This is a genomic window from Roseateles aquatilis (assembly GCF_002205645.1).
Lineage (GTDB): Bacteria > Pseudomonadota > Gammaproteobacteria > Burkholderiales > Burkholderiaceae_C > Roseateles > Roseateles aquatilis.
Genome location: NZ_NIOF01000002.1, coordinates 55,758 through 113,428 on the forward strand (window position 1 = coordinate 55,758; position 57,671 = coordinate 113,428).

47 protein-coding genes (2 of these 47 cut by a window edge) are annotated in these 57,671 nt (G+C 68.7%); 18 read left to right on the forward strand and 29 right to left on the reverse strand.

Going from position 1 to position 57,671, the window contains the following annotated elements; translation table 11 throughout:
• Positions 1-407: the 5' portion of a TonB-dependent receptor gene (locus tag CDN99_RS05735; protein ID WP_141100657.1), read on the reverse strand. Its footprint begins 2,275 nt before the window's first position; only the first 407 of its 2,682 coding nucleotides appear in the window; it begins with the start codon at positions 405-407; its stop codon lies beyond the left edge, outside the window.
• A 392-nt stretch (positions 408-799) separates the two neighbouring features.
• Here CDN99_RS05735 and CDN99_RS05740 point away from each other — a divergent pair, with 392 nt between their 5' ends.
• Entirely contained in the window at positions 800-2,008 is a 1,209-nt protein-coding gene (locus CDN99_RS05740; protein WP_088384384.1) for an LLM class flavin-dependent oxidoreductase, read from the forward strand.
• A gap of 41 nt (positions 2,009-2,049) precedes the next feature.
• Here CDN99_RS05740 and CDN99_RS05745 read toward each other — a convergent pair whose 3' ends face one another.
• The 14 genes from CDN99_RS05745 to CDN99_RS05810 form a co-directional block, all read right to left on the reverse strand.
• Positions 2,050-3,153 carry an LLM class flavin-dependent oxidoreductase gene (locus CDN99_RS05745; protein ID WP_088383561.1) on the reverse strand — a complete coding sequence of 368 codons (1,104 nt, stop codon included), beginning with the start codon at positions 3,151-3,153 and terminating at the stop codon, positions 2,050-2,052.
• A 54-nt stretch (positions 3,154-3,207) separates the two neighbouring features.
• On the reverse strand, positions 3,208-4,599 hold the full coding sequence (locus CDN99_RS05750) for a lipase family protein (protein ID WP_202820233.1): 1,392 nt from the start codon (positions 4,597-4,599) through the stop codon (positions 3,208-3,210).
• A 67-nt stretch (positions 4,600-4,666) separates the two neighbouring features.
• Positions 4,667-7,261: a TonB-dependent receptor plug domain-containing protein gene (locus tag CDN99_RS05755; protein WP_088383563.1), complete on the reverse strand. Its 2,595-nt coding sequence runs from the start codon at positions 7,259-7,261 to the stop codon at positions 4,667-4,669.
• A gap of 217 nt (positions 7,262-7,478) precedes the next feature.
• Positions 7,479-8,753 (reverse strand): acyl-CoA dehydrogenase family protein, encoded by a 1,275-nt coding sequence (locus CDN99_RS05760; RefSeq protein WP_088383565.1) that lies wholly within the window; start codon positions 8,751-8,753, stop codon positions 7,479-7,481.
• A gap of 205 nt (positions 8,754-8,958) precedes the next feature.
• Positions 8,959-10,995, reverse strand: a complete 2,037-nt coding sequence (locus CDN99_RS05765) for a dipeptide ABC transporter ATP-binding protein (protein WP_193531690.1) — start codon at positions 10,993-10,995, stop codon at positions 8,959-8,961.
• Between the two features lie 2 nt (positions 10,996-10,997).
• Positions 10,998-12,026, reverse strand: coding sequence for an ABC transporter permease (locus CDN99_RS05770; protein WP_088383567.1), 1,029 nt, complete (start codon positions 12,024-12,026; stop codon positions 10,998-11,000).
• On the reverse strand, positions 12,023-13,246 hold the full coding sequence (locus tag CDN99_RS05775; RefSeq protein ID WP_088383569.1) for an ABC transporter permease: 1,224 nt from the start codon (positions 13,244-13,246) through the stop codon (positions 12,023-12,025). The genes CDN99_RS05770 and CDN99_RS05775 overlap by 4 nt, the downstream gene beginning before the upstream one ends.
• Positions 13,246-14,898 (reverse strand): ABC transporter substrate-binding protein, encoded by a 1,653-nt coding sequence (locus CDN99_RS05780; RefSeq protein ID WP_202820235.1) that lies wholly within the window; start codon positions 14,896-14,898, stop codon positions 13,246-13,248. Before CDN99_RS05780 ends, CDN99_RS05775 begins: the two co-directional genes overlap by 1 nt.
• Positions 14,899-16,002, reverse strand: coding sequence for an ABC transporter substrate-binding protein (locus tag CDN99_RS05785; protein WP_088383573.1), 1,104 nt, complete (start codon positions 16,000-16,002; stop codon positions 14,899-14,901). It lies immediately after the preceding gene.
• Positions 16,003-16,156: 154 nt separating this feature from the next.
• The gene (locus CDN99_RS05790; protein WP_202820236.1) at positions 16,157-18,151 is read right to left on the reverse strand and encodes an ABC transporter ATP-binding protein; all 1,995 of its coding nucleotides are present in this window, start codon (positions 18,149-18,151) and stop codon (positions 16,157-16,159) included.
• A gap of 14 nt (positions 18,152-18,165) precedes the next feature.
• Positions 18,166-19,929, reverse strand: coding sequence for an ABC transporter ATP-binding protein (locus tag CDN99_RS05795; protein ID WP_088383577.1), 1,764 nt, complete (start codon positions 19,927-19,929; stop codon positions 18,166-18,168).
• Positions 19,930-20,239: 310 nt separating this feature from the next.
• Positions 20,240-21,169: a serine O-acetyltransferase EpsC gene (epsC, locus tag CDN99_RS05800; protein WP_088383579.1), complete on the reverse strand. Its 930-nt coding sequence runs from the start codon at positions 21,167-21,169 to the stop codon at positions 20,240-20,242.
• An 891-nt stretch (positions 21,170-22,060) separates the two neighbouring features.
• Positions 22,061-23,173 (reverse strand): patatin-like phospholipase family protein, encoded by a 1,113-nt coding sequence (locus CDN99_RS05805; protein WP_088383581.1) that lies wholly within the window; start codon positions 23,171-23,173, stop codon positions 22,061-22,063.
• A 211-nt stretch (positions 23,174-23,384) separates the two neighbouring features.
• Positions 23,385-24,281 carry an AraC family transcriptional regulator gene (locus tag CDN99_RS05810; RefSeq protein WP_088383583.1) on the reverse strand — a complete coding sequence of 299 codons (897 nt, stop codon included), beginning with the start codon at positions 24,279-24,281 and terminating at the stop codon, positions 23,385-23,387.
• Between the two features lie 109 nt (positions 24,282-24,390).
• Here CDN99_RS05810 and CDN99_RS05815 point away from each other — a divergent pair, with 109 nt between their 5' ends.
• On the forward strand, positions 24,391-25,167 hold the full coding sequence (locus CDN99_RS05815; RefSeq protein ID WP_088383585.1) for an SDR family oxidoreductase: 777 nt from the start codon (positions 24,391-24,393) through the stop codon (positions 25,165-25,167).
• Between the two features lie 39 nt (positions 25,168-25,206).
• Here CDN99_RS05815 and CDN99_RS05820 read toward each other — a convergent pair whose 3' ends face one another.
• The 4 genes from CDN99_RS05820 to katG all read right to left on the reverse strand — a co-directional run bounded on the left by CDN99_RS05820 (position 25,207) and on the right by katG (position 28,895).
• The gene (locus tag CDN99_RS05820; protein WP_088383587.1) at positions 25,207-25,884 is read right to left on the reverse strand and encodes a class I SAM-dependent methyltransferase; all 678 of its coding nucleotides are present in this window, start codon (positions 25,882-25,884) and stop codon (positions 25,207-25,209) included.
• A gap of 135 nt (positions 25,885-26,019) precedes the next feature.
• Positions 26,020-26,478 (reverse strand): hypothetical protein, encoded by a 459-nt coding sequence (locus CDN99_RS05825; protein WP_088383589.1) that lies wholly within the window; start codon positions 26,476-26,478, stop codon positions 26,020-26,022.
• On the reverse strand, positions 26,475-26,597 hold the full coding sequence (locus CDN99_RS29505) for a hypothetical protein (protein WP_259374711.1): 123 nt from the start codon (positions 26,595-26,597) through the stop codon (positions 26,475-26,477). Before CDN99_RS29505 ends, CDN99_RS05825 begins: the two co-directional genes overlap by 4 nt.
• A gap of 111 nt (positions 26,598-26,708) precedes the next feature.
• Entirely contained in the window at positions 26,709-28,895 is a 2,187-nt protein-coding gene (katG, locus tag CDN99_RS05830) for a catalase/peroxidase HPI (RefSeq protein ID WP_088383591.1), read from the reverse strand.
• A 474-nt stretch (positions 28,896-29,369) separates the two neighbouring features.
• Here katG and CDN99_RS05835 point away from each other — a divergent pair, with 474 nt between their 5' ends.
• Together CDN99_RS05835 and CDN99_RS05840 are read left to right on the forward strand one after the other, a co-directional pair.
• Positions 29,370-30,242, forward strand: a complete 873-nt coding sequence (locus CDN99_RS05835; protein ID WP_375134419.1) for an ABC transporter ATP-binding protein — start codon at positions 29,370-29,372, stop codon at positions 30,240-30,242.
• A complete protein-coding gene (locus CDN99_RS05840) occupies positions 30,239-31,861 on the forward strand; it encodes a hypothetical protein (RefSeq protein WP_141100658.1) in 1,623 nt (540 codons plus the stop codon). Before CDN99_RS05835 ends, CDN99_RS05840 begins: the two co-directional genes overlap by 4 nt.
• On the opposite strand, the gene CDN99_RS05845 is transcribed toward CDN99_RS05840, so the two are convergent.
• From CDN99_RS05845 to CDN99_RS05880, 8 genes are all read right to left on the reverse strand, one after another.
• Positions 31,832-32,767: an alpha/beta hydrolase gene (locus CDN99_RS05845; protein WP_238139395.1), complete on the reverse strand. Its 936-nt coding sequence runs from the start codon at positions 32,765-32,767 to the stop codon at positions 31,832-31,834. The genes CDN99_RS05840 and CDN99_RS05845 overlap by 30 nt on opposite strands.
• Positions 32,768-32,848: 81 nt before the next feature.
• On the reverse strand, positions 32,849-33,643 hold the full coding sequence (locus tag CDN99_RS05850; RefSeq protein WP_088383594.1) for a nucleotidyltransferase domain-containing protein: 795 nt from the start codon (positions 33,641-33,643) through the stop codon (positions 32,849-32,851).
• Positions 33,644-33,732: 89 nt separating this feature from the next.
• Positions 33,733-36,912, reverse strand: coding sequence for an efflux RND transporter permease subunit (locus CDN99_RS05855; protein WP_088383596.1), 3,180 nt, complete (start codon positions 36,910-36,912; stop codon positions 33,733-33,735).
• Entirely contained in the window at positions 36,909-38,570 is a 1,662-nt protein-coding gene (locus CDN99_RS05860) for an efflux RND transporter periplasmic adaptor subunit (protein WP_088383598.1), read from the reverse strand. The genes CDN99_RS05855 and CDN99_RS05860 overlap by 4 nt, the downstream gene beginning before the upstream one ends.
• Positions 38,567-39,811 carry a TolC family protein gene (locus tag CDN99_RS05865; protein ID WP_088383600.1) on the reverse strand — a complete coding sequence of 415 codons (1,245 nt, stop codon included), beginning with the start codon at positions 39,809-39,811 and terminating at the stop codon, positions 38,567-38,569. Before CDN99_RS05865 ends, CDN99_RS05860 begins: the two co-directional genes overlap by 4 nt.
• Before the next feature lie 77 nt (positions 39,812-39,888).
• Positions 39,889-40,269, reverse strand: a complete 381-nt coding sequence (locus CDN99_RS05870) for a hypothetical protein (RefSeq protein WP_088383601.1) — start codon at positions 40,267-40,269, stop codon at positions 39,889-39,891.
• Between the two features lie 76 nt (positions 40,270-40,345).
• A complete protein-coding gene (locus tag CDN99_RS05875) occupies positions 40,346-41,686 on the reverse strand; it encodes an alpha/beta hydrolase family protein (RefSeq protein WP_158218766.1) in 1,341 nt (446 codons plus the stop codon).
• A gap of 294 nt (positions 41,687-41,980) precedes the next feature.
• Complete coding sequence (locus CDN99_RS05880) at positions 41,981-42,577, reverse strand: ATP-dependent Clp protease proteolytic subunit (RefSeq protein ID WP_088383605.1); 597 nt, start codon at positions 42,575-42,577, stop codon at positions 41,981-41,983.
• Positions 42,578-42,670: 93 nt separating this feature from the next.
• Between CDN99_RS05880 and CDN99_RS05885 the strand changes: the two genes are divergently transcribed.
• From CDN99_RS05885 to CDN99_RS05910, 7 genes are all read left to right on the forward strand, one after another.
• Positions 42,671-43,465 carry a sigma-70 family RNA polymerase sigma factor gene (locus CDN99_RS05885; protein ID WP_088383607.1) on the forward strand — a complete coding sequence of 265 codons (795 nt, stop codon included), beginning with the start codon at positions 42,671-42,673 and terminating at the stop codon, positions 43,463-43,465.
• 341 nt (positions 43,466-43,806) lie between these two features.
• Positions 43,807-45,108: an HlyD family secretion protein gene (locus tag CDN99_RS28100; RefSeq protein WP_141100659.1), complete on the forward strand. Its 1,302-nt coding sequence runs from the start codon at positions 43,807-43,809 to the stop codon at positions 45,106-45,108.
• 514 nt (positions 45,109-45,622) lie between these two features.
• A complete protein-coding gene (locus CDN99_RS28105) occupies positions 45,623-45,901 on the forward strand; it encodes a hypothetical protein (RefSeq protein ID WP_141100660.1) in 279 nt (92 codons plus the stop codon).
• A gap of 44 nt (positions 45,902-45,945) precedes the next feature.
• Positions 45,946-48,078, forward strand: a complete 2,133-nt coding sequence (locus CDN99_RS05895) for a peptidase domain-containing ABC transporter (protein WP_238139396.1) — start codon at positions 45,946-45,948, stop codon at positions 48,076-48,078.
• A gap of 477 nt (positions 48,079-48,555) precedes the next feature.
• Positions 48,556-48,882 (forward strand): hypothetical protein, encoded by a 327-nt coding sequence (locus CDN99_RS05900; RefSeq protein WP_141100661.1) that lies wholly within the window; start codon positions 48,556-48,558, stop codon positions 48,880-48,882.
• Between the two features lie 239 nt (positions 48,883-49,121).
• Positions 49,122-50,018, forward strand: coding sequence for a fructosamine kinase family protein (locus CDN99_RS05905; protein ID WP_088383613.1), 897 nt, complete (start codon positions 49,122-49,124; stop codon positions 50,016-50,018).
• A gap of 198 nt (positions 50,019-50,216) precedes the next feature.
• A complete protein-coding gene (locus tag CDN99_RS05910; protein WP_088383615.1) occupies positions 50,217-50,570 on the forward strand; it encodes a cupin domain-containing protein in 354 nt (117 codons plus the stop codon).
• Positions 50,571-50,678: 108 nt separating this feature from the next.
• Here CDN99_RS05910 and CDN99_RS05915 read toward each other — a convergent pair whose 3' ends face one another.
• Both CDN99_RS05915 and CDN99_RS05920 read right to left on the reverse strand, forming a co-directional pair.
• Positions 50,679-52,307: a rhodanese-like domain-containing protein gene (locus CDN99_RS05915; RefSeq protein WP_375134423.1), complete on the reverse strand. Its 1,629-nt coding sequence runs from the start codon at positions 52,305-52,307 to the stop codon at positions 50,679-50,681.
• A gap of 95 nt (positions 52,308-52,402) precedes the next feature.
• A complete protein-coding gene (locus CDN99_RS05920; protein ID WP_088383617.1) occupies positions 52,403-53,392 on the reverse strand; it encodes an aliphatic sulfonate ABC transporter substrate-binding protein in 990 nt (329 codons plus the stop codon).
• 286 nt (positions 53,393-53,678) lie between these two features.
• On the opposite strand from CDN99_RS05920, the gene CDN99_RS28110 reads away from it, so the two are divergent.
• The 7 genes from CDN99_RS28110 to hscB form a co-directional block, all read left to right on the forward strand.
• Positions 53,679-53,873, forward strand: coding sequence for a hypothetical protein (locus CDN99_RS28110; protein ID WP_141100662.1), 195 nt, complete (start codon positions 53,679-53,681; stop codon positions 53,871-53,873).
• 13 nt (positions 53,874-53,886) lie between these two features.
• Complete coding sequence (locus CDN99_RS05925; protein ID WP_141100663.1) at positions 53,887-54,354, forward strand: hypothetical protein; 468 nt, start codon at positions 53,887-53,889, stop codon at positions 54,352-54,354.
• Positions 54,355-54,719: 365 nt separating this feature from the next.
• Positions 54,720-55,253, forward strand: coding sequence for a Fe-S cluster assembly transcription factor (locus CDN99_RS05930; RefSeq protein WP_088383621.1), 534 nt, complete (start codon positions 54,720-54,722; stop codon positions 55,251-55,253).
• 60 nt (positions 55,254-55,313) lie between these two features.
• Positions 55,314-56,534, forward strand: coding sequence for an IscS subfamily cysteine desulfurase (locus CDN99_RS05935; protein WP_088383623.1), 1,221 nt, complete (start codon positions 55,314-55,316; stop codon positions 56,532-56,534).
• A 70-nt stretch (positions 56,535-56,604) separates the two neighbouring features.
• A complete protein-coding gene (iscU, locus tag CDN99_RS05940; RefSeq protein WP_088383625.1) occupies positions 56,605-57,033 on the forward strand; it encodes a Fe-S cluster assembly scaffold IscU in 429 nt (142 codons plus the stop codon).
• A 10-nt stretch (positions 57,034-57,043) separates the two neighbouring features.
• Positions 57,044-57,367, forward strand: coding sequence for an iron-sulfur cluster assembly protein IscA (gene iscA / locus CDN99_RS05945; protein ID WP_088383627.1), 324 nt, complete (start codon positions 57,044-57,046; stop codon positions 57,365-57,367).
• Positions 57,368-57,437: 70 nt separating this feature from the next.
• Positions 57,438-57,671, forward strand: the 5' portion of a protein-coding gene (gene hscB / locus CDN99_RS05950) for a Fe-S protein assembly co-chaperone HscB (RefSeq protein WP_088383629.1). 282 nt of this gene lie beyond the right edge of the window; the window shows 234 of its 516 coding nt (coding positions 1-234); it begins with the start codon at positions 57,438-57,440; its stop codon lies off the right edge, out of view.

Here is a 57,671-nt window from a genome sequence, read left to right on the forward strand (position 1 = left end):
TGGCCGCCGTTGCGGGTGATGCCCGGCGCGTAGCGCACCAGGTCGTCGGCGTTGCGCAGGGGCTCGCGCTGCAGTTGCTGCTCGCCGATCTGGAACACCGAGCGCGGCGTGTCCACCACGGCCGCGTTCAGGCCGTCGACCGAGCCGGTCGGGCGGTCCGGCAGCACGGACCCGGTCCGCTTGCCATTGATGCTGACGGCATCGATGCGCTGGACCTTGGGCGAGCCCGCGGCGGGCGGATCGGCGGGCAGGTCCGCATCGGTGGCGCCGGCCGTGACGGTCGTGGCGGCCGGCACGGCGGCCTGCGCCATCGCGCCACCGGCGCACAACAGTCCGCACGCCATGCCGATCGCGTGGAACGGCCAGGAAGGGGAAAACGACGAGTGGCTGCGGAAGGCGGTCTTCATGTCCTCGGGCGATGAGCAGGTGACGGTGAGACCCGGCTCTTTGCAGCATTCGTGCCAACTCGTCGATCGGACCGGAATGCCGATGAACACGGGGAAATCGAGTCCCGAGGCCGGTGTGATCACGGCGGTCCCCGATCAACGTGCTCGCATCGCAGCAGCGGCCTGCTGGCCTCGGGGCAGTGCTGCGCAGCGTTGCGCAGGACCGTCCGGCGCGAGGCCGGCCACCGCGCGGCCTCGCGTCGTGGCGCCGCGATCGCTGGCCCGCCCGCCGAGCCGGGCGTCATCGCGCGCGACGCGTCGTCCCGGGCCGCGCCTGGCGCGCGACCGCGGCTCCGGCATGTGTCTTGCAAACGGAAGCTCGTTTGATCATCGACAACACGAAGGAGCGCCCCATGGGCATCAAGATTCTTTGGTACATCAGCAGCCCCGACGGCCCGATCCCCTGGGAGCGCGCGCAGTCCTGGCAGAACGATCCGGCGCAGCTCGTCGCGCAGGCGCAGAACATCGACCGGCTGGGCTTCTACGGCGCGCTGCTGGCCACCGATCAGCACGAGTCGTTGAGCCTGACCGGCCTGCTGGTGGCCTACACCCAGCGCATGAAGTTCCTGACCGCGCAGCATCCGGGGCTGATCACGCCGGCCAAGCTGGCGCAGATGGCGTTGACGGTGGATCGGTTCAGCAACGGCCGGCTGCTGTTCAACGTCGTCAACGGCAACGACGTGGGCCTCAAGAGCATGGGCATGCCCATCCCGCACGACGAGCGCTACGCCTACAGCCACGAGTTCTGGGACGCGTTCCAGCAGCTCTACGCGGGCTCCAACGACGGCTACGCCGGCAAGTACATCCAGATCGCGCCGCGCGCGCTGGTGCCGCTGCGCTCGCCCCTGCCGCCGACGCAGACCCCGACGATGCCGCTGTGGGGCGCGGGGACCTCCGAGCCCGGCGTCGAGCACTCGGCCAAGCTGCTGGACTGGTATCTGAGCTTCGCCGACACGCCGCCCAGGCTGGGCGAGAAGTTCCGCAAGGTCGGCGCGCGCGCCGCGGCGCATGGCCGCCAGTTGCGCTTCGGCACGCGGCTGCAGATCATCGTCCGCGACACCGAGGAGCAAGCCTGGGCTCATGCGCAATGGATCCTGGACCAGACCTCGCACGAGACGGCGGTGCGTCTGGCCGGCCGGCAGCTCGGCCCGAAGGGGTTGGACCAGGAGATCGAGAGCGACGATCCCCTCGTGCACAAGCGCATCGAGGCGCTGCGCGCGGGACGGCTGCCCGCGGTGCGTGACCTGGAGGTCTACCCGAACGTCTGGGTCGGCCCGAGCCCGTTCGGCTTCGACATCCTGCATCCGTGGGCGGGCACCTGGATCGTCGGCAGCACCGAGCAGGTCGCCGAGCGCTTGAAGGAGTTCCACGCCCACGGCACCGAAGCCTTCATCCTGTCCGGCTGGCCGCTGGTGCCCGAGGCGCAGCGCATCGCGCGCACGCTGCTGCCGCTGCTGGACCTGGACCACGGCTTCGAGGTCCCGGCCTTCGACGAGGGGGACCCGGAGCATGCGCGGCTGGCCGCCACGCTGCCGCCGCATGAGGCGCCCACGCACGGATGACGTGACAGGGGCCGGCGCCTCGTGGTGCCGGCCCCGCGTGCTCAGGCGGCGCGGCGATCGGCCTGCCGGCCCTGAGCGGTCGCGTGCGCCCGGCGCGCCACTTCCTCGCGCACGGCGGGGATGATGTAGCGCCCATAGTCGATCGCGTCCGGCAGCGGGTCATAGCCGCGGCTCAGGAAGGTCGTCACGCCGATGTCGTGGTACGCCAGCAGCGATTCGATGATGGTGTCCGGCGTGCCGACCAGCGAGGTGCTATCAGTGCCGCCGCCGATGGCCGTCGACGTGCCGATGAACAGCGCCTTGTCGTGGATCTCGCCGCGCGCGGCCAGCGCGAGCTGGCGCTCGGCGCCGCCGCTCAGGCCCTGCTGCTCGATGCGTCCGCGCGCGGCGGTGTTGGCCTTCAGCGTGGCCTCGATCTCGCGCGCCTTCTTCCAGGCGAGTTCCTCGGTGGCGCCGATGATCAACCGCACCGACAGGCTCACGCGCGGCGCGCTCTTGCCGGCCGCGGCCGCGATCTCGCGCAGCTTGTCGATGCGCGCCTTCGTGTCCTCCAGGCTCTCGGCCCACAGCGCGTACAGGTCGGTGTGCTCGACCGCCACGCGGTACGCACCCTCCGACGATCCGCCCAGCGAGATCGGAATGTGCGGCGCCTGCAGCGGCTTCACCGGCGAGAACGCGCCTTCCAACCGGTAGAAGCGGCCCTCGTAGTCGAATGGCTGGTCCTCGGTCCAGGTGCGGCGGACGATGTCCAGGTATTCCCCGGCGCGCTCGTAGCGCTCGGCCTTGTCCAGCAGCCGCTCGCCGTGGCCAGGTTCCGGCGCGTGACCGGTGATGGTGTGGAGGCGGATGCGTCCGCCGGTGGTCTGGTCCAGCGTTGCGAAGGCGCGCGCCGCCACCGTCGGCGGCACCAGGCCGGGCCGGTGCGCGATCATGAAACCGAGCCGCTCGGTGTGCGCGGCGGCATGCGCCGCCAGGAACATCGGATCGCCGCCGCCGTTGGCGATCAGCACGCGGTCGAAGCCGGCGTGCTCGTGCGCGCGGGCCAGGTCGCGCAGGTAGGTCAGGTCCAGGCGCGGCGTGGCGTTGGCCGCGCGCTGCGCCAGCTGGTTACGGGGAAAGAGGCCGCCGACGAATTCGATGGGCATGGGAAGCTCCTTGGGCTGGATGAACGTGGAAGGGACAGGGGAGAGCGATGCCGCTCATTCCAGCGACGGCGCGCAGCGCGGCTGGATGGGCTGGCCGGCGATGGCCTTCTTCGCGAATGGCACCGAGTCCTTCAGCGATGCGTTGACCGTCGCGCTGTGGCCCAGCCCGGCATAGAGGTGACCCTCGACGACGGTGCCCGCCGCGCAGGCATCGCGCATCAACGCGAGCTGGCTGATCGCCGACGGCGTCACGTCGTCGGCGCCGGTGCCGATGAAGACCGGGTGGGGGATCGCGAGGGTCGGGTACTCGCTGTAGCGGGCGCTGCGGCGCGGCGCGTCGGCCAGGTACTTCTGATAACCGGGGCCCGGTGTCGCCAGACGCGCGTTGGCGATCGTCAGGCCGTTGCCGACGACGTCGGACGCGACCTGCGACAGGCAGGCCTGGCGCGCCTGCGCGACCAGCGGCAGGCCCTGCTCGGTGAAGACCTCCTCGGGCTTGAGCGACGGGTCGTGCTGCTGATCGACGACGAAACCGAAGAAGCCGTAGGCCAGCGAGTCGTCGACCTTGTTGGGATCCCGCTGCAGCGGGATCGGCGTGGCCTTGGGGTCGCGATAGATCACGCCGGTGGCCACTGAGCCCTTGACGCCCAGCTCCGGCGCGTAACGGGTCTGGTAGGCCGCCGCGGCGAAGACACCGATGCCGCCTTGCGACTGGCCGACCAGCAGCACGCGGTTGTCCAGCCCCGGCACGTCGCGGATGACGGCGCGGGCGCTGTCCAGGATGCCGTAGGCCAGCATCGGCACGTTGATCAGCGGGTGCGGGCCGGCGACGCCCAGGCCCTCGTAATCGCTGGCGACGATCGCGAAGCCTTCCCTCAACCAGCGGCTGAGGTAGCGCACGTCGCGATAGGAGCGCCCGGCCCAGGACGGCGCGCAGATGTCGGCCAGCCCGACGGTGCCGTGGCCCCAGGCCAGCACCGGCCAGCCGCCGGCGGGCGGCGTGCCGCGCGGAATGAACAACGCGCCCGAGATCACCACCGGCGTCTTGCCGTCGAAGCCGCTGGTCGAGGTGTACAGGATGCGCAACTGGCGTGCCGCCTCGGGCAGGCCGACCAGCTCGGGCAGCGGCTCGGTGCGCAGCAGCCGGCCGGGCGTGGCCGGGATCGCCTCGGTCCAGCGGTAGAAGTCGGAGACGCGGCCGTCGCCCTGCGTGGGGTCGGGTTTGGGCGCGAAGGTCTGCGCGTTGGCGGACAACGCGGCGCCCACGGCCAGCGTGCCCATGAACAGGGCGCCTTGCGCGATCAGGCGACGGAGTGCGCGTGCGCGTGCGTGAGCGGCGACGACGGCCCGGGCCGCGAGCGCGCGCGGCTGCGTGATCGCCGCGCGCGGGCGCAGGGACGGGAGAGCCTGGAGGGACGGGAGGGACGGGAGGGACGGGAATCGCATGGCGGGTGTTCCTTGTGGGGGTCGGCGGGGACCGCGCGGCCGCCCGGGGCGGCCGGCGCGGGCCGCGTCAGAAGCTGTAGGACAGGCGGGCGTAGAGCTGCGTGCCCAGGCCGCCTTCGGGCGAGTTGAAGCTGTACTTGGTGATGGCGCCGCTGCCGGTGGCGGGTTGGCCGGTGCTGGCGACGACGGTCGGGTTCTCGTCGGGGTAGCTGTCGAAGAGGTTGATCGCGCCCACGGCCAGGGTCAGGCCGCGCAGCGCGCCGTCGAAGCGGTAGGCCACCTCGGCGTCGACGACCCATTGCGCCCCGTAGGTCTTGTCGTCCAGCGCGTTGGTGGCGCGGTTGGTCCACTTGCCGTAGCGGCGCGCGCCGCCGTTGACGGACCACGCGCCCTGGTGCCAGTCGGCGCCCAGCACCAGCTTGTCCCGGGGCGTGATCTCCTCGATCAGGCCGCGCGTGTTGCGGCCGACGATCAGCGTCGACGGGATCACCGCGCCGGAGGCCGTCGCGACGTCGCGGGCGCGGGTGATGCGGGTCTGGTTCCAGGCGTAGCCGGCGTTCAGGTCCAGGCGGCCGCCGGCGCCCAGCGCGAGGCGGTACTTGCCGGTCAGCTCCGCGCCGCGCGTGCGCGTGTCCAGCACGTTGGTGAAGAAGGCCGCGCTGTTGATGCCGAAGGGCGACAGGATGGGCGTGAGCGCCGGCAGCGCGGCGGTGGTCAGGTTCTCGGACAGGGCGATGCGCTGGTCGATGTCGATCTGGTAGAGGTCGATGGTCGCGCTGGCTTCCGCGCTGGGGCGCCAGACCAGGCCCAGCGACACGTTCTTCGACTTCTCCGGCCGCAGCGCCGTGCCGCCGATCAGGTTGGCGATGGGGCTGCCCGGCAGCAGCGTGCGCTGCTGCACGTCGACCGGCTGGCCGTTGACGGTGGCGGTCTGCACGCTGAAGGCCGAGTAGCCCAACTGCACGATCGACGGCGCGCGATAGCCGTTGCTGGCGGTGGAACGCAGCGCGATCCGCGGCGTGAAGTCGTAGCGCAGCGAGACCTTGCCGTTGGTGGTGGCGCCGAAGTCCGAGTAGTGCTCGCTGCGCAGCGCCAGGCCGACGTTGAGCCGCTCGGTGACCTGGCCCTCGGCGCTGACGTAGGCGCCGCCGACCTTGCGCGACAGGCGTCGCGCGTCCTGGTCGGTGATGCCGGAATACAGCCCCGGCACGCCGACGCCCGGCACCTGGCTGGGGTTGTAGAACGGGCCCCGCGTGTAGGCCAGCGGGTCGCCGGCTTCGAGCACGTAACGCTCCCAGCGATAGGCGGCGCCGGCCGCGATGGTCAGCGGACCGGCCAGCCAGGACACGTCCACATCGCGGCTGTAGTCCAGCGTCGCGTTGGCTTGCGTGTTCTCGCGGCTGCCGGTGTAGATCGTCGACGGCGAGTCGGGGCCGTAGCTGGGGTTGATCGCGTTGCGGTCGGTGGACTTGACGGTGTTGCGGCCGATGTTGAGCGCCGCGTCCCATTGCCCGGCGCGCGCGCTGCCGTGGCGCGCGCCGACGTTGAGCGCCGCGTCGTCCAGGTCGTAGACGTTGATGGGGATGCGGCCTTGCGGGAAACGCTGCTGGAAAAAGACCGAGCGCGCCAGCACCGAGTTGGCGGTGTTGGACTCGTAGAAGTTCTCACCGATGCTCTGGCGCTGGCCGTAGGTGCCGAAGGCGTAGAGCGCGGTGTCGGTGCCCAGCGGCAGCTCGGCGTTGGCGACCACGTTCAGCTGGTCCTTCAACTGCGGCGATCCGAAGGCCCAGTCGCGAAACGGATGGCCCACCGGCAGCGACGGGTCCGGACGGGTGTTGTTGGCCTTGGCTTTCTTGCCGGCGTCGAAGGACAGCGTCAGGAAACCGTCGTTGGGCAGCGCCAGGCCCTTCCAGCCGTTGAGGGTGTGTTGCTCGCCGCCGCGGTCCTCGTGGGACAGGCCGCCCCAGCGGTAGGCCAGGCCGCCGCCGCTGTCCTGCGACTTGAGCACGATGTTGATGACGCCCGCGATCGCGTCGGAGCCGTACTGCGCGGCGGCGCCGTCGCGCAGGATCTCGACGCGGTCGATGGCGCTGACGGGGATCAGGCTCAGGTCGACGGCGGCGGCGCCGCGGCCGCCGGCCAGCGTCTGCCGCGTGAAGTTGGCGCCGACGTGGCGGCGCTTGCCGTTGATCAGCACCAGCACCTCGTCGGCCGACAGGCCGCGCAGCGACGCGCCGGCGGGGATCGACGACGCGAAGCCGCCGTTGGGCGTCGACGGCGCGCTGAACGACGGGGACAGGCTGATCAGCGCGCGCGACAGGTCCGCGGCGCCGGTGCGCTCCAGCGTCTCGGCGGTGAGCACGTCGACCGGCGCGGGCGCGTCCAGGCTGGTGGTGCCGATGCGGCGCGTGCCGGTGACGACGACCGCGTCGAGACCCCCGGTCGCGGTGCTGCCCGCCTGCGCGGCGGTGCTGGCCTCGGCGACGGTCTGGGCCGACGCCGGGCCGGGCGAGAAGGTGGCGGCGATCAGCAACGCGAGCAGCGGACGCGCGGGCGCCGACGGGAAGCGGTCACGCGCGGTCGTGGATCCGATCTCGGCGGTGGAGGTGGAGCCGAGCGTGGGCCGGCGCTCGGGAACGGTGGTGGAACGGGACGTGGACATGAACGGTAAGCCTGTTGTTTTGGGCATGCGGCGGCGCAACGCAGCGTGCTGCGCCGTCGTGCGGGCGATCCGGGGAGGCTGGGAGGAGGGCGGGCGTGTCAGGGGCGACAGCCACGACAGCGCGGACAGCGGCCGAGGGATCCGCCCATGCGCGTCGCTCGTGAAGCCGATCGCATGGCGCTCATCGGAGGAACGGCGGGCAGGCGACGGGAGCGAGTCATGGCGCGCCCGCCGCGGTGGTGCCGGCGTTCTGCCGCCGCTCGCGCAGCGCGGCGCCGTACTCCGCCGGGTCCACGCCGTTGAGGTAGTAGTTGCCGACGTGGTGCAGGCGCCAGCGGATCGGGTCGTGTGTGGTGTGGACGCGCGCATCGCGCCAGAAGCGATCGAGGTTCCACTTGGCCAGCGACGAGTTGGCGCCGAGCAGCGCGAACATGTCGCTGGAGATGCGCAGCGAGGCGTCGTCCGACGCCGCGCGCGCGGAGGCCACCGCCAGGATCAGCTCGTCCTGCAGCGGCTTGCTGTCCGGGTCGACGCGGTGCTCGTCGAAGCGCTGCGCGGCATGGCGCAGCAGCGCCTCGGCGGCGCGCACGGCGACGGCGTACTCGCCGATGGTCTTGATGATGTGCGGCTCCTGCGCCGCGTGTTCGACTTCGGCGTCCACCCATGGCCGGCTGTTGTGGCGCAGATGATGGATGGCGGCGTCCAGCGCGCCGCGCGCGATGCCGGTGTCGATGGCGGCATGCAGGATCTGCGGCCAGGTCAGGCCGGTGCGCGGCATGCCGCCGGGGCCTTGCGGCCGGCGCGGCACGAAACGCTCGTCGACGACGATGCCGTTGAAGCGCACCGTGCCGCTGACCGAGTGCCGCTGGCCGAAGGCGCGCCAGTCGTCCACCAGCTCCAGCCCGGGCGTGTCGCGGTGCAGCAGGATGTTGATCGGGCCCTCGGTGGAGCCGGCGCTCAGCGAGATCCACTCGGCCAGGTAGGAGCCCGTCGAATAGAACTTGCTGCCGTTCAGGATCAGTCGGCCGTCGGGCTGGCGCTCGGCGAAGGTCTTGTGATCGAACTTGTTCTTGCCGCCGACCTCGGCCAGCGCGTTGCCGAAGCGCTTGCCGTCGAGGATGTCGGCGACCAGGCGGTCACGCACCGTCGGCGCGAAACCGACGCCGACGCCGCGGATCATGACGTTGTGGATCTGCAGCAGCTGCCCGACGCCGCCGTCGGCGGCGGAGATCAGCCGCACCGTCTCGACGATGGTCGCGACCGAGGCGCCCAGCCCGCCCAGCTCCTTGGGCAGCGCGATGGCGGTCACGCCGGACTGGGACAGGATCTCGGCCTGGCGCAGCGGCAGGCGGTCGTTCTGGGCCGGATCGGCGGAGATCTCGGCGATGGCGTCGGCGGCCTGCCGCGCGGCGGCCAGCGCCTCGGCCTCGGTGGCGAGGCGGCGCGCGCGCGGTGTGGCGGCGGGAGACGAGGTGGAGAGTGAGGCGGTCATGGTGTCGAAGCTCGATGGGATCGGATGATTCAGGGTGGCAGGCCCGCGGCCATGGCGCTCGTGGCGACGGCCGGGACGGCGACGACGGCCGGCATCGCCGCGTGTCGGTGCGAGCGGATGCCGCCGCGGCCCTGCGCCTGGCAGGGGCCGTCGCCGCGCGGAGGGGCGGGCGCGGCGTGAAGCGGGAGGGGACGCATCGCGTGGCTCATGTGGCGAAGCGGTATTGGCGCCGTGGGGGCAGGCGTCGGGACTCGGCGGTCAGCGACGGCGAGTCCACGACCAACTGCCGCGTGTAGGGCTCGGCCGGGTCGTCCAGCACGCGCTCGACCGGACCTTGCTCGACCAGCACGCCGTGTCGCAGCACGGCCACGCGCTGCGCGATCGCGCGCACCACGCCCAGGTCGTGGGTGACGAACAGCAGCGCCAGGCCGCCGCGTTGCAGGCGGGCCAGCAGGTCGAGGATCGTCGACTGCACCGACACGTCCAGCGCCGAGGTGACCTCGTCGCAGATCAGCAGCCGCGGCTCGCAGATCAGCGCCCGGGCGATGGCGACGCGCTGGCGCTCGCCGCCGGACAGTTCGCGCGGGTAAGCGCCGGCGGTGGATGCCGGCAGCGCGACCTGCGCCAGCACCTGGTCGACGCGGCGCCGTGTGTCCGCCGCGTCGCCGCCGAAGAAGTGCCGCGCGGCGGTGGTCAGCGTCTCGCCGACGGTGTGGCTCGGGTTGAGCGAGCGGTACGGGTTCTGAAAGATGTACTGCACCTGCCGGCGCTGGTCGGCGGGACGCTGGCGCGACTTCAGTGGCAGCGCGGTGCCGGCGTAGCGCAAGGTGCCGGTCGCCTGCTCGCCGATGCCCGCCAGCGCGCGCGCCAGCGTGGTCTTGCCGGAGCCGGACTCGCCCACCAGCGCCAGGCACTCGCCGGGCGCCAGCGAGAGGTTGGCCTCGAAGAGCACCTGGCGGTCGCCGTACCAGGCGCTGACGCGTTCGACTTCGAGCAGCGGTGCCGATGCGGCCGGGCTTGTCGCCACCCGGTCGACCACGCCGCGGTGGAAGGCGGGGCCGGCGTCGGCGTGGTGGCAGGCCAGGACGCGCCCGGGCGTCGCGGGCTCCAGCTTTGGCGCGACCGCGTGGCAGTCGTCGCGGGCGATCGGACAACGCGGGGCGAAGGCGCAGCCGCCTGGGCGATGGCCCGGCGCCGGGGCCTGGCCGGGGATGGGCCGCGGCGGGCGACGCTCGGCGACGTCGGGGATCGCGGCCAGCAGGCCCTGCGTGTAGGGGTGCCGAGGCGCGTCGAAGAGCTGCCGCAGCGGCGCCTGCTCGACGATGCGGCCGGCGTAGAGCACCACCACCTCGTCCGCCAGGTTGCGCACCACCGCCAGGTCGTGGGAGACATAGACGGCGGCGACGCCGTGGCGGCGGCACAGCTCGCGCACGGTGAGCAGCACCTTGGCCTGCGTGGTGACGTCCAGCGCCGTGGTCGGCTCGTCCATCACGATCAGGCGCGGCCGGGTGGCGAAGGCCAGCGCCAGCAGCACGCGCTGCTGTTGACCGCCCGAAAGCTGATGCGGGAAGCGGCGCAGGAACCCGGTCTCCGCCGGCAGGCCCACATCCTCCAGCGCCTGCAGCACGCGCGCCTCGCGAGCGTCGGCGGCGAGCGCGGGCTCTTGGATCTCCAGCACCTCGCGCAGTTGCGTGCCGATGCGGCGCAGCGGATTCAGCGCCGCGGCCGGGTCCTGCGCCACGTGCGCGACGAGGCTGCCGCGCAGGCGTCGCAATGCGTCGGCGTCGAGGTCCAGCAGCTCGTGCCCGGCGACGCGCACCCGGCCCGCCGTGATGCGGGCGCCGTCGCGCGCATGGCCCAGCAGCGCGAGCGCGATGGTGCTCTTGCCGGAGCCGGACTCGCCGACCAGGCCCAGCACGCGGCCCGGCGCGATGCGCAGCGAGATGTCGCCGACGATGTCGGCGCCGGACGGCAGCTCGACGCGCAGGCCGGAGACCTCCAGCAGCGGCGCGGTGGAAGCGCCGTCGATGGCGCTGTCCACGGGGCGCTCGTCGCCGGTCCCGACCGAGGCGCCGGCCGGGTCGACGGACGCGCGAAGGGCCGGGCCGGCGGCGGCGTCGACATCGACGGCGGCTTCGGGCGGCGCGTCGACCGGTGCGTCGAACGCGAGCCCGGGAGGCGTCTCCACGGACCCGCGATGCGAGGACTCCGGCCGATCGTGAACGGTGAAGGCGACGGACATGCTCAGCGCTCCTCGATCCGTGCGGCGGCGCGGCCGGCGCCTTCGGCCAGCAGGTTGGCGCCGAGCGCGAAGACGGCCACCAGCAGCACCGGCGCGGCCACGGCCAGCGGCTGTACCAGCAGGCCGGCGCGGTTCTCGTTGATCATGAGGCCCCAGTCCGCGGCCGGCGGCGCGACGCCGTAACCCAGGAAGGCCAGCCCGGACAGCATGCCCACCGCCCAGGTCAGCATCACGCCCAGGTGCACCAGCAGCGGCGTGGCGATGTTGGGCAGGACCTCGCGCAGGACGATGTGGCGGCGGGAGTAACCCAGCAGCTCGGCCGCCTCGACGAACTCCTGCCGCACCACGTTCAGCGCGACGCCGCGCGCGAGCCGGATCACGCCCGGCACGAAGGCCAGCGCCACCGTCAGCACGACGAGGCCGTGGCCGCGGCCCAGCATCGACACGATCAGCAGCACCAGGATCAGGTCGGGGAAGGCCAGGAAGACGTCGGCCGTCCATACGATGGCCTGGTCGAGCCTGCCGCGCGCATAGGCGGCCAGCACGCCCAGCACCGTGCCCACGGCCAGCGCGAGCGCCGATGTCGCCAGCGACATCCACACCACCGACCGGCCGCCGGCCAGCAGCCGGGACCAGACGTCGTGGCCGAGGAAGTCATGGCCCAGCGGCGCGCCCGGCGCGGCGGGGCCGTAGGTCGGTCCGACGAGCGCGGTCGCCTCGTGCGGCGCCAGCCACGGCCCGAGCAACGCCAGGCCGACCACGAGCAGCGTCGCGATCAGGCCCACGCGCACCTGGCCCTGCGCCAGGGCGAGGCGCCAGAAGGCGCGGCGCGCCGGGACCGAAGCCACCGGGGCGGACGGTGCGCCCCCGGCGCGCGGCGTGGCGATGGCGGGTGCGGCCACGATTGCCGGTGCCGGTGCCGGTGCCGGTGCCGGTGCCGGTGCCGGTGCCGGTGGCGTCGTGGCCCCGGGGACGGTGGCGGGCGCGGTGGCCGCGAGGGGCGGCTGAACCTCGGAAGGGATGGCGCTCATCGGGCGTACCTCGGGCGGTGATGTCCGCGACCCAGCCGCAGCGCATGGCGCAGCCCGGGCGATCGGGCCTTGATGCGGCCGGCGGTGCGCAGGCGCGGCGTGAGCAGGACGGTGGCCAGGTCGGCCGCCAGGTTGATCGCGACGATGGCGACGGTGATTACCAGCACGATGGCCTGGATCATCGGCATGTCGCGCATCTCGATCGCGGCGTTGAGCGTGCTGCCGATGCCGGGGTAGCTGAAGACCACCTCCGCGATCAGCGCGCCGCCGAACAGCACCCGCAGCGTCATCGCCACGCCCTGGATGGCCGGGATCAGCGCGTTGGGCAGCGCATGGCGCCAGACGATGCGCCGCTCCGGGATGCCGCGCAGGCGGGCGGCGGCGACGTGGTCGGACTCCAGCACCTCGATCATCGAGGCCCGCACCAGGCGCAGCAGGTAGGGCGCGACGGACAGCGCCAGCGTCGCCGTCGGCAGCACCAGGTAACGCCATTGCGAGGGCAGGTCGCGGTCGGGGTCCAGCAGCGACGCGGCGGGCAGCACCTTGAAGACCGAGGTCGAGAACAGCAGCACCAGCACGATCGCGATCGCGAAGCCGGGCACCGCCTTGAGCAGCACCAGCGCGGCGATGGCCAGGCGGTCGCCCGCGCGGTCGCGGCGCAGCGCCAGGGCGACGCCCAGCACCAGCGCGATCGGCAGCGCGGTCAAGGTCACGCAGGCCGTCAGCAGCAGCGAGTTGGCGAAGCGCGCGCGCATCAGCTCGCCGACCGGCACGTTGGAATCGATGGACCGGCCCAGGTCGCCGGACAGCATCTGGCCGGCCCAATGCAGGTACTGCAGCACGATGGGCCCGTTCAGGCCGAGCTGCTCGCGCAGCACCGCGATGGTGGCCTCGCTGGCCTCGGGGCCGAGGATGATGCGGGCCGGGTCCGACGGCAGCGCCTGCGTGGAGACGAAGACCACGATCGAGATCGCGACCACCACGCCCAATCCCGTCAGCAGGCGGCCCAGGAACCACGGGGCCCACGGCGGCAGGCGCAGCCACGGCGATGACGCCGAATGGCGGCGCGCGCCGCCGCCGTGGCCGTGGCGCCTGGGACGGCCCGGGGCGTGCCGCGCGTCCTTGCCGGCGTGCGAGCCTGGCGAGCCGTGAGGGCCCTGCGGTCCGTGGGTGAGCGGGTTCGCGTGCGGATGCGGATGATGTCCGGCGGCGTGGCTCATCACGCGTCCTCCAGGCGCCAGATGCGATCGGTACGCCAGGCCGCGAAGCCGGTGCGATCGGGCGTGACGCCGCCGATGCGTGTCGACACCGCGTCCAGCACGTCGGCGAAGCCCCAGATCAGCAGCCCGCCGCTGTCGTGCTGGATGCGCTGCGCCTCGTGGACCAGCGCCTTGCGCTGCTCCAGATCGGCCTGCGCGAGCGCCGCGGTGATCAGCTCGCCGAAGCGCGGATCGCGGAAGTGGGTCTTGTTGTTGGCGGCGCGTGGACCGTCGTGTTGCTGCACGGTCAGCAGGAAAGGCCGCGACACGCCGGCGCCGGTGCTGAAGGTCCACCCGGCGCGGTTGGGGCCGGTGAAGGTGGAGGCGTCGACCTGCTTGACGGTGACCGTGACGCCCGCTGCCTTGGCCTGCTGCGCGAAGACCAGCGCCGCCTTCGACCCCGGCGTCACCAGCTCGACGTCCAGGCCGTTCGGATAGCCGGCCTGCGCGAGCAGCCGGCGCGCCTCGGCCAGGTCGCGTCGCCGCTGCGGGATGTCGTGGTCGTAGACCGGGTCGCCGGGCGAGTAGAGGTCGTTGGCCACGCGGCCGCGGCCCTGCAGCACGCGGTCCACCAGCTCCTGGCGATCGGCGATCAGGCGGAAGGCGCGGCGCACCTCGGGCTTGTCGAAGGGGGCCTTGGACAGGTTCATGTCCAGCGACTGCCAGGCGTCGGTCTGGGATGCGACGACGCGCAAGCGCGGGTCCCGCTCCAGGAACTGCAACTGCTCGGCGGCGATGCCCGGCGCGATGTCGATCTGGCCGGCCTGCAGCGCCTGCAGGCGCGCGGTCTGGTCGGCGAAGTCGTGGATGTGGACCTCGTCGAACCACGGCTGGCCGGGCTTGAAGTAGTTGTCGAAGCGGGTGAAGACCGAGCGCTGGCCCGGCGTGAAGCTCTTGAGCCGGTAGGGACCCGCGCCGACGACGTTGGTGACCGGGTGATAGTCGACCGGGACGATGCCGCCCCAGCTCATCCAGCACTCGGCCAGCGCCACCAGGCCTTGCCCCTTGGCGAAGGGGATGCGCACGGTGCGGTCGTCGAGCTTGCGGACCTCGTCGCGCCGCAGCGAGTAGAGGTAGGCCGCGTAGGGCGAGGCCAGCGCGGGATCGGTCAGGCGGCGCAGCGAGAAGATGACGTCGTCCGCGTCGATGGTCTTGCCGTGGTGGAACTCCAGGCCGGGCTTGAGCCGGATCGTCCACTCGGTGCCGTCGCGGTTGACCTGCGCTTCTTCCGCCAGCGCGAGCGTGGGCAGGCCGTCCAGCCCCCATTCCCACAGCTTGGCGTAGAGCGCCCAGCCGCGGAAAGCGCCGCTGCCCACCGGCTTGTGCGCGTCCAGGTTGCCGGCCTGGCCGGTCTCGATCACGCCGAAGTGCACCGCACCGCTGCTGCGGCGGGGTTGGCCTTCCACGGCCGGCGTCGCCGAAGTGGCGGCGGTGCCGCCGGAGGAGGAGGCCGCACTGGCGTTGGCGTTGGCGTTGGCGTTGGCGCTGCGCTCGCCGCAGGCGCTCAGCAGGCCGCCGCCGGCGAGCAGGCCGGCGGCGCCGGCGGACCAGCCGTGGCGCAGCAGCGCGCGGCGGAGTGGATCGGGATCGGACATCGGAGAGGGACGGTTCATTCAGGCGGCGATCGGCAGCAGCTCGGCCAGGCGGCGGTGCGCGGCGGCCAGCGGGCGCGGATCGATCCAGGCGTCGAAGTCGAAGTCACGGTCCAGGAAGCCGTGCGTGAGCTGGAAGTTCTTCTGCTGCCGGAACAACGCCACGCGCTCCGCCGACAGGTCGGGCGCCAGCGTCAGGTGGAAGTTGTTGCGGTAGGCGCCGGCCACGCCCTCGCTGCCGGCGCGTGTCTCGCCTTGCAGGATCTCCAGCGTTTCCTTGAGGTGGGTCTTGGCCCATTCGGCGGCGCGCAGCGTCTGCGTCAGGAAGCGCACCAGCAGCTCGAAGTGGTCGTCGATCAGCGACTGGTGGACGGTGATCGGGCGCGGTGTGCCGTTGTTGACGCGGAAGCGTTTCTCCGGCAACTGGTCCAGGTCGATGCCGATCTTCGCGCCCAGTCGCGCGGCGGCTTCCAGCGCGGCGGCGCCCTTGACGTAGACCGCGTCCACCTCGCCGCGCAGCAGCGGATGGATGCCTTCCCACAGGCCGGTGCCCAGGTCCTGGGGGCGCGGCTGGCCGTCGCCCAGCGGCGCGCCCGCGAGGTGGCCGAGATCGCCCTCGCGCGGCGGCGCCGGCGGCAGCTCGACGAGGTGGGCGTCGTCCAGCGACAGGCCGACCGCGTTGAGCGCGCCCTTGTAGCCCTGCAGGCTCATGCCGCGCGCGATGCTGCGGCCACGGCGGTTCTGTGCCAGGTCGGCGGGGCGGAAGGCCGGCAGCGCCAGGCGCTTGCCGCGCAGGTGCTCGGGGCGGCTGATGTCGGAGTCGGGCCGCACGAGGATGGCCTGGAACTCGTCGATCCAGGTCAGGCCGACCAGCCGCGTCGGCGCGCCCTGGGCACGGGCCGGGATGGCGAGCAGGTTGCCGCCTTCGCGGACCAGCGTGGTCAGCTCGTGGTCGTAGTGGTGGCGGGCCAGTTCGCCACCGGTCTCCTGCAGGGTCTTGAGCTGGATGCCGTCGCGGGCGAAGTCCTGCTCCAGCCAGCCCAGGCGATACGCCAGGCCGGTGGCGGTGGGGACCGGGCAGCGGGTGAACCAGACGGTGTCGACGGTGGAGGTCGGGGTGCTCATGGCGGTGTCCTTGTGATGGCGGTGACAAGACCCGTATTGCCAGAACCGTGCCAGGGTCCGCGGGCCCGGCAAGCCCGTGTTGATGGGGCATTCCGGGCATCCGCGCCCGGCGGGCGCGTTCCGGTCGCGTGGAAATCAGCAGCCGCTGCTGGCTTCAGGCCAGCGCGGGGCTGCTTTCGGCGCCGTGCGACGGATCGTCGAGTGCGGGCGTGGCTGCGAGCGTGGTGACGGCGATGGCAACGGCCGTGCCGCCGTGGGTCACGGCATCCGTGGCGACGCCCGTGCCGCCGTCGGTGTCGGTGTCGACCGTGGTGGAGGCGGCGGCGATGGCGGCGTCGCCGAAGGATGCCTGCTCATAAGCACGGTACAGGCGCGCATAAGGCCCCTGCGCCGCGATCAGCGCGGCATGCGGGCCGAGCTCGACGATGCGGCCCTGCTCGATGACGGCGATGCGGTCGGCGTCGCGGATCGTCGCCAGGCGGTGGGCGATGATGATCGCGGTGCGGCCCTCGCAGAGCCGCCGCAGCGCCGCCTGGATGCGGCGCTCCGTCTGCACGTCGACGGCCGAAGTGGCCTCGTCCATCACCAGCACCGCCGGGTCCGCCAGGTAGGCGCGCACCAGGCAGACGAGTTGGCGCTGGCCCTGGCTCAGTTGCCCGCCCATCGGCCCGACCTGCGTGGCGTAACCCAGCGGCAGGCGCTCCAGGACGGCGTCGGCGCCGAGGTCGCGCGCGGCGGCGATCAACGCGGCGTCGTCGGCCGCGGGCGCCGCCAGGCGCAGGTTGTCCAGGATGGTTCCGGAGAACAGCATGTTCTCCTGCAACACGACCCCGACGTGGCGCCGCAGCTGTTGCTGCGGCAGCGCGCGGATGTCGATGCCGTCCAGCCGCACCGTGCCGCCGTCGACGTCGTAGAAGCGCGTCAGCAGCTGCACCAGCGTGCTCTTGCCGTGGCCGGTAGGCCCGACGATGGCCAGCACCTCGCCGGGCGCGATGCGCAGGTCCAGGCCGCGGATCACCGGGCGCGCGGGCTCGTAGGCGAAGTCGACGGCGTCGAAGTGGATGTCCCCGCGCACGGCGCCCAGCGCCCGGGGGCGCGGTGGATCGGCGACCTCGGCGTCGGTGTCCAGCAGCAGGAAGATGCGCTGCGCCGACGCCGCGCCGCTGGTGTAGCGCTCCAGCAGGTCCGACAGCTCCTGCAGCGGCCCCAGGAAGAGCTGCACGTAGAACAGGCACTGCACGATCTGGCCGAAGGTGAGCGCGCCGCCGCCCATCTCGCGCGCGCCGCCGGCCAGCAGCAGGACCATGCCGGCGCTGGTCAGCAGCGCGGTGTAGGGCAGGAACCAGCCCGACTTGCGGTTGCCGCGGATCAGCGTGCGGTTGAAGTCCTGCAGCAGCGCGCGGTAGCGGTGGCGGTTGCTCTCTTCCTGCACCGTCTGCTGGAGGATGCGCACCCCGGCGACGGTCTCGACCAGGTGGGCGGTGAAACGCGCCCGCGCCTCGGCCACCAGGCCCCAGTTCTTCTGCGAGATCCGCTTGAAGCCCCAGATGCCCAGCACCAGCAGTGGCACCACCGCGGCCAGCGCCAGGAACAGCGTCGGCGAGATCGCCTGGATCAACACGCCGGCCACCACGCAGCGCAGCAGCGCCGACAGCAGTTCCGGCGGCCCCTGGATCAGCAGCGGCTCCAGCGCGTCCACGTCGCGGTCCACGCGCGAGATGATCCGGCCCGCCTTGGTCTTGTCGAAGAACCGCACGCTGAGCGTCTGCACATGCCGGTAGACCCGCATGCGCAGCGCATTGAGCACCCGCAGCGCCGACCTGCCCGCCAGGTACTGCGACGCGCCCGAGATCGCGAAACGCGCGATCCAGGTCAGCGCCATGCCCGCGCCCAGCAGCGCCGCGAGCCGCGCGTCGACGCGCCAGCCGGAGCCGTCCGCCACCAGCGCGTGGTCCAGCGCCTGGCCGACGAACCAGGGCCGCAGGAAGACGGCGCCCACCAGCAGCGCCTCCAGCGCCACCGCCGCCGCCAGCGCCCGGCGCACCGGTCGCAGCAGCGGCAGCAGCCGCCAGAACATGCCGCGGTCCAGCGCCTTGCGCGCCAGCGCCTGTTCGAGTTCGATGTCGGACAGCGGTCGTTGTCCTCGCATGTCGGCGCGTGCCATCAGTCCAGCCCCAGCAGTTCGCGATAGGCCCGATGGGCGGTGAGGTCGTCATGGCGGCCCTCGGCCGCGATCCGTCCGTCGATCAGCAGCAGCACGCGGTCGGCCTGCAGCACGGTGGAGAGCTTGCTCGCCACCATCAGGACGGTGGTGCCGCCGCCGGGCTCGCGGCGCAGCGCGCGCAGGCGGCCCAGCACGCGCTGCTCGGTGAGCGCGTCCAGTGCGCTGGTGGCGTCGTCCAGCGCCAGCAGGCGCGGTCGGGCCAGCAGGGCGCGCGCCAGGGCCAGGCGTTGCCGCTGGCCGCCGGACAGCGTGATGCCGCGATCGCCGACGCGTGTCCGCAGGCCGTCGTGCAGGCGCTCGACGACCTCGTCGGCGCAGGCGATGTGCAGCGCGCGTTGGAGCTCGGCGTCGTCGGCGTGTGGCGCCGCCAGCTTCAGGTTGGCGGCCAACGTGTCCGAGAACAGGAAGGCTTCCTGCGGCACGACCTGCACCGCGCGGCGCAGCGCGTCCAGGCGCAGGTCGCGCAAATCGGTCCAGCCGGTGGTGTCGTCGCCCAGGCGCAAGTGGCCGGTGTCGGCGTCCAGCAACCGCGGCAGCAGGCTCACGAGCGTGCTCTTGCCGGCACCGGTGGCGCCGACCAGCGCGACGACCTCGCCCGGCGCGATGCACAGGGCGCAGCCGTCGAGGATCGCCGTCGAGCCGCCCGGCGCGCGCACGCCGACGCCGTCCAGCGCCAACCCCAGCGGCCGGTCCGGCAGCGTGGCGGTGCCGCCGTGGATGGCGGGCTCGGCGTCCAGCAGCTCCCAGATGCGGGCCGCCGACGAGCGCGCGTCCGCGAAGATCTGCATCACCCGGCCCACGCCCTCGGCGCGGAAGATCAGCACGTTGGCCATCAGCAGCGCCGCGACCAGCTCGCCGCGGTGCAGTCGGCCGGTCTCCACCAGATGCAGGCCGAAGACCAGGATCCACACCTGGCCCAGCGCGACCACCGCCTGCGGCACCGGCACGCGGGCGCAGGCATAGGCGAGGGCGGCGGTGGCCTGGCGCATGAAGACGGCGATCTGCGCCTCGAAGCGGTCGGCGCGTTGGCCCTCCAGCACGAAGGACTTGATGACGCGCACGCCGTTGACGCCTTCGGAGAGCTCCTGGTTGACCTCGTCGTAGGCGGCGCCGACGGCGCGGTCCAGCGTCACGAGGTGATCGGTCTGGCGCAGGAACAGCGTGACGGCGATGCCGATCAGCAGCAGCGGCACGATGGCCAGGCCGGGGTGGTACCAGGCCAGCACCGCGAGCGTGGCGGTGACGACCAGCGTCAGCTCGAAGACCTGGCGCCAGAAGTTGATCAGCGCGTCGCGCAGCTTGTCGGCGTCGCGGGTGGTGCGGGTGACGAGCTCACCGACGCCGTGACGCCAGTGATAGCCCAGGTCCAGCCGCTGGACCTGGACCAGGATGCGCTCGCGCAGCAGCGTCAGCAACTGCTGGCCGCTGATCAGCGACGACAGGCCGGCGCCGTACTGCAGCACGCCGCGCAGCAGTGCCGCGCCGAGCAGCCAGGCGGACCAGTGCAGCACGCCGTCCAGCGCGGCCCGGGCACCGTCCGCGGCGCCGACCTCCAGTGCGTGGACCGTCCGCCCGACCAGCCATTGCTGGGCGGCGAAGGCGATGTTGCCCAGCAGGAACAGCAGCGCGGTGAGGGTGAAGTGGCGGGGGATCTCTCGATAGAGCAGGAGGCTTCGCCAGAGCGGCGATGGGGAGGCGGGCATCGGGCAGTCTGTGCTGCCCGATGAAGCCGGGCATCGAGCCCTTGTCGCAACTTCCAGGCCATGCCGGAAGTGACCGCGCCAGGCCCGGATGCGGGCCGCGGAGGGGCGCGGCCGGCGTCGTCGCCGCATGGGCACTGCGCGGAATCCAGCAGTGCTGCGTGGTTCCGAGCAGTCGGGCGGGCGATCTCCGGCGCGCTGACGGCGGTGCCGCGTCGGCGTGGACCGTCAGTGCGCGTCCATCAGTTCACGCCCGCCAGATCCGGTCCGTCGCATCTCGCCCGCCGGATAGGCCCTGCCAGTCATGTTTCGCCTAGATCTCGCCGGGTGCCTGGCTCTGCGAGCTGGCCTGGCTGATGTTGCTGCCCGGCGGGATGCTGCGCGTCAGCCAGACGTTGCCGCCGACGACCGAGCCGCGGCCCAGCGTGATGCGGCCCAGGATGGTGGCGCCGGCGTAGATGACGACATCGTCCTCGACGACCGGATGGCGGGGCGCGCCCTTGCGGATCTGCCCTTGCTCGTCCTTGGGGAAGCTGCGCGCGCCGAGCGTGACCGCCTGGTAGATGCGCACGCGCTCGCCGATCACGGCGGTCTCGCCGATGACGACGCCGGTGCCGTGGTCGATGAACAGGCCGGCGCCGATCCGCGCGCCGGGGTGGATGTCGATGCCGGTGCGGCCGTGGGCCAGCTCCGCGACGATGCGCGCCAGCAGCGGCACGCCCAGCGCGTACAGCTGGTGCGCGAGCCGGTGGTGGATCATGGCCTCGATGCCGGGGTAGCAGAGCAGCACCTCGTCGACGCTGCGCGCGGCCGGGTCGCCCTCGAAGGACGCGAGCACGTCGGCGTCCAGCAGGCGGCGGATCTGGGGCAGCGAGCGGCCGAAGTCGGTGGTGATCGCGGTAGCGCGCTCCGCCACCTCCGGCGCGTCGGGCGCGCCGCCGGCCACCGAGCCCAGCTCCAGCAGCACCTGCTGACGCAGCGCCTGCAGGTGCGTGTCCAGGGAGTGGCCGATGTAGTAGTCCTCGGCCTCGGGCCGCAGCGACGGCGGTCCCAGCCGCAGCGGGAACAGCACGCCGCGCAGGCCCTGGACGATCTCGTCCAGCAGCTCGACGGACGGCAGCTCGCGGCCGCGGGGCTCATGCTGGCGATGGGCTTCGCGCCAATCCTGGCGCGCGGCGCGCAGGCCGGCGACGATCTCGTCGAGCGGCCAGTCGCCGCCGTTGCGGGGAGGAGCGACGGTCATGGGTGGGGATGGAAGAGGGCGGGCATGCGGCGCATTGTTCCCGCTGCGCGGGGAGGGTGCCACGGGGAGAGCGCGAAGCCGGGTGGGAGGGAAGGTCAATTGGCGATGCCGGTGCTCGGATAGAGTGCAACGTCCTTCGCGGAAGCGCTCGCATGACCGAGCGAGATCGTTGGCATGCGCACCTTCCTGATTTCATCCCTCCCATGAAACAAGGTCTGGGAATTGGACTGGCGATCGTGCTCGGCGCTGGAAGCGTTCTCTACTTCATGGGCTTCGATATCCGCTCGCCGCGGGATGAGTCGCCGACCTCGCCGGCGTTTTCCCCTCCCTCTGCCCCGACGGTCCAGCCTGCGCTCAAATCGAATGGAGCCAGCACTTCAGATCGGCGCATTCGACCAGCGTTGACAGTCCGAAAGACAAATGACTGGATAAAGGAAGCCTCAGACAGCGCCGACTGCAGGGATCTTCTGGCGGCGCACAAAGCCGTTCAATTGTGCAAAAGCCGGGAGGACATGCGGCGCCGAAATCCTGCGCTCGACATATCCGACACCGAAGTTCGACTCGGCGAAGGACGATTCGTTGACTGCTCTGCGCTGACCGCCGAGCAGCGCCGCGACCACCTGCAATGGTTGGAACGGGCGGTTGAGCAGCAGGTGCCAGGCGCGGCGTTGGAGTGGCTGACGGCGGGACCCAACGGCCAGATCGACGACCTTGAAATGCGCAATGACGACCCTCTGGTCAGGGCTTGGAGCGAGAAGGCGATTCGACTGCTGGATGCCGCTGCTCGACGGGGCGATGTCGAAGCGATCGGGGCGTTGTCGGGTGTCTATTCGAGTGACTATGTGACCGAACGGGACATGACCAAGAGCGTCATGTATGACGTGGTGATCTTCAAGTTGCTGAGGCAGAAGGGCGGCAACGGTTTGGTGGGCTATCAGCGTCTGATGGACAGATATCGGCGCGAGATGTCCCCTGAAAAGTGGCAGGCGGTGGAGGAGAGCGCCGAGGCGTTCTTTCAGAGTTGCTGCGCGAAACCAAGGAACTAGCGGACTCCTCGCGCGCAGCGGGAGACGGCGCCTTCATCCGCGACTTGATGCCCGACAGCGCGGCCAGCGCGGCGCGATATCCCGTCCAGATCGCCTTCTCCTGTTCGTCCTGCGCGGACAGGCTAGAGACGTGGATTTTTGGCGCGATCAGGACATCCGCCTCGGCCATTTCCGGCGCGGCGATGAGGCAGCTCTGGGTCCGCATCACTCGCAGCAGCACGGAGGCCGCCCCCATCCCGTCGCCGCCGGAATCGGCGCAATAGACGTCCACGGCGATCACGACATCGGCGCCCATGGCTCGCGCGAAACGCACCGGGACCAGGCTGGTGATGCCGCCATCGACGAAGTGGCCGCCCGGGTAGGCGACGGGCACGTTCACACCTGGCACCGCGGCCGATGCCTGCACCGCCACGCCGGGCGATCCGTTGTCGAGCAGAACCGCTTGTCCACTTCGAAGATCGGTGGCGACCGCGCCGAATCGACGTGGAAAGGCCTCGATGCGTTTGCCCGACGTGACCGTGTCTATCCACCGCGCAATGTTGTCCCCGCGCATGAGGCCACTGGCGCTGACCGTCAGGTCGATGAGCGACGACAGCTTCACGTTGCGCGCGATGGTTTCGATTTCATTGGGAGACAGGCCGCTCGCATAGGCCGCGCCGACGACCGCTCCGGCAGAGGTGCCGACCACGATGTCGGGCTGAATGCCGGACTCCTCCAAGGCTCGAATCACCCCCAGGTGCGCGAAACCTCGCAGCCCGCCGCCGCCGAGGACGAGCGCAATGGTCGGTGCATCCTGTCCGGGCTTGTGCGGTCGGGCCGAGCGCTCGACATCGGGGAGGAAACGCGGGGTGATCTCGATGGGGCGGGGCGCGGCGCGCGTCGCGCAACCGGAGATCCATGTGACCGCGAACAGAATGAGCGCGGCGCTCGCCAGATGCAGAGGCTTCAAGGGCTTCATGGCGGGCCCTCTCAAACGGAAGTGAACGGGACGTCAGGCCCGGCCACTCGCGTGGAGCAGCCTGTGAGGAATGCGGTCGTCATGGTCGTGGTCTCGTCGAGTTGCGATGGCTTGAACGATAGTCATCGACGACTGGACGATCCATGGCCTGGAGTCCGACCTTCTTGTTCAGGAGTCCGGCACCGCGGGCCGCCGCGGCCTCCAGCCGTCCTCAGGCAGGCCGCGCGTAGCGACTCGGCGACTCGCCCACATGCCGGCTGAACGCGACGCTGAACGAGCTGGAGGATCCATAACCAACACGCTCAGCCACCTCGGTGACGGACAAGCCTGCCCGACGCAGCAGATCCTTCGCGAGTTCCATGCGCCAGGTCAGGAGGTATTCCATCGGCGCGACGCCGACCTTGCGCGTGAAGCGCTCGAAGAAGGCGGATCGGGAGAGCGCCGCCGCCTCGGCCAGTTCCTCGACGGTCCATGCGTGGTCGACACGGGCATGAATCTTCTTGAGCGCGGGCGCCAGTCGTTCATCCCCCAGTCCGCGCAGGAGACCGGACGGCGCGCTGCCGGTCGTCGTCGATCGCATCGCCTCGATCAGCAACATGCCGACCAGTCGAGACAGCATGTAGTCGCTGCCCGGTTGCTGTCCGGCGTACTCCTCTCCCACCATGTTCACGAGTTGCGCCAGGCGCGCCGACCCTTGCACATGCACGACGCCAGGCAGCAAGGACACGAGCAGCCGCGGATCCGCGCAATCGAACAGGAATGCGCCGCCCAATGAGCGCATTTCGGGCGCCCCCTTCTGGTCTCCGTAACGCCGTTCGATGTTTCCGCCGGGCATGGCGTTGGGGTCGAAATGGACCGGTGGGGCGGGGACGAAACTTGAGATCGTGAAGGCGGGCGTCGCCGGAAGCAGGACGAAGTCTCCCGCGCTGATGGTGATCGGCTCGTGGCCATCGACGGCCAGCAGGCAACTGCCCTCCAACATGATGCAGAAGCTGGGCTGGCCGTACTCGGAGTACCGCACGGCCCAGTGCCCGCGTCCCGTGATCGGATTGGCGAAGACGGCACTGGGCTGCAGCAGTCTGACAACCTCGGTGAGGGGATCGTTCATGAGTGATCTGGACTTTCGCTAAAGAACGCCGGACGAATCAATATAGATCATCCTGCTGCTGCCCTCTATCGTTGCATCCGAGTCAACCACCCACCTTGGATGTATGCAGATGAAAACAGTCTTGATCACCGGATGTTCCTCGGGTTTCGGCCTGGAGGCCGCCAGGCATTTCCACGCACGCGGTTGGCGAGTGATCGCGACCATGCGTTCACCGCGTCCCGAATTGCTCCCGCTGTCCGACACGATGCACGTGGCGACGCTGGACGTGACGAAGCCGGAGAGCATTGCCCGATTGCTTGAAAGCTGCGGCCCGATCGACGTGCTCGTGAACAACGCGGGCATCGGCCTCTTCGGCGCGGCGGAAGCCACCCCGATGGCGACGGTGCGGGAGGTCTTCGAAACCAACACCTTCGGCGTGATCGCGATGTGCCAGGCCGTCATTCCGCGGTTTCGCGAGCGGCAAGGCGGCACGATCATCAATGTGACGTCCAGTGCCACGCTGGCGGCGATGCCGCTGGTGGCCGCCTACACCGCCAGCAAGACAGCGATCGAAGGCTACACGGCTTCACTCGAAGGCGAGCTCGGGGAATTCGGCGTGCGAGTGAAGCTGGTGCAGCCTGGGTATGGACCGACGACCAGTTTCACAACCAACGGCCAGGAGCGCATGCAAGGGTCGATTCCCGAAACGTATGCGGCGTTCGCGCATCGCGTCTTTGCCACGTTCGCGCAGAACAAGGCCGTGACGAAGGAAGTGGATGTCGCGGAGGCGATCTGGCGGGCCGCGAATGACGCGTCGGATCAGTTGCGGTTCCCGGCCGGAGAGGATGCGGTCGCTCTGGCGAAGCGCCATGAAGGCGAGCCGCGCGCGAAGCCGGTGATGTTGTGAGATGCGCGCGGGCGGGAGCCGGTCGATTTGCCGCCGCGCTCACGCCCGCCGCGCCACCCATCCCTTGAACGTGAACGCGGCGTAGAAGAGCTCGACGCCGGAGAACCCCGCCGCTTCCAGCAGGGCCCTGTCCTGCTCGGGCGAGAGCACCGGCAGGCGCTCCTTGATCGCCGGGACACTGCCGAGCGCCTGCTCGGCGGGAACGCCGGCGTGGATCGCGTACATCGCATTGCGACGGAGCCATTGCTCCTTGCTGGCATCGTCCACGGGCATGCTGTGATGCGCGACGACGAACGGCGCACCCGGCTTGAGGCGCCGAGCCAGCGCCTTCAAGGTGGCGAGTCGTTCCTCCGCCGCCAGGAAGTGCAGCGTCAACAGGCAGGCGGCGCCGTCGAACGGGCCCTCGGGCGCGCTGTCGATGTAGCCCCGATGGAGCCGGACGCGCGACGCGAGATCGCCGAGCGTCGCTCGGGCCAGTTGGAGCATGTCTGCGGAGGGATCGACGCCGTCGAAGGTCCAGGCCTGATGCGCCTCGGCGAATGCCTTCAGCTCCAGTCCGCCGCCGGCGCCGAGCACGAGGATCCGCGCATCTGCCGGGGCGCGCTCCGCGAGCAGGAGGCCCGCCATGGCGTGGAGGTCGAGAAGCCCGGGAACGATCTTCGCGGTGCGTTCGGCATAGGAGGCGACGGCGAGCGGGTCGGAGAAGGCGTCGTTCATCGGCGGGACGCGTCGCGCGGTTCTGGAGGGCTCGAATGACGGGCTCGATCAATCATGGAACTTATGTTGTTGCATGAGATATCGAAAGTCAAGCGATCGACCGGATCCGGCCCGAAGGGGCCGCCCGGCCCCGGCTCATCTCAACGCCTGCGCCCTCGCCGAATGCACCCTCGCTCGGCTTTCCAGCCAGGTATGGCGATGGCTGCCTTCCGGCGGCTCCAGGACCTCAAGCAGCCGTTGATACAAGGCGCTGAGCCGCTCGAAGTCGCTGTGCAGGTCGTCTCCCGGCAATAGCTGCTGGGCGCGGACCAGGACGTCGAGCGCCAGTGGCGCGCAACAGCTCTTGGCCGCCAACTGGCTGGACTTCACGAACTCGCTGGCCAGGCCGGCCAGCAACACGTCCGTGCGTCGCACGCCGATGCTCCGCAAGCGCCGGAGCGCCTTGGGATCGGCGCATTCGTCGGCGACATGCCTGAGCTGCGCGAGCAGCAAGGTCCAGAGCTCCCGCACCACCTCGCATGCCGCTTCCGACTGCGCCGGCGAATCCGGGGCCGCATGCCAACGCCCGGCCGCCTGGCTGAGCGGGGCGGTCATGCCCCGCGCGTGACGACGGCGTGGAGGCCGTGAGCCAGTGCCGCTTCTCGGGGCCAGGGGCTTTCGCTCAACGCGATGACCAGCCACGTCGTCGCGTGTCGTTCGATCCAATCGAGCATGGTTGTCTCCTGCAGCTCTTATTTTTTGCAGGCGTGGCCCTTCGCGGAGCCACGCCCGGCAGCGTCGCTTCCCGGCCCGTGGGCCAGGAAGCTCCGTTGCCGACCTCGACCTCAGGCGAGGTCGAAGCGATCGAGGTCCATCACGTGGGTCCATGCGGCGACGAAGTCGTCGACGAACTTGCCGCCGGCGTCGCTGCTGCCATGGACTTCGGCCAGCGCGCGCAGGACCGAGTTCGATCCGAACACCAGGTCCACCCGCGTGGCGGTCCAGCGCAGGGCGCCGCTCTGCCGATCGCGACCCTCGAAGAGGTCGGCGTCCTGCGCGCTCGCCTTCCACTGCGTGCCCATGTCCAGCAGGTTGACGAAGAAGTCGTTGCTCAGGACTCCGGGTCGATGCGTGAAGACACCGTGCGGCGACTGGCCCGCGTTGGCGCCGAGGACGCGGAGGCCGCCGAGCAGCACCGTCATCTCGGGCGCGGTCAGGTTCAGCAACTGGGCCTTGTCGACCAGCAGTTCCTCCGCGGAGACGGTGAACCTGGCCTTCTGGTAGTTGCGGAAGCCGTCGGCGACCGGCTCCAGCACCTCGAACGATTCGACGTCCGTCTGCGCCTGCGACGCATCCGTCCGCCCCGGCGTGAAGGGCACCTTCACGTCATGGCCGCCGGCCTTCGCGGCCTGCTCGACGCCCACGCCGCCCGCCAGCACGATCAGGTCGGCCAGCGAGACCTGCTTGCCGCCGGCCTGCGCCGCGTTGAAGTCGCGCTGAATGCCTTCCAGCACGTCCAGCACACGCGCCAGTCGGCTCGGCTGATTGACGGCCCAGTCCTTCTGCGGAGACAGCCGGACCCGCGCGCCGTTGGCGCCGCCGCGCTTGTCGGAGCCGCGGAACGTCGAGGCCGAGGCCCACGCGGTCGAGACCAGTTCCGACACGGTGAGACCCGAGGCGAGGACCTTCGCCTTGAGCGTCGCGATGTCGGTCGCGTCGATCAACGGGTGATCCACGGCCGGGATGGGGTCCTGCCAGATCAGGTCCTGCGCGGGCACCTCGGGGCCGAGGTAGCGCGCGCGGGGACCCATGTCGCGGTGGGTGAGCTTGAACCAGGCGCGGGCGAAGGCGTCCGCGAACTGATCGGGATGGGCCAGGAAGCGGCGCGAGATCTTCTCGTAGGCCGGGTCGACGCGCAGCGACAGGTCGGTCGTGAGCATCGTCGGCGCGCGGCGCCGGGACGGGTCGTGCGCGTCGGGGATCGTGCCGGCGCCGGCGCCGTCCTTGGCGATCCATTGATGGGCGCCGGCGGGGCTCTTGGTCAGCTCCCACTCGTAGCCGAAGAGGTTCTCGAGGAAGTTGAGGCTCCACTTCGTCGGCGTCGTGGTCCAGGTGACTTCCAGGCCGCTGGTGATCGCGTCGCCGCCGTGACCCTTGCCGAAGCCGCTCGACCAGCCCAGGCCCTGCGCGGTGATGTCCGCGCCTTCCGGCTCCACGCCGACATGGGCGGCGTCACCCGCGCCGTGCGTTTTGCCGAAGGTGTGGCCGCCGGCGATCAGCGCGACGGTCTCCTCGTCGTCCATCGCCATGCGGGCGAAGGTCTCGCGGATGTCGCGGGCCGCGGCGAGGGGGTCGGGATTGCCGTTCGGGCCCTCGGGGTTCACGTAGATCAAGCCCATCTGGACGGCCGCGAGCGGTTTGGCCAGGTCGCGGTCGCCGCTGTAGCGGCGGTCGTCCAGCCAGGTGCTCTCGGCGCCCCAGTTGATGTGGTCCTCGGGCTCCCAGACGTCGGCGCGGCCGCCGGCGAAGCCGAAGGTCTTGAAGCCCATCGACTCCAGCGCGACGTTGCCCGTGAGGATCATCAGGTCGGCCCACGAGATCTTCTTGCCGTACTTCTGCTTGATGGGCCACAACAGGCGGCGGGCCTTGTCCAGGTTGCCGTTGTCGGGCCAGCTGTTCAGCGGCGCGAAGCGCTGCTGTCCGCCGCCGGCGCCGCCGCGGCCGTCGGCGGTGCGGTAGGTGCCGGCGCTGTGCCAGGCCATGCGGATGAACAGCGGGCCGTAGTGCCCGAAGTCCGCCGGCCACCAGGGCTGCGAGTCCGTCATCAGCGCGTGCAGGTCCTGCTTCAGGGCGGGCAGGTCCAGGCTGTTGAACTCCCTGGCGTAGTCGAAGCCTTCGCCCATGGGGTCCGACTTGACGGCGAGCTGCCGCAACACGCCGAGGTTGAGCTGGTTGGGCCACCAGTCACGATTCGTCCGCGCCACCGGCGCGCCGCCCCGGCCAGTCACGGGGCATTTGCCTTCATCACTCATCACATCTCCTTGATGCTGTAGAAATCCGCGGCGACGGGACGATGCGCGTGCCCGCCGCGCGGGTGCTTAAACCACGTGTCGAACGAGGTCCACGACCCCGACCGCGGTACCGGCGACAAAGATCGACACGCCGATGACCTGCCTCGCGAGGTGAACGTGGCCCTTGAGGACCTGCCCGGCCGTTTGAATTCGCGTCATCGTGGTTGCCTTTCTGTCTTCCGTGGTTGGGGGTCAGTATTTGCTATCGAGGTTCGCGTATCCATTTGCAATTCCTAATGACGTGCATAGTGGAAAACTTGGCGATGTCGCTCCGACCGCCAAGGCGCCGTGCGGGCGTCAGTAGGGCAGGCAGGGGGGCCGCGCAACACCTGTCCCCCTGAAACGCAGCCTGACCCACGCCCGCGGCGGCCTGTCGATCCCCGCTTCGTGCCATCCCGGTGCCTGCCTACGCTGCGCGGCATTCACAACCGGGAGGTGGCCTTGCTGCAGATTCAGGACGTCGTCAAAACCTTTGGACGCCAGACCGCGGTGGACGGCGTCTCGCTGGACCTCGAACCCGGCGTGGTCGGATTGATCGGCCACAACGGCGCGGGCAAGAGCACCTTGCTGCAGATGCTCGCCACGCTGACGGTGCCCACGCGCGGGCGCATCCTGCTGGACGGGCAGGACATCGTCGCGAAGCCCGAGGCGATGCGTCGGCGGCTCGGTTACCTGCCGCAGGACTTCGGCGTCTATCCGCACCTGACGGCGCGTGAGTTCCTGCAGTACTTCGCCGCCTTGAAGGGCGTCGGGGACAAGCGCCGCGTGCGCCAACTGCTGGAGCTGGTCAACCTGCACGAGCACGCGGACCGCGCGGCCGCCGGCTTCTCGGGCGGCATGCGGCAGCGGCTGGGCATCGCGCAGGCGTTGTTGAACGACCCCGACGTGCTGATCGTCGACGAGCCCACCGCCGGGCTCGACCCGGAAGAGCGCCTGCGCTTTCGCCGCCTGCTGGGCGACCTCGGGGCGAAGCGGCTGGTGATCGTGTCGACGCACATCGTGTCGGACGTGGAGAACATGGCCTCGCGCCTGGCCATCCTGCGCCAGGGCCGGCTGGTGGCGTTCGAGACCCCCGAGGCCATGCTGGCGCGTGCCGCGGGTCAGGTGTGGACCTCGCTGCTGTCGCCCGAGGCGTACGAGGCGCTGCGCGGGCAGGTGCGGGTGCTCCAGGCCCAGCCGCAGGGCGGGCAGATGCAGGTGCGCATCGCGCATGCCTCGCGCCCTTGCGCGGACGCGCAACCCGCGCAGCCGACGCTGGAGGAAGCCCTGATGGCGCAGCGCTACGCCGATGCACAGGTGGCCGCATGAACGCAGCCTTGTGGAAGGCCGCCGTGCTGAACGAATGGCGGCTGCGCAGCCGCCGGGTCAGCACGCTCGTGATCCTGCTGACCGTCGTCGCGGTGAGCTGGCTGATGGTGCTGGATCCGAGGACGGGTCGCGCCACGATGGTCACCGGCGGGCAACGCATCGCCTACGACAGTCAGGCGCTGGCCTTCGCCACCGGCGTGATGGCCTGCATGCTCTTCGGGCTGGCGGGTTTCTATCTCGCGCGAGGCCGCAGCCAGGAGGACCTCCGCTGCGGCACCGCGGCCGTGCTGGCCGCCACGCCGGTGACCAACGTCCAACTGCTGGGCGCGCGGTGGCTGGGCGCGTTCGGGTTCCTGATGTCGCTGGGGACCGCGCTGATGCTGACGCTGTGGGTGCTGCAACTGGTGCGCGGCGAGGGGCCGTTGCGGCCCGTGCCTTACCTCCAGATGCTGCTGCTGGGCCTGGCGCCGGGCATGATGATGTGCGCGAGCCTTGCCGTGCTTGCCGACGCGTGGGCGCCGCTGATGCGCAAGCGCGGGGATGCGCTGTACTGGGTGTTCTGGATCGCGCAGCTCGGTTTCATGCCGGCGATGCTGAGCGGCGGCGCGTCGGGGTTGAGCGGCTGGCAGGTGCTGGACGTGCAGGGGCTGTCCGTGTGGGTGGTGGCCTTGAGCCGGCTGATGGACGTCGGCAGCGTCAGCATCGGCGGCGCGCCGTTCCGGGCCGGGCTGCCGGTGCTGCACATGCCCGAGGGGCTCTGGAGCCGGGAACTCGTCGCGCTGCGCGTCGGCGCGATGGGCGTGGCGTTGCTGCCGCTGCTGCCCGCGGTGTTGCTCTTCCATCGCTACGCGCCCGATCGGGTCAAGGGGGCCGGCGCCGGCCGCGGCCGCGCGGTCGCCGTCTTGCAATGGCTGTCGCGGCCCGTCCTGGCGCCGATGCGGTGGCTGTTCGGGCAGTTGCTGGGACTGAGCGCCCGGGTGCCGGGTCTTGCCGGCCGGCTGCTGGCGGACGTGAGCCTGGTGCTGCTCAGCCAGCCGGTGCTGGCGCTGGTGATGACGGCCTGCGTGGCAGCGTCGGTCGCCGTGCCCACGAGCGCGTTGCCGCGGGTGATGGCGCTCGCGCTGGGCGCCTGGGGCATCGCCGTGGCGGACGTGAGCTCGCGCGACTGGCAGAGCGGCACGCTGGGCATGGCCAGCGCCACGGCGGGCGGCGCGCCGGAGCGCGGCTGGCGACAGGCCGTCGCCGCGTTCGGGCTCGGCGTGATCGTCGGCGCGCCGGCGTTGCTGCGCTTGTCGGTGGAGGCCCCGCTGCGCGCGGCGGCCTGCCTGGCGGGGCTGCTGTTCTTCAGCGCCGGCGCCGCGTTGCTGGGCCGATTGACGCGGGGGGCACGGACGTTCCTGGCGCTGTACCTGTTCAGCCTCTATCTGGGGCTGCAGCGCACCGGGATCGCGGCGCTCGACATGCTGGGCGTGAGCGGCGCCGCGACCGCCGGCAGCGTGGCGGCCTACGCGGCGGCCGGCGGCCTGGGCGTGCTGGCGCTGGCGGCGATGCCGCGCATGGCGCGCGGCATCAGTGGCATCAGCGACGTCTCACGCCTGATAGGGACCACGCCCCGGTAGCGCCCACAGCAGGCCCAGCGTCGCGCCGGCTGGCGCGACGGTCAGGTGGTCCTCGCCAGCGAGCACGTGGCTCTCGATGCGCAGCGACCGATAGCGGCGCTTGCGCAGCGTGGCCTCGAAGCGTCGCACATCGGCGACCATGTCGGTCTCGGTGTTGTAGCGAGGTCCCTTGGCGACGGCCTCGTAGGCACCGATGTACTGGAAGACGTTGGCGGCCAGGTCCGTGTGGCGCTGCGCGTACGCGGCCTCCCGATCGAACATCACGCGGCCGTCGAACCAGAGCGATGGACTGCCCAGGATGTAATGGCTGAAGAGGTCGGGACGGGTGAACAGCGCCTGAGTCCCGAGCAGCGCGCCGAAGGAATGCCCGAGCAGCACGCGACGGGCCGGATCGATGCGATACCGCGCCGAGACCGCCGGGACCACGATGTCCGCCAGGTACTTCAGGTAGAGCGCGCCGTCCCCGTAGCGCGGCGCCCCATAGCGGTTGGCTGGCCGATGGGGACGCGTCAGCGGGTTCGTCGGCGTGTAGTCGCGCGATCGCATGTCCGTCGCGGATTCATCCGCTGGACCGGCCAGTCCGACGAGGATGAAGTCCGCGAGGTTGCGGCCCTGCTGTCCCACGCGGTTGCGCAGCGCGCGCACCATCGGAAAGGCGTAGGGCGCGTCGGTGACGAAGACGGCGGGCCGCGGGCCATCGGCGGGGGAGGCGGTGGTCGCGCTGACGGGCAGGTCGACCCAGACCTCGTACTTTCGACCGCTCACCGGGTCGGGCAGCGGGTGGACGAAGGTGTTGGGGAGGGCGTAAGGCCCGGCCGCATCGGGCAGCGCGGGCGCCGCCATGGAGGACGTGGGGGTCAGCAGCGGCGCCAGTGCCGCCGCGAGAAACTGCCGGCGCTGGGGCATGGTCGCGGAGTGGAGTTCAAGGGATCCGGCGAGTGTCTGTCCGGGCCGCCGCGGCGCGGGGTGGCATGTGCGTTACGGTGGTTACGGCGCCAGCCCTTGCAAGTACGTCACCGCCGCGTCCTCCGCGGCCCGGCGGCGGAGGACCGAGTCCTCGCGCAGCACGCGATACAGCTGCACGCAGGCCATCGTGGCGGCATGGCAGCTGGCGAGCTCATGCATGGCGACGGTGGGCCGCATCGCGGCGGCGATGTCGGGAGATCGCTGTTCCAGCCGCCGCAAGCCGATCGCGTGACGGCCCTCGCGGGCCCTGGCCATCGGCGCGAGGACGGTGGTGCGAAGGAACGACAGGAAATCGAGGGCCTCGAACAGCTCACCGCGGGCGATCTTCGTCGCCCCGTAATGAACCCACACCCAGAACCGGTCCTCGATCCATTGCGGGTTCGGCGCGCTCACGCGGGCGCCGGCGACGGCCCGCAGGGCGGGCGCGAAACGGCCGTCGCGCGCCCACAGCGGCTCGGCGGCGCCGACCACCGCGCCGATGCCGTCGACGGCGACGAACTTCAGGTCCACGTGCAGCAAGGGCGCGTCGAACAGGCAGATCAGCAAGCGCGGCTCGCCCACATGCTCGCCGGTGAAGGCGCTCAGCATCGGGCCGAGCGTGGACGCGATCGCCATCCGCGCTTCGAGGATCTCTTCGAAGGCGGCCGGCTCCACCGCGATCAACAGGTCCAGGTCGCTGAACTCGTCGAGCGTGCCGTCCGCCCACGACCCCGTCGCGGCGATGCCCACGATGCGCGGATCGGCGGACAGGCGCGCGATGGCGGAGGCGGCGAACCGGCGCTGCGCGTCACCGGGGACAGGGCGTGTTTCGTTCATGGCGTCGATGGTAGCCAGCGCCTCGGCCCGGGGTCGAAGGTCACCGGGCGTCGCGGCGCCGCCAGATGCGGGCGGGCGCGAGGCGGCTGTCATGGCGCGGCATCGAGCGGCGGTGAGTGCGCGGCCATCGCGCGGGCGCTGCCCGTGGGCTGCAGGCGCCGACGATGGATCAGGTACCAGGCCGCGGGGATCACCAGCATGCTCAGCAGCGGCGCGGTGACCATGCCGCCGACCATCGGCGCGGCGATGCGCGTCATGACCTCCGACCCGGTGCCGCGCCCCAGCAGGATGGGCAGCAGCCCCGCCATCACGACGGCCACGGTCATCGCCTTGGGCCTGACGCGCATCACCGCGCCTTCGCGGATCGCCGCCAGCAACGTGGCCTCGGTGTCCGGCTCGCCGGCCGCGAGGCGCTGCCGCCAGGCGTTCTGCAGGTACACCAGCATGACCACGCCGAACTCCGCCGCCACGCCGGCCAGCGCGATGAAACCCACCACCGTCGCGACGGAGATGGCGTGGCCCAGCCACCAGATCAGCCAGAAGCCGCCCACCAGCGAGAACGGCACCGCCGCCATCACGATCGCGGCGTCCCGCGTGTCCCGGAACAGCAGATAGAGCAGCACGAAGATGATCGCCAGCGTCACCGGCACGACCAGCTTCAGGCGCTGCGTGGCCCGCTCCAGGTACTCGTACTGGCCGGACCAGGCCACGGCATACCCCGCGGGCAACGCGACCTCCCGGTCGACGGCCGCCTGCATGTCGAGCACCACGGAGCGCAGGTCCCTGTCGCGCACATCGACATAGATCCATCCGGACAGCCGGGCGTTTTCGCTGCGGATCATCGGCGGCCCGTCCTGCACGGTGATGCGCGCGACGTCCCCCAGCAGCACCGTCGCGCCCCTGGCCGTCACGAAGGGCAGGGCGCGCAGGCGCTCCAGCGAGTCGCGGACCTCGCGCGGGTAACGCACATTCAGCGGAAAGCGCTCCCGGCCCTGGATCACCTCGCCGACGTTCTCTCCGCCCACGGCCGTCGAGACGACCGCCTGGACGTCGGCGACCGACAGGCCGAAGCGCGCCGCGGCGACGCGGTCCACGTCCACGTCGAGGTAGCGGCCGCCCGTCAGGCGCTCGGCGAGCGCCGAGGCGACGCCCGGCACGCCGCGCACCGTGGACTCGATGCGGGCGGCGAGCCGGTCGATCGTCGCCAGGTCGCCGCCGGACACCTTGATGCCGACGGGACTCTTGATGCCGGTGGCCAGCATGTCGATGCGGTTGCGGATCGGCGGCACCCACACGTTGGACAAGCCCGGCACCTTCACGACGCGGTCCAGCTCCTCGACGAGCCTGTCCGGCGTCATGCCGGCCCGCCACTGCTCGCGGGGCTTGAACTGGATGATGGTCTCGAACATCTCCAGCGGCGCCGGATCGGTGGCGGTGTCCGCGCGCCCGGCCTTGCCGAACACGCGCTCGACCTCGGGCACGGTCTTGATCAGGCGGTCCGTCTGCTGCAGCAGCTCGGCGGCCTTGGACGCGGAGAGGCCGGGCAGGGCGGAGGGCATGTAGAGCAGGTCGCCTTCGTCCAGCGGCGGCATGAACTCGCCGCCCAGACGATGCAGCGGGACGAGGCTCAAACCCAGGACCAGCAGCGCCAGCAGCAGGGTCGTCTTGGGAAAGCGCAGCACCGCGTCGAGCGCCGGCCGATAGACCGCAATCAGCGCGCGGTTGATCGGGTTGGCCGTCTCCTTCGGAATCCGTCCCCGGATGAACAGCCCCATCAGCACGGGGACCAGCGTCACCGACAGGCCCGCCGCCGCCGCCATCGAGTAGGTCTTCGTGAAGGCCAGCGGCGAGAACAGCCGGCCTTCCTGGGCCTCGAGCGCGAACACGGGCAGGAAGGACAAGGTGATCACCAGCAGGGAGAAGAACAGCGCGGGTCCGACCTCGGTCGCCGCCGCGGCGATCAGCGTCCATCGCTCGGCGAGCGTCGGCTCCCGGCCCTGCCGCGCCTCGAAATGCTCCAGGTGCTTGTGCGCCGCCTCGACCAGCACGACCGAGGCGTCGACCATGGCGCCCAGCGCGATCGCCACGCCGCCCAGGGACAGGATGTTGGCGCTGACGCCTTGCCAGTGCATCACGATGAAGGCCGTCAGCACGCCCACCGGCAGCGTTACCACCGCCACCAGGGCCGAGCGCAGATGAAACAGGAAGACGGCGCAGACAACCGCGACGACGATGAACTCCTCGATCAGCTTCTCGCGCAGGTGATCGACGGCGCGGTCGATCAGCCGCGAGCGGTCGTAGGTCTCGACCACCTCGACGCCCTGGGGCAGGCCCGGCTTGAGCAACGCGAGCCTGGCCTTGACGGCGTCGATCACCTGGCGCGCGTTCTTGCCCGAGCGCATCACGACCACGCCGCCGACGACCTCGCCCTGTCCGTCCAGCTCCGCGATGCCGCGTCGCATCTCCGGGCCGATCTGGACCGTCGCCACGTCGCGCAAGAGCACCGGCGTCGTGCCGCTCAACGCCAACGGGGTGTTGCGGAAGTCGTCCAGCGATTGCAGGAAGCCACGCGAGCGCACCATGTATTCCGCCTCCGCCATCTCCACCACCGAGCCGCCCGCGGACTGGTTGGCCTGCCGCAGCGCGTCGACGACCACGGCCTGCGGGATGCCGAGCGCGCGCAGGCGGTCGGCGTCCAGCACCACCTGGTACTGGCGGACCATGCCGCCGATGCTGGCCACCTCGGCAACGTCGGGCACGGTCTTGAGCTCGAACTTCAGGAACCAGTCGTTGAGGGCGCGCAGCTGGCCGATGTCGGCGGTGCCGGTCCGGTCCACCAGCGCGTACTCGTAGACCCAGCCGACCCCGGTGGCGTCAGGCCCCAGCGCGGCCGTGGCGCCCGCGGGCAATCGCCCCTGCACCTGGTTCAGCGATTCGACCACCCGCGAGCGCGCCCAGTAGGGATCGGTCCTGTCGTCGAAGAGGACGTACACGAACGAGTCGCCGAAGAAGGAGTAGCCCCGGACCGTCTTCGCACCCGGCACGCTGAGCAGGGTGGTCGTCAACGGGTAGGTGACGAGGTCCTCGACGACCTGGGGCGGCTTGCCCGGCCAGGTCGTGCGCACGATCACCTGCACGTCGCTCAGATCGGGCAGGGCATCCACCGGCGTGCGGGCGGCCGACCACAGGCCGGCGGCCACGAGGCAGGCCGTGGCGATCAGCACCAGGAAGCGGTGGGTGATGGACCAGCGAATGAGGGCGGCGATCATCGAGCGTCTCCCGTCTTGCGCGTGGAGACCAGCGCCCAGTCCGACTCGCCGCTTTGCCTGAACTCGAAGCGGATGCGGTCACCGACCTTCAAGCCGCGGCGCGCGGCCGCGTCGCCGGCGCCGAAGCTCATCGTCATGGCAGGCCATCGGAGCGCGGGGACCGGGCCGTGGGAGATGGTCACGCTGTCCGCGTCGATCTGCTCGATCGTGCCCTCGGCATGAAAGAGGCCCTGGGTGGCCGACGTTGCCGATCCCGCCGATCCTGTCGAACTGATGGATCCAGCCGATCCGCCCGATCCCATCGATCCCGTCGATCCGGTGGACGTGGACATCGGCGTCATGGCCGGAGAGGCTGGCACGGACGCCGCGGTCGGTCCGGCCGGAGTGGTCGGCGCGGTCGGCGTCATCGGCGCGGCGGAAGGCGTGGTGGCGCCGCCGCCCAGCGCGGACTTGAGCCGCGCCTCGGAGTCGATCAGAAACTGGCCGCTGACGACGACCTCGTCGCCCTCGCGCAAGCCGTCGAGCACCTCGACCCGATCCCCGAGCTCAATGCCGAGCGTGATCTCGCGCTGCGCGAAACCGCCCTCGCCACCGCGGACGACGACCACGGTGCGCGCCCCCGTGCGGATGACCGCTTCGGTGGGCAGGGTCAGGCGCACGCGCGGCGCACCGGCCACCTGCAGGCGCAGCAGCATCCCGGGGATGAGGCCACCGCCCTTGTTGTCGACCTCGAAGCGGGCTCGCACGCTGCGTGTGCCCGCGTCGACCTGGGGAAGGATCTCCGTCAGCTTGCCCGCGAACGACCGCGTGGCGTCGGCGCTCAGGACCGCCGTCACCTGCTGGCCGCGTTCGAGCCGCGGGGCCTGAGCCTCCGGCACGTCGACGGTCACCCACACCTTGTTCAGCCCGGCGAGGCGGAAGAGCGTCGCGCCGGGCGTGACCTGGACGCCTTCGCGCACGCCCAGCTCGGCCACGACGCCGTCGATCGGGGCGCGCAAGGTAAAGCGGGCCATCGCCGTGCCTGTTCGCTCACTTTGACCAACGAGCTCATCGGGAATCGACAGCGCGCGCATGCGCTCGCGTGCCGCGGTGACGAGGTCCGCCGCCGCGCCCGCGCGCCGGAGCGCCAGCCACTCGTTCTGCGGTCCCAGCCACTCCGGGGCGAAGACGGTGGCCAGAGGCTGTCCCTGCCGCACCCGCTCCATGGCGGCCCGCACGGCGAGGTGTTCGACATAACCGGCGACGCGCGTCTGGACATCCACGTTCAGGCGTTCGTTGAACTGCACCGTGCCCACGGCATCGAAGGTCGAGCCGACCTCTGCGCGTTGGACTCTGGCGGCGCGGACGCCCAGGTTCTGCAGCACCGTCGGACTGATACGCACGCCGCCGTCGCCGCCACCGGCGGCATCGCCCGCGTAGACCGGGACGAGTTGCATGTCCATGAACGGTGACTTGCCGGGCTTGTCGAAGCGCGGTCCCGGCACCATCGGATCGTGCCAATAGAGGACCTGGCGGTCTCCGGCGGACGACGCGCGCGCCGACGGCGTCGGCGCGCGTTCCCCATCGCCGCGCGCGGACGAGCGACCGATGACGAAGCCGCCGACCGCGAGCAGCGCTCCGGCGGCGATCAGGACGGACACGGTGGTGGCGCGCTTCATGGGGCGTCTCCTTGAGCCAGGGGCTTGAACGCCAGCTGAGCGCTGACGCGATCCAGCGCTCGATGCAGCGCGATCAGTTTTCTCTCGGCTTCGAGCTCGGCATGCCGTGCCTCGAAGACGCCGGACAGCGCGGCCTGGTTGGCGCGGTAGGCGGCCAGGGCGACGCCGGTCCGTTGCCGGGCTGGCTGGACGACCGAGGCCGCGTATCGATCGATGCGTTGGCGCAGGAGATCGGCGTCGCTGGCGAGGGTGTCGAAGTCCGCCATCGCGGTGCGCGTGGCTTCCGCGAGCTCCGCCTCGGACTTGTCCACGAGCGCGGCCTTGGCCGCGACCTCCCGATCCTGCCGACGGCCCGGCGCGATCTGGAGCGGGATGCTGACGCCGACCGAGACCATGTCGGCATACCCCGTCCGCTGGCCGTAGGAAACCTCCCAGGTCCAGTTGGACGTGCGCTCGCTGGTGGCGACCGTCACGCCGCGGCGGGCGATGTCGACCTCCCGTCGCAGCAAGGCCAGCATCGGATGGCGCGCCAGGTACTCGCTTGCCGCCGGGGCGGGGAACGCGGGCGCGTCCAGCAGCGTGTCCGGCGGCACGCCGACCCATCGCCGCAGGGTCAACAGGGCGGCGGCCTGGTCCTGACGGGCCTGCGCGCTGTCGTCCTCGGCCTGGCCCCGCGCGGAAGCCAGCGCCAGTGCCTCCGCGCCGGCGGGGGCGCCGGACGCGCCGGCCGTCGCCAGGCGCGCGGTGGCGATGTCCTGCTCCTCGCGCAGGTGATGCTCGGCTTGCGTCGCCAAGGCGAGCACGCGGCCGGCGTGCCAGGCATCGACGTAGGCCAGCGCGGCCTGCAGCCGGGCCTCCGCCATGGCGGAGGCGGCCTGCAGCGAGTCGCGGTCCGCGACCGCGAGGGCCGCGTGCGCGCGTGCCGCGCGTTTCTCGGCGGAGAGCCATTCCTGGCTGAAGCCGATGCGCTTCATCGTCATCGAGTCGCGGGTCGTGGCGAATCGATCCGGGCCGGTGGCTGGCAGGTTGTCGACGCCCGCGCGCAGCGTCGGATCCGGCAGTTGGCCGGCGGCGCGGGCGGACTCATGGGCGCTCGCGGCGGCGGCGAGTGCGGCGCGAGCGGCTTCGGACCGCTGCGCGGCCAGGCGCAGGGCCTGGTCGAAGGACAGGGGGCTGGCCGGCGCGATGGCCGGCAGCAGCGCGGCGGCGATCGCAGCCGCGCGCAGAACGAGGGTGGACATGAAGACTCCGTGGACGAACGAGGGAACGGCTCGCGGGCGGCAAGGCCGCGCGAGCGCCGGTCAGTCGACGGAGCGGATCAGACTCGGAGTCTGAGCGTGGAAAGGAAGAGAGGCGCAGGGGGCGGCTGCCCCTGGGCGGTGGCGGTGTCCGGCGTGACCGGGGCCACCTGGGCGTCGAGCGCCTGGGGCAGTTCGAGTTCGTGCACGACCATCGGGAGCGAGACGACCGGCAGCTTGGCCGCCTCGAAGGTCTTGCCGGGATCGGCGGCGTGCTGATGGCAAAGCGCCGGCTGGTCCTGGTCCATGCCGTCGCACGGCATGCCGGCGTCCATCGCGGCCGTCATCGCCTCGCCGTCGTCCTGGGGACAGACGTAATTCGCCAGCGCCAACTGCGAGAACAGCAGCGACAGCACCACCAGCAAGGTGGTGCTCAGGCGATGGAGGAGGCGGTGGCGCATGACCGGCGGAGTGTAGCCAAAAGGGCAGGACCGGTGGAGGCCCTCAAACCCCCGAACTCGCGCCTGCGCTCGACGATCACTGGCCGCCAGCGGGCAAGGTCATGACGGCATTCCCGTAAGCATCGCCGACGCGGCCGTCCCGGATGAAGTCGCGCATCATTTGGAAGTAGCCCTTGGGGAATCGCGTCGACACGCGCCTGCCGTCCGGGTTGACCTCAAATTCGGTCATGCCGTGATCGGCGCCTGGATAGACGGCCAGCGTGTAGCGTTTGCCCGCGGCAATCAGCGAGCGGATGCTCGCCGCGGATTCGGCGCTTGGCGCGACCCGATCGTCCGCCGCCAGGATCCACAACTGCGGCGTGGTGGAGGCGCGCAGGGTCGGCATCGGGTCGTATCGGAAAGACGTCTCGAACTTGTACTTCGTGTTCAGCCCCTCGACGATCTGCGCCTTGTCCAGGGGCAGCACCAGGTGCAGGAAATTGCCGCGCACGTCCTTGTACCAAGGCTCCGACTTGTACTTCTGCCTCAGCGCATCGAACGCCTCATACCCGTCCCTGCCGCGCGATTCGATCACCCGTTCACCGGCGCGCGTGAGTGCCAACGCCTTCTCGGTGTCCTGCGCCGAATGCCCGTTGGTCCGCATCTCGAGTGCGACGCTCTGCTGGTCCTGGTCGATCATGGACACCGTCAGGCCGAAGCCCACGATGACGAAGTCCACCGGCGAGCGCTGCGCCGCCAGCGGTGCGATCCAGCCTCCCTGGCTGCCGCCCTGATATCCGACGCGGCCCGCGCGTGCCCCCGCCAGGCGGCGGGCCTCCCGCATCGCCAGCACCGCGTCGTCGGCCAGCACGTCGAAGTCCTGCGTGTAGGCGCCGCCGGACGCGCCGGTGCCGCGCTTGTCGTAGACGAACACGCCGATGCCCTCGGCGGGCAGTGCGCGTTGAAGGGAGTTGGTGTCGCGCGCGGAATCGTCCTCCGAGCCGTGGAGGAGCACCACCACGGGGACCGGCCCCTTGCCCTTGGGCAGCACCAGGCGGCCGACCAGCTTGATGCCGTTCGACTCGAAGCGGGTCTCGCTCACGTCGAACGCGAGGCGGTGACCGCGCTTCCCGCCGAAGGTGATCTCGCTCTTTTCGCCGTCCTTGCAGTCGGCGGAGGACAAGGTGTCGGTGGCGGGTCTGTCGGTCCACCCCACCGTGCTGGTCCACGAGCCGTCCGCCTGCGGGCGCAGCCGTCCTGTCTCGCCCGTGAAGGCGGTCCAGTGCAGGGTATCGCCTCGCGACGGCGCGATGTCGAGCGTCTGGCCGTTCTCCAGTTGATAGGCGCCGATCAGGCAGCGCTTCGCGGTTTGGGCGGTCGCCGAAAGGGGCAGTGACGCGAGGGCTCCGCAAAGCGAGAGCACGACAAGTGATTTCAATTTCTTCCCTCGAAGGTCTTCAGGTGGTTGGACTCGGACCTCCTCGCCGCGCGCGAAGAGGTGTCGGTGCCGGTTGTCGACGGCGGCGCGTCGATCGATCGGTTGTCGGCGGCCGCAGTGTCGACGTCGGTTCAGGACGCGGCGAGGGTCAGGTGATGCGGTGCGCGAGCGCGGGGATGAACTGCGATCCCGGCTGACGAGGTGCGGGACGAGATGCCGACACCACGGTCCCATTGGTGGAAAGTCATGCGATCGGAGCGATGGCCCGAAGCTGGCCCCGCTCCGTCGATCGGCTCAAGTCCCCCGGAGCTCGGCCTTGCGCTCGATGATCCGCGACACCAGCCCGTACTCGACTGCTTCCTCGGCCGACAGCCACCGGTCCCGTTCGATGTCGATCAGCACCGCGTCCAGCGGCTTGCCGGTTTCCCGCGCGATGGTGCGCGCGATGCGTTCGCGGGCCTTGACGATTTCGCGAGCCTGGATGGCGATGTCGCTGGCCGGTCCGCCGGCGCCACCACTGGGCTGGTGGATCAGGAAGCGCGTGTTGGGTAGGCAGCAGCGTCGCTCGCGGGGTGCCGCCAGGAACAGGTGGGTGGCGGCGCTGCCGACCCAGCCGGTGCCGATCATGGTCACCGGCGCGGTGATGAAACGCACGACGTCGTGGATGGCGTCGCCCGACTCCAGATGGCCGCCCGGCGAGCTCACCAGCACGTCGATGGGCGCGTCGCTGTCGGCGTCCAGCGCGATGAGGCGGCGCGCCACGTCGGCGGCCGTGACGTCGGTGACGGTGCCGAAGATCAGCAAGGTGCGCGCCTTGAAGGCTTTCTCCTCCAGGTAGGAGGTGCGCGGTTCCGTCGGGCTGGAGGGCGTGGCGGTGGTGGGGGCGTCCATGGTGGAGTCCTCGTGGTTGAACTGCTGCCTTGACGAACGAGGCGCGGTCCGCGTGACACCAGACCCGCGATCGGGCTGTGGCAAGCTGCGCCGATGCACGACGAACACAGCCGGTTCCTGATCGACATCGACCACCGCCGCCTGGTGCGCGCCGCCACCCGTTTGCTGGGCCCGGCGGAGGCCGAGGACGCCGTGCAGGACGCCTACGTCCGGGCGCTGGAGGCCGACGCCAGGGAGCTTGATGTCGCGCAGGCATGGCTGCTCACGGTGGTGCGCAATCTGGCGATCGATCGGTTGCGGCGGCGGCAGTGGATGCAGGAATGGCTGGCGGAGGCGAGTGCCGACGATGCGACGCGGGCATCCCCTTCGTCGGAAATGGAAGCCGCCTTGGCGGAAGAGGTCGCCCACGCGCTGCGACTGCTGGCTTCACGGTTGACGCCGATGGACGGCGCCGCGGTGTTGCTGCACGAGGTGTTCGAGGTCGAGCATGCCGAGATCGCGCGAGTCAGCGGGAAGTCCGAAGCGGGTAGTCGGCAGCAGTTGCGGCGGGCGCTGGCGCGGCTGCGGCAGGCGGCGGGTGAATCAAGGCGTGGATCCGGGCCTGATCTGGATTCGAGTGAGGAGAAGGTCTATCGCCTGTACCTGGAGGCATTGCAATTGCGCGATTCGCAGACGCTGTGGGCGATGCTCCGGCAGCCGCCGATCAGTGCGATGGGGGGATGGGCTTCCGTGGCGGTTGGAGTTGCGCCGGCGCAGTCCGCAACCGCCTGCGGCGTCATGCAGGTGGGTGGGCAACTGGGCCTGGTGCTGACGTTGGATGGGGTTAGCTTATGCGTGCTGCCGTTGGGTGTGGGTGCGGGGCGCGAGTCGGCGAGCGTACTGTCCTAACTTAGGCGGGCCCCTGGGTCGAACTGCTGCTCCGAAGCGGTCGCCAACCGCTCATTGCTCAGGATGGCGTGGTATCTGCCTCGACAGAACAGGTCGTCGCGCGAGGTGAAATACGTTGCTAGGCAGACGGTCGACAATTCAATTGCCGTCGGCACAACGCATATCTGTGGCCCCTCAATTTTGCTGGCCACGGCCGGAATAAAATCCATGGTTCGCCACATTACTGTCACGCAAGCGAACTTTCTGAAGATATAGAGGCAATTTTATCCCTCCAAAGAGGGGTTTCATCGATTGTGTGAGCCATGCGAGACTGAATCTCACAACTTGGCTCAATCGATAAATTGACTCAGAAAAATCTCTTTCGCCCAGAGGCGTTAAATAGTGCAGGCACGCAATGGCTAGGCACAATACGCATTCATCGCCCTCTCAGTTTCTCAGTTCTGACCGGCGGGATCCTGGCGATCGGCCTGGGATTGAGTTGCTATGCATATTTTGGAAAAGTTACTAGGACGGCGAAACTGCCCGGTATATTAATCCCGGCTAGTGGCCTTGTCGTGATTGGCGCGCCGCAGGCGGCGACCATTGACAAAGTTTATGTTTCCGAGGGCGAGCTCGTGTCAAAAGGACAGGCGCTCCTGCGGCTTCGCATTGAGCGAACGACCTCCGCTGGTGATGTTGCCGAACTAAACGCACGCGCGATCCAGCAGCGACGAATCGGACTCGAAACCGAACGCACCCTCGCCTTGCAGCAACGCCGTCAACGTGTGGATGCTCTGAAAGAACGGCTGAGGAGTCTCGCCGCCGAGGAGAGACAGGCTGAAGCCGAACTGGATACTCTTCGCTTACGGGCGATGCTTTCAGCCAAAAGTTACGAGCGCTCCGCGCAATTGGAGCGCGAGCGCTTTATCTCAGACGCACAATTACAGCAAAAGCAGGAGGACTTACTGGATGTCCAATTGCGACAGCGAGCTGCGGAGCGCAGTGTCGTTGCCCTGAAGCGGGATGCCGAGGCGGTAGAAGCGGACTTGCTGGCCAATGAGACAAACACCCGAACCACGCTGTCTCAATTGAATCGAGCTATTTTTGTCCTGGACCAGGAGCTGGCTGAGAATTCTGTTCGCTCTATTATTGTAATAGCTGCGCCAAAGGACGGGAAAGTCGGACCGTTGAATTTTGGACAAGGTTCGACTGTCCAAGCTGGTCAGGCTATATTGCAAATGACTCTTGGGACTTCTCGGGATGAGAAAGTTCTCGAGGCTCAACTCTACGGACCCAGCCGGGCTGTGGGGTTCATATCAACTGGCCAGACGGTATGGATGAGGTACGGCGCTTATCCACATCAAAAGTTCGGATTGGCAAAAGGCACGGTTGCAAAAGTCAGTGAAACCCCAATTGCCGCTGCAGATCTCCCCGTTGGTCAAGCCTCGGCGCTTCTTTCTGCCGCACAGGTGAACGAGCCTCTCTACAGGGTCACGGTTAGTCTTGAGAAGCAGCATGTTGATGCGTACGGCCAGCGCAAGCCGTTGAAGCCCGGTATGACGCTGAATGCCGATGTGGCGCAGGATGAGCGAAGAATTTGGGAATGGATTCTCGAGCCACTCCTGGCGCATTCACCAATTTTCCAATCCATGAAAGGCAAGTGAGGTGCATTGATGAGATAGATTGAATGATTGTCCGATCTGAAATCCAACATCCTAAATACTGGTGAAATGATATGAGAGATCTAACGTTTGATGAGATCGCCTGTGTGAGCGGCGGGGAAATGGAGAGTTCCTCGGGCGGCTCCGGCTCGAGTGGATACTCGTCTGTGTGGGATTCGTCTGCTGGATATTCAATCACGATTGGTTATAATAATCTCACGAATGGTAGTACGGACTTTAGTGTTCATGTCAATTACAATGGGAATACATTCGGGTACTCGTCGAACTCTGCGCAGCAACTTGGTAGCTTTATTGTGGGTGGTGCCGTTGGTGCAACCGTGATAGGTCTAGGTGGGCCTGTATGGGCGGCGACAGCGGTCGGGTTTGCTGCAAAGTACGGATATAGCAAGCTCTGGAGTAGTGGAAGGCAAAATATTCAACAAGATGCGGCTGAATATTTCCCTTAAATAATTCTGAATTCCGGGCAGGAGTGCCCGGCTTCGAGGAAAGATTGAAAATGACCCAGAGCATGATGTTCATTCTCTCCAGTGCTGTATTTGGAATCATCGGCATGTTGATCATGCTGAGCATTGTTCTTGTACTGCGGAGGCTGATGGGATCTGGCCCCGCGCCTCAAACGACTTATGTCGCGGCGACTGTTGTTACAGTAGTTGGGCTTGGAATTTTCGGTTATGGAATTGTGAACGCCGGAAGTGAGGAAATCGGATTTGGAGCTGGCTTGGTCGCGTTGGGATTTATCTGCCTGGCTCGTGTCTTGTTTCGTTCGAAAGTCTGATGATTCAATGGAAAGAAGACGCTTTCTGACATGTCTTAAAAATCGTGAAAATTAAACTTCAAGGTCAGGCAAGCGAGTGCGGACTGGCATGTCTGGCCATGATTTCCAGTCATTTTGGGCAGGACCTGACACTGTCTGATTTGCGTCGACGTTTTCCGACCAGTGTCAAAGGTGCGACGCTACAACAGCTGATTCAGTACGCCACGTCCATGGGAATTTCGGCTCGTGCTGTACGATTGGAAGTGGAGGAAGTGAAAGACCTGAAGCTTCCTTGTATCTTGCATTGGGGAATGAAGCACTTTGTAGTGCTTGAACGGGTTTATAGAGGTGGCCGATCGGCGGTGGTACTGGATCCAGCGGTGGGAAGACGAAAGGTCAGTCTTTCCGACATGTCCAGAGATTTTACGGGAGTGGCCCTTGAATGTGTGGCGACTGCCGAATTCAAGCCCGCAGATGCCCCTCGCAGGGTTTCTATAAAATCGCTTACTGGAAAGGTTGTTGGTGTCAAGCGGTCGTTGGCTCAAATACTATGCGTGGCATTGGTGTTGGAGTTGTTTGCCATTGTCTCCCCGTTGATCAATCAAACCGTAGTTGACGATGTTCTGACCTCTGGAAATCGGGATCTGTTGACGGTGCTTTTGCTGGGGTTTGGGCTATTGCTTATCATCCAGACAGTAGTCGGAATTACCCGGTCGTGGATGGTGATGATTCTTGGGCAAACACTGTCGCTTCAATGGGCTGGTAATGTCTTCTCCCATTTGATTAGACTGCCGGTCGATTTTTTCGAGAAGCGGCACTTGGGGGATATTTCCTCGCGCTTTGCAGCGGTAGGAGCTATTCAGAAGGTGGTAACCGTCGCGGCCATCGAGGCTTTGATTGATGGCATCATGGTAATTGGCGCTTTTGCGATGATGGTTATATATGCGCCGTCTCTGGCCGTGATAACGGTCTTGGCGGTATCTGCATATACTCTTGTGCGCGTTGCGACTTTCTCTGCCTTTCGAGAGGCCGCAGCGGAGCGACTAGTAATGTCAGCGAAAGAGAGTTCTCATTTTCTTGAAACGCTTCGGGCTGTCGCGCCATTGAGGCTATTTGGCCGTGAGTCTCAAAGGACTTCCATTTGGCAGAATCTGATAGTGGATGTGCAAAATAGGGATGTCAGAACTGCCAAGCTGGGGATCTTGTATTCGACCGCGAATACGTTCATATTTGGTGTCGAAAATCTTCTGGTCCTTTGGTTTGGCGCTAGGCTAATTATGGGTGAGCCGAGTGCGCCTGCTAGCTTGACGGTAGGGATGCTGCTCGCCTATGTGAGCTACAAGGGGCAGTTCACCGGCAGAGTTACGGCGCTTGTCGGTTATATTTCCGAGGTCAAGATGCTGAGTCTGCATTCGGAACGGCTGACGGATATTGTGTTGGAGGCGCCGGAGTCGGTGTTGGAGAGTATTCGAGATCTCGGAGATCTAAAGCCGGAAATTGAGTTGCGAAATATTTGCTTTCGCTACTCGCCCAATGATCCGTGGTTGCTGCGTGATGCGTCTCTGCGAATTGAGGCAGGAGAGGTTGTCGCAATCGTCGGGAGATCTGGCGCGGGAAAGACAACCTTGCTGAAGATTATCTTGGGTATACTGAAGCCAACGGAAGGAGAGGTTCTATATGGTGGAATTCCTATTGAGCATTTGGGCTTGAATAACTATCGTGCTCAAATCGGTGCAGTCATGCAGGAGGATACGCTGCTGAGCGGGTCCGTCGGCGAGAACATCTCCTTCTTCGATGGTGAGTTCAATCAAGAAAGAATCGAAGATTGCGCCAAAGTTGTGCAAATTCACGAGGATATCGTGCATATGCCCATGGGATATCAGACGCTCGTCGGGGATATGGGGGCCGGGCTTTCTGGGGGGCAAAAACAACGCATATTGTTTGCCCGCGCGCTGTACAAGTTGCCGCGAGTGCTCGTGCTTGATGAGGCCACGAGTCATCTTGACGCTCAGCGCGAGCATGAATTGTCCGCCGCCTTGAGTGCCTTGCCGCTTACGCGCCTAATTGTGGCGCATCGGTTGGAAACCATTGCCGTTGCGCAGCGCGTTGTTGTGGTCGAGGGCGGAAGAATCAATTCGCGACCGGAGCAGCGCGACCTGACTCCTAGCCCGATGCCCGCCAAACTCAGTCCGGGATGAATCGACGCGAGATCCCTACACACCTTTGAGCCTCAAGCTAAGGTCCATTAGGAGGTGCTATGACGGAGAAGAATCCGTAGCCGAAGAATTCAAGATCGCAACGGTCAAGCAGATCGCGGAACGAGGTCACCGGGTGGCCGATGTGGTAAAAGAGCTGTGAACTGCGACACTCCACAAAATGCGAGGTGTCGAACTTCAACTTTGAGCCGGTCTAACTTACGGGCGGTGGCCTGAAATGCAACCTATGAGTAAAGATTTAGGTCCTAGGCTCGACGAGCAAGACGTCGAAGCCAGTTTGAAGGTGGATCGTGGGTTGGCTTCCGAGGTGGTATTTATCGATCTGCATTCTCCAAATTGCGATATGTATGCCGTGGCGCCAACCTTCGAGGAGCTCATTGTGAAACTGCGGCCGTTTGGACATTAGCCCGCACGTAGAAAGAGCGCGTAGACGCCTGCGGCACACGACGGAAATACCCTATGGATTCGACCTGGGCACTCCGATTGCATTCCCAAGGCAATGCCGTGAAAGACATCAGCAACTACGTGGTGGTCGGCCACTTCAAAAGTGACACCGATGCAGTGATGGCGTTGTATCTGGAGATGTTGGGCGAGGAGGTCCATCTGCTGCCTGGTCAGGAGGTGGAGTTGCTGGCCGCACCCGATCCCAACTTGTTGCCCATCACCGTCTTGCTGGTCCCCATCGGTATGCATGTGCACCCCTACAAGGTGTTCGATCCAGATTGGCACGTGCGGTTCAACGGGCGAGTCATTCGGGCGGGAAATCCGACCCGGTTGGACGAGTAGCAACCGCGGTTCTTGGCTGTCGTTGCTCGCGCGTTTGAAGCAAGCGTGGGGGACGAATACGAGTGCCGGTCCGAAATGATCGAAGACGCCGTCAACCATGCGTCGATGCCTTGCGTTGGGAAACGCGACACCCCTCTTGAACATTCGACTGCCGACTGCGCCATCGCGGCCAATCCAGGGCAGCGAGATTCCCTTCATCTGTTGAACGCCCCGTTGACTGCACCTTTAGGAGGTTACGCATGACAGGACTGCAACCCATTGAAGCTCTCGTATCGTCACATCTGAATGCCGAGTGGCGTGTTCACTCGCGGCGAGACGTCTCAGGCAGGCGGCGGGCGGAGATATTGAATGGGCTTGGAGTGGCGGTGTTCGTCAAGTTCACCAATCCACCACATGCGTTGCGCAAGGCTCAATGCGAGGCCATGGCACTTGAGCGCATGGCGGAGATTCCTGGCGTGCGGACCCCCGCCGTCATTGGAGCGATCGAGATGCCGGATGGTCAGGCTGCGCTGGTGCTGGAGGCCGTCCGCGCGATATATCCGACGTCAGCCAGCTGGGAGGCGGCCGCAGAGATGGTGGTCGCGTTGCATCGCTCCACCGACACCAGTTTCGGCCTCGATCATGACAACTTCATTGGTGACTTCGATCAGGACAACAGCAGGAGCGATAGCTGGCCCCAGTTCTACGCTGGCTCTCGTCTGACGCCGATGCTGCGTCGCCTGGAGACGACCAACATCGCGGAAGCCCAGGAGATCGACCTGCTTTGGCGTGTGATCGAAGGGCTTGACGACATCGCCATCGAGGCCGCTCCTCCCAGTCTTCTTCATGGCGACCTCTGGCCAGGCAACGTGATCTTCGATGAGCGCGGCCCGCTTCTCATCGACCCGGCCGTCAGTTTTGGGGATCGCGAGATGGATCTCGCGTTCGGCCGAATGGCGCTCCACTTGGCGCCGCACCTGGCGTTCCCTGACGCCTTCTACGCCCGATATGAAAGCTTGGCACCGCTGCCATCCGGGCACGAGCATCGAGCCCATCTATGGCAGCTTTGGCCCCTGCTTGCCCACGCCATTCAGGATGGACGCGACTGGATGCCGCCACTCGTGGCAGCAGCTCAGCGGTGCCGAGACGAGGCCTGAGACCGGCTGGCGGCATGTGATCTGGTCGATGGGCTCATTGGCGCTCTTCTTTCCCTGCATCGCCACAGCACAACCCACATCCGCAGCCCCTCAATCTCGCAGATCGCGCCGTCTGAAGCCCCATCTTCAGCATCCGATCCGAAGCCCCGTTCGTAGCATCGGCAGACCCGGAGATTCCCTCCCGAAAGGCCGCCTGCCATGTCTGAACTGCTCGTTACCTTCAAGCTCGACCAACTCGGCGAACCGCGCGAATACCGGCCTCCGGCCGAGCGCGTGCTCGAAGGCGACATCATCTGCCGCAACTGGGACATCGACAGCGCCAAGGACGGCAAGGTCCGTGCGGGTGTCTTCGAGTCGACGCCGGGCTTGAATATCTCCATCAAGGGCGAGACCTGGGAGTTCTGCCTGATCCTGTCCGGCATCGCCGAGATCACCGAGGACGGCCATGCCCCGATCACCTACAAGGCCGGTGACTGCTTCATCATGAAGCCGGGCTACAAGGGGACCTGGCGCACGCTGGAAACGGTGCGCAAGGTCTGGGTCATGGCCTGAGGACCGCCTCGGGCGTGGCCCGCGCCGCATCCGGGCCGCGCCCGCCTTGCCTCGACACGGCGCGCCGCGCCGTGTCCTGACGTGTCGCGCCGCGTCAGACGCGGGCCGTCACGCGGCCGGATCCAGCACCCTGAAGAAATGCGTGCCGTCCCGATCCAGCTGGTTGACGAGCCCGAACTCCCAGTCCAGGTAGGCCTGCATCGCGGCATGCGGGTTGTCCGTGCCCTCATAGGGACGGCGGTAGCGGTCATCGCGCGGGAACGCGAAGCGCGGGTCGGCGGTCTCCAGCCGCAGCCCGGCGTCGAACCAGCCGGTGGTGCCGTCCTCCAGGATCAGCAGCTCGCGGCCTTGCGCGGCGAGGTCCGCCGCGACGTCCGACGCGGCGAAGCGCGGCAGCAGGCCGAGGTTGCCGGTCAGCACGACACGGCGCGCCTGGGGGATCACCGTGCGCAGCGCCTCGGACAGGCGGGCGCGCGGGCTCCACCAGGCGCCGGGGATGTGCCGGGCCACGTAGGTCCCGCTGGGCGCCACGTCGACCACGACGACGTCGTCGGGCTGCGCCTCGCGCCAGCGGGCGAGCTCGCGCGGCGACACCGTCTTCACGACCGGCGGCGACGGGTGCGGCGCGCGGTCGGGGCCGGTTTCCGTGAACGCCTCGTCGTCATGCGGCAGCACCGCCACCTCCCAGCCCATCTGCGCCAGCCAGGCGGCGGCCATGGGGGCGCGCACGCCGTCGTCGTCGGTCACGACGATGCGGGCGCCGCGCACCGGCGCGTGATGGTCGGTCTCCTGCACCAACTGGCCGCCCGGCGCGTTGCGGAAGCCGGGGCGGTGGCCGCGCAGGTACTCCTCGGGGCCGCGCACGTCGAAGCGGTAGGTGGTGCGGTCCGTGTCGGCAAGCCAGTCGGCCAGTTGCCGTGCATCGAGTCGCGCGACCCGGGCGCGTCGCGCCAGGTCGGCCGCGGCGTCGCGCGCCGCGTCGAGGTCACCCACGGGCACGTCCTCGTGCGAGCGTCCCTGGCCGTGCGCCAGCGTCTGGCCGGCGAGCGTCCAGCCGATGGTGCCGTTGCGCAGCGCGACGACTGGATTCGGGATCCCGGCGTCGATCAGCGATTGCGCGCCGATGATGCTGCGCGTGCGGCCGGCGCAGTTGACGATGATCGTCGTGGCCGGATCGGGCGCCAGGTCGCGCGCGCGGCGGACCAGCTCGCCACCGGGCACGCTGATGCCGCCGGGCAGGCTCATGGTGCGGTATTCGTCGAAGCGGCGGGCATCCAGCACGACGACGTCGGCGCGACCGGCCAGCAGCGCCTGCACTTCGGTCGCCGGCAACGACGGCGTGTGGCGGCGCGCCTCGACCAGCTCGCCGAAGGCCTTGCTGGGCACGTTGACGTCGCGGAAGAGCTCCAGCCCCGCGGCGCGCCAGGCGGCGAGACCGCCGGCCAGCAGCGCGACGTCGGTGTAGCCGAGCCCTTGCAGCCGCCGCGCGGCGAGTTCCGCCAGGCCGCCGCCGTCGTCGTAGACGACCACCGGCACGTCGCGGCGAGGCAGGCGCCCCCAGGCGTCAAGCTCCAGCCGGGACAGCGGCAGGTTGGCCGCCCAGAGCGGATGGCCCTGGGCGTAGGGGTCTTCTTCGCGGACGTCGAGGAAGGCGATCTCGGTGCGGGCGAGCAGCGCGGCGCGCACCGCGTCGGGCGAACGTGTCGGCAGCGGCGTCGACGGGCTTGGCGGCGTCAACGGTATCGATGCCGATGCCGATGTCGACGTTGGCGTTGGCGTCGCGATCGACGTCAGCGTGGGCAGGAGCGGGCGTGCGGTCATCGTCGTGTCGCTCATGCGGGGCGCCACACGGGCGAGTCCTGGACCGTCACGCGGCGCGGCAGGATCTGCGCGCCGGTGAAGGCGTCGGCGATGCGTTGCTGCTCGGACAGCGATTCGGCGTCCACCGGGCGGACCGCGTAGCTGCGGCGCTCGTTGGCGGCGGCGACGGTGGCGGCGTCGAGGCCCAGCACCGGCGCGTGCCAGTCGGCCGCGGCGGCGGGATTCTTCTTGACCCAGTCGCCGGCGCGCTGCAGCTCGTCGTAGACGCGTTGCAGCACGTCCGGGTGTTGCTGCGCGAAGGGCGTGGCCGCCAGGTAGAAGCGGCGGTAGGCGGCGATGCGCGTGCCGTCGACGAGGATGCGGGCGCCCGATTGCCGCTGCACGGCGGCCAGGAACGGGTCCCACACGACCCAGGCGGCGACGGCGCCGTTCTCGAAGGCGGAGCGGCCGTCGGCGGGGTTCAGGTAGGCGGGCTCGATGTCGCGGATGGACAGGCCGGTCTGGGCCAGCGCCTCCAGCAACAGGTAATGCGCGCCGGCGCCCTTGGCGAAGGCGACCTTCTTGCCCTTGAGCTGCGCGACCGCGGTGATCGGCGAGTCCTTGCGCACGACGATGGCTTGCGCCGTGGGCGAGGGCGTCTCGATCGCGTAGTAGGTGACCTTGGCGCCCGCGGCCAGCGCGAACGGCGGCACCGCGTCGGCGACGTCGGCGCTCAGGTCGAGCGCGCCGACGTTCAGCGCTTCGAGCAGCGGCAGGCCGGAGGTGAACTCGTGCCACTGCACGGCGACCCGCTGCGGCGCCAGCGCCTTCTCCAGCACGCCGCGCGACTTCAGGAACAGCGTCAGCGTGCTGGACTTCTGGTAGCCGATGCGCAGCGTCTTGGGGTCGGCGGCTCGCGCCAAGGACAGGGCGGCCGGCAGCGCGGCGATGCCGGCGGTCGCGGCGGCCTGGGCCAGCCAGCGGCGGCGCGACGAATCAAGCGAGGAGGGCGGGAAGGACATGGCGCGATCTCAGGGGGAGCCGGTGATCGGTGCAGCGTAGGGGGCGGTCACCCGGTGCCGAACGAAGCAAATCGAGGATCGATAGATGCGGGGTGGTGTTGGGCTGGTCAGTTCAGATTTGATGGATATTTGTATATTTCTCGCAAATGCACATCCGTCGAAGGCGTGGGGTAGTTATTCGATGCTAGGTACATGTCCGTGAACATGTATTCATTCGGTCTCCGTAGAGTTTGTTTCAGCGGTTGGGCCCGACTCGCTTTTTGAAACCAATCTGGAGATATGAATCATGCAGTCGAAAGATATTGAATTGATGGAAGTCGATATGAATCTGCTAGGCGAAGTTTGTGGAGGGTTGGACTGGGAAGGCTACCGTATGAGCGAGAACGTCGAGGATGTGCGCGGCTGCACACCGATGGAGAACTACATCAATCCGGGCAGCGGGCACGCTGCCTCCTGTGATAATCCGCGCTTTAGGAACTGACGGGAGTCGAACGATGCGGGCTGAATGCAAGCATGGGCTGATCGCAGTGCTGTTCGTGTTTGGCCTGCTTTTGCCAATATTCTCAGATGCGATGGAAAGCTCCAGCGCAGTGCTGCCGAAAGCGCTCGTTGATGCGCGGTTCTACTCTTGGGGAATGGTGGGCACTCCGGGTGCGATTTCTGAAGAGGAGAATGCGGCTCGGAAAGTATTCCGAGACTGGTCGCGCAATGAAGTTTTTCGCGCGCTGCCGACCGCCAATCCCGAAGGCAAGCTCTACCTGCTCTGCGTCGTGAGGCGCCGATTCCCCGATCGGTATGCCGAGGCCAAGGCGTTGGCCGGGCTGGCGCAGGACCAGCAGGTGTCCGTGTTCTCGGGCTCCGTCCTGCGCAAGGTGCTGGCCTCGGACCTGATCGGCCAGTTCGAACGCAGCGCCTGCGAGCCGCTGTCCTGGCCCCAAGACCCCGCCCCGAAAGGGGGCTAACGTCGCCGCGATTCACGCGTGGTCGCATTGCGCCCTCATGATGCGCGAGCGCGCCCGGCTGCCATCGGTCGGGCGTCTCAGGCCTCTATATAGGGCCTGGAGGCCTCCATGAGGCCGCTTCCTGCTGCGTCGCAGCATCGGAAGCCATGCCCGCCGGCTCCGGCGGGCGCGATTCGCTGCCCGGCGCCGGCCCCGGCCGCGCCCTCCCGACGCTCGTCGGGGGTAACCCGAGCAAGCCTTCTCTTAATTGAGTAAAATGGTCGGACATTGCGGTGGGTTAACCCTCGCCGCTCCGTGAGCCGGCCGATGACCCGTCGTGCCGCCGCCTCAATGTCCTGCTGCCCGAAGGGCCAAGGAGAAGTTCGATGCGTCTCACCACCAAAGGTCGTTTTGCCGTCACCGCGATGATTGATCTGGCCCTGCGCGAAAACAGCGGGCCCGTCGCGCTGGCGGCGATCAGCCAGCGCCAGCAGATCTCGCTGTCCTACCTGGAACAGCTGTTCGGCAAGCTGCGCCGCCATCAGCTGGTCGAAAGCACCCGCGGCCCCGGCGGCGGTTACTCGCTGGGCCGTCGCTCCGACGAGATCACCGTGGCCGACATCATCGTCGCCGTGGACGAGCCCATCGACGCCACCGGCTGCGGTGGCAAGGAAAACTGCATGGGCGACGACACCGGCCGCTGCATCACGCACGACCTGTGGACGGCGCTCAATAACAAGATGATCGAGTACCTCGACTCGGTCACGCTGCGCAAGCTGGTCGACGACCAGCTCGCCAAGGGCGTCACCGTCGAGGAAGCGCCCATCAAGCGCGCGATCTCCAGCACCCCGGTCGTCAAGCCCATCCGCATCACCGCGCCGAACTCCGTCTTCGCGCTCGGCAGCGCCTTGAGCAAGTGACCCTCGGGACCGGTCCCGCATTCCGTTGAATCAGCAGTCGATCAGAAGAAGAAACTTCCCATGGACATGACCCCGCACTTCCCCATCTACATGGACTACGGCGCGACGACGCCGGTGGACCCGCGCGTCGTCGACGCGATGATCCCGTGGTTGCGCGAGCACTTCGGCAACCCGGCGTCGCGCAGCCACGCCTGGGGATGGGAGGCGGAAGAAGCCGTGGAGAAGGCCCGCGTCGAAGTCGCCAAGCTGATCGGCGCCGACCCGCGCGAGATCGTCTGGACCTCCGGAGCGACCGAGTCCAACAACCTCGCCATCAAGGGCGCCGCCAACTTCTACCAGAGCCGCGGCAAGCACCTGATCACCGTCAAGACCGAGCACAAGGCCGTGCTGGACACGACCCGCGAGCTGGAGCGCCAGGGCTTCGAGGTGACCTACCTCGACGTCAAGGAAGACGGCCTGCTGGACCTGGACGTGCTGAAGGCGGCGATCCGTCCCGACACGATCCTGATCTCGGTCATGTTCGTGAACAACGAGATCGGCGTCATCCAGGACATCCCCGCCATCGGCGCGCTGTGCCGCGAGAAGGGCATCGTCTTCCACGTCGACGCCGCGCAGGCGACCGGCAAGGTGGCGATCGACCTGGCGACGCTGCCGGTCGACCTGATGAGCCTGGCCTCGCACAAGTCCTACGGCCCCAAGGGCATCGGCGCGCTGTACGTGCGCCGCAAGCCGCGCGTGCGCCTGGAAGCGCAGATGCACGGCGGCGGTCACGAGCGCGGCCTGCGCTCGGGCACGCTGCCCACGCACCAGATCGTCGGCATGGGCGAGGCCTTCCGCATCGCCCGCGAGGAGATGGCCGACGAGCTGCCGCGCATCAAGGCGCTGCAGCAGCGCCTGCTGGACGGCCTGAAGGACATCGAGCAGGTCTTCATCAACGGCGACCTGACCCGCCGCGTGCCCCACAACGTCAACGCCTCGTTCAACTACGTCGAGGGCGAGTCGCTGATCATGGGCATCAAGGGCATCGCCGTGTCCTCGGGGTCCGCCTGCACCTCCGCCAGCCTGGAGCCCAGCTATGTGTTGCGCGCGCTGGGTCGCAGCGACGAGCTGGCGCATTCCTCCCTGCGCATGACGATCGGCCGCTTCACGACCGAGGAAGAGATCGATTACGCCGTCTCGCTGCTCAAGGACCGGGTCGCCAAGCTGCGCGATCTGTCCCCGCTGTGGGACATGTACAAGGAAGGCGTCGATATCAGCACCATTCAGTGGGCCGCGCATTGAGCGCCCCCATTGATCGCGACTGATTGACCGCCATCTGATCATTACGAACAAAGACGTTGGAGAACGAGCCATGGCATACAGCGACAAGGTCATCGACCACTACGAAAACCCGCGCAACGTGGGCGGCTTTGACAAGGGCGACGAGTCCGTGGGCACCGGCATGGTCGGCGCGCCGGCCTGCGGCGACGTGATGAAGCTGCAGATCAAGGTCAACCCGGCCACCGGGCTGATCGAGGACGCCAAGTTCAAGACCTACGGCTGCGGCTCCGCGATCGCATCGAGCTCGCTGGTGACCGAGTGGGTCAAGGGCAAGAGCCTGGACGAGGCGCTGACGATCAAGAACAACCAGATCGCCGAGGAACTGGCGCTGCCGCCGGTCAAGATCCACTGCTCGATCCTGGCCGAGGACGCCATCAAGGCCGCCGTCGACGACTACCGCGCCAAGCACGGCGCGACCGCTGGCGCGGCCCAGGCCGAGACCGCCTCCGCGACGGCCTGAGGTCCGGAGCATGTCCGTCACCCTGACCGAAGCCGCGGCCCGCCACGTCACGCGCTACATCTCGAAGCGCGGGCGCGGCGTGGGCGTGCGCCTGGGCGTCAAGACCACCGGCTGCTCCGGCCTGGCCTACAAGCTGGAGTACGCGGACGAGGTCGCCCCGGAGGACGTCGTCTTCGAGGGGCATGGCGTCAAGATCCTGATCGATCCCAAGAGCCTGCCCTACCTGGACGGCACCGAGCTGGATTTCGTGCGCGAGGGCCTCAACGAGGGCTTCAAGTTCCGCAATCCGCGCGAGAAGGATCGCTGCGGCTGCGGCGAGTCCTTCCGCATCTGACCCGGCGCCCGCCGACGGCGCCACCCGCGAAGGGGCGCGGCCCGCGAGCCGCGCTTTTTTCATTGACACCGTGAAACTCGACGACGACGACTTCAGCCTCTTCGGCCTGCCGGCGCGCTTCGCGCAGGATGGCGCCGAGATCGCCGCGCGCTGGAAGGCGCTGGCGGCCAAGGTGCATCCGGACCGCTTCGCCGCCGACGGCGCGGCGTCGCAGCGGCTGGCGATGCAATGGGCGCTGCGCGTCAACGAGGCGCACCAGCGCCTGCGCGATCCGCTCAAGCGCGCCGCCTACCTGTGCGAGCTG

Excerpts from the sequence above, each read along its gene's own strand:
- CDN99_RS05740 (WP_088384384.1), top strand. The coding sequence starts at position 800 with ATGGGCATCAAGATTCTTTGGTACATCAGCAGCCCCGACGGCCCGATC.
- CDN99_RS05745 (WP_088383561.1), bottom strand. The coding sequence starts at position 3,153 with ATGCCCATCGAATTCGTCGGCGGCCTCTTTCCCCGTAACCAGCTGGCG.
- CDN99_RS05750 (WP_202820233.1), bottom strand. The coding sequence starts at position 4,599 with ATGCGATTCCCGTCCCTCCCGTCCCTCCCGTCCCTCCAGGCTCTCCCG.
- CDN99_RS05755 (WP_088383563.1), bottom strand. The coding sequence starts at position 7,261 with ATGTCCACGTCCCGTTCCACCACCGTTCCCGAGCGCCGGCCCACGCTC.
- CDN99_RS05760 (WP_088383565.1), bottom strand. The coding sequence starts at position 8,753 with ATGACCGCCTCACTCTCCACCTCGTCTCCCGCCGCCACACCGCGCGCG.
- CDN99_RS05765 (WP_193531690.1), bottom strand. The coding sequence starts at position 10,995 with ATGTCCGTCGCCTTCACCGTTCACGATCGGCCGGAGTCCTCGCATCGC.
- CDN99_RS05770 (WP_088383567.1), bottom strand. The coding sequence starts at position 12,026 with ATGAGCGCCATCCCTTCCGAGGTTCAGCCGCCCCTCGCGGCCACCGCG.
- CDN99_RS05775 (WP_088383569.1), bottom strand. The coding sequence starts at position 13,246 with ATGAGCCACGCCGCCGGACATCATCCGCATCCGCACGCGAACCCGCTC.
- CDN99_RS05780 (WP_202820235.1), bottom strand. The coding sequence starts at position 14,898 with ATGAACCGTCCCTCTCCGATGTCCGATCCCGATCCACTCCGCCGCGCG.
- CDN99_RS05785 (WP_088383573.1), bottom strand. The coding sequence starts at position 16,002 with ATGAGCACCCCGACCTCCACCGTCGACACCGTCTGGTTCACCCGCTGC.
- CDN99_RS05790 (WP_202820236.1), bottom strand. The coding sequence starts at position 18,151 with ATGCGAGGACAACGACCGCTGTCCGACATCGAACTCGAACAGGCGCTG.
- CDN99_RS05795 (WP_088383577.1), bottom strand. The coding sequence starts at position 19,929 with ATGCCCGCCTCCCCATCGCCGCTCTGGCGAAGCCTCCTGCTCTATCGA.
- epsC (WP_088383579.1), bottom strand. The coding sequence starts at position 21,169 with ATGACCGTCGCTCCTCCCCGCAACGGCGGCGACTGGCCGCTCGACGAG.
- CDN99_RS05805 (WP_088383581.1), bottom strand. The coding sequence starts at position 23,173 with ATGAAGCCCTTGAAGCCTCTGCATCTGGCGAGCGCCGCGCTCATTCTG.
- CDN99_RS05810 (WP_088383583.1), bottom strand. The coding sequence starts at position 24,281 with ATGAACGATCCCCTCACCGAGGTTGTCAGACTGCTGCAGCCCAGTGCC.
- CDN99_RS05815 (WP_088383585.1), top strand. The coding sequence starts at position 24,391 with ATGAAAACAGTCTTGATCACCGGATGTTCCTCGGGTTTCGGCCTGGAG.
- CDN99_RS05820 (WP_088383587.1), bottom strand. The coding sequence starts at position 25,884 with ATGAACGACGCCTTCTCCGACCCGCTCGCCGTCGCCTCCTATGCCGAA.
- CDN99_RS05825 (WP_088383589.1), bottom strand. The coding sequence starts at position 26,478 with ATGACCGCCCCGCTCAGCCAGGCGGCCGGGCGTTGGCATGCGGCCCCG.
- CDN99_RS29505 (WP_259374711.1), bottom strand. The coding sequence starts at position 26,597 with ATGCTCGATTGGATCGAACGACACGCGACGACGTGGCTGGTCATCGCG.
- katG (WP_088383591.1), bottom strand. The coding sequence starts at position 28,895 with ATGAGTGATGAAGGCAAATGCCCCGTGACTGGCCGGGGCGGCGCGCCG.
- CDN99_RS05840 (WP_141100658.1), top strand. The coding sequence starts at position 30,239 with ATGAACGCAGCCTTGTGGAAGGCCGCCGTGCTGAACGAATGGCGGCTG.
- CDN99_RS05845 (WP_238139395.1), bottom strand. The coding sequence starts at position 32,767 with ATGCCCCAGCGCCGGCAGTTTCTCGCGGCGGCACTGGCGCCGCTGCTG.
- CDN99_RS05850 (WP_088383594.1), bottom strand. The coding sequence starts at position 33,643 with ATGAACGAAACACGCCCTGTCCCCGGTGACGCGCAGCGCCGGTTCGCC.
- CDN99_RS05855 (WP_088383596.1), bottom strand. The coding sequence starts at position 36,912 with ATGATCGCCGCCCTCATTCGCTGGTCCATCACCCACCGCTTCCTGGTG.
- CDN99_RS05860 (WP_088383598.1), bottom strand. The coding sequence starts at position 38,570 with ATGAAGCGCGCCACCACCGTGTCCGTCCTGATCGCCGCCGGAGCGCTG.
- CDN99_RS05865 (WP_088383600.1), bottom strand. The coding sequence starts at position 39,811 with ATGTCCACCCTCGTTCTGCGCGCGGCTGCGATCGCCGCCGCGCTGCTG.
- CDN99_RS05870 (WP_088383601.1), bottom strand. The coding sequence starts at position 40,269 with ATGCGCCACCGCCTCCTCCATCGCCTGAGCACCACCTTGCTGGTGGTG.
- CDN99_RS05880 (WP_088383605.1), bottom strand. The coding sequence starts at position 42,577 with ATGGACGCCCCCACCACCGCCACGCCCTCCAGCCCGACGGAACCGCGC.
- CDN99_RS05885 (WP_088383607.1), top strand. The coding sequence starts at position 42,671 with ATGCACGACGAACACAGCCGGTTCCTGATCGACATCGACCACCGCCGC.
- CDN99_RS28105 (WP_141100660.1), top strand. The coding sequence starts at position 45,623 with ATGACCCAGAGCATGATGTTCATTCTCTCCAGTGCTGTATTTGGAATC.
- CDN99_RS05900 (WP_141100661.1), top strand. The coding sequence starts at position 48,556 with ATGGATTCGACCTGGGCACTCCGATTGCATTCCCAAGGCAATGCCGTG.
- CDN99_RS05905 (WP_088383613.1), top strand. The coding sequence starts at position 49,122 with ATGACAGGACTGCAACCCATTGAAGCTCTCGTATCGTCACATCTGAAT.
- CDN99_RS05910 (WP_088383615.1), top strand. The coding sequence starts at position 50,217 with ATGTCTGAACTGCTCGTTACCTTCAAGCTCGACCAACTCGGCGAACCG.
- CDN99_RS05920 (WP_088383617.1), bottom strand. The coding sequence starts at position 53,392 with ATGTCCTTCCCGCCCTCCTCGCTTGATTCGTCGCGCCGCCGCTGGCTG.
- CDN99_RS28110 (WP_141100662.1), top strand. The coding sequence starts at position 53,679 with ATGCAGTCGAAAGATATTGAATTGATGGAAGTCGATATGAATCTGCTA.
- CDN99_RS05925 (WP_141100663.1), top strand. The coding sequence starts at position 53,887 with ATGCGGGCTGAATGCAAGCATGGGCTGATCGCAGTGCTGTTCGTGTTT.
- CDN99_RS05930 (WP_088383621.1), top strand. The coding sequence starts at position 54,720 with ATGCGTCTCACCACCAAAGGTCGTTTTGCCGTCACCGCGATGATTGAT.
- CDN99_RS05935 (WP_088383623.1), top strand. The coding sequence starts at position 55,314 with ATGGACATGACCCCGCACTTCCCCATCTACATGGACTACGGCGCGACG.
- iscU (WP_088383625.1), top strand. The coding sequence starts at position 56,605 with ATGGCATACAGCGACAAGGTCATCGACCACTACGAAAACCCGCGCAAC.
- iscA (WP_088383627.1), top strand. The coding sequence starts at position 57,044 with ATGTCCGTCACCCTGACCGAAGCCGCGGCCCGCCACGTCACGCGCTAC.